This is a genomic window from Pseudovibrio ascidiaceicola (assembly GCF_900114245.1).
GTDB lineage: Bacteria > Pseudomonadota > Alphaproteobacteria > Rhizobiales > Stappiaceae > Pseudovibrio > Pseudovibrio ascidiaceicola.
In genome coordinates, this window is record NZ_FOSK01000014.1 from 1 (window position 1) to 57671 (window position 57671).

Annotated in this window: 38 protein-coding genes (1 of these 38 running past the window's edge); 23 read left to right on the forward strand and 15 right to left on the reverse strand. The window is 53.0% G+C overall.

Annotated elements, in window-relative coordinates; all coding sequences use genetic code 11:
- Positions 1-13: 13 nt before the first annotated feature.
- From BM231_RS21860 to rbsK, 17 genes are all read left to right on the forward strand, one after another.
- Positions 14-1915: an ABC transporter substrate-binding protein gene (locus BM231_RS21860; RefSeq protein WP_093523033.1), complete on the forward strand. Its 1902-nt coding sequence runs from the start codon at positions 14-16 to the stop codon at positions 1913-1915.
- 97 nt (positions 1916-2012) lie between these two features.
- Complete coding sequence (locus BM231_RS21865; RefSeq protein WP_093522856.1) at positions 2013-2999, forward strand: ABC transporter permease; 987 nt, start codon at positions 2013-2015, stop codon at positions 2997-2999.
- Positions 3000-3006: 7 nt separating this feature from the next.
- Positions 3007-4149, forward strand: a complete 1143-nt coding sequence (locus tag BM231_RS21870) for an ABC transporter permease (protein ID WP_093522858.1) — start codon at positions 3007-3009, stop codon at positions 4147-4149.
- Positions 4150-4161: 12 nt separating this feature from the next.
- On the forward strand, positions 4162-5160 hold the full coding sequence (locus BM231_RS21875; protein ID WP_093522860.1) for an ABC transporter ATP-binding protein: 999 nt from the start codon (positions 4162-4164) through the stop codon (positions 5158-5160).
- 12 nt (positions 5161-5172) lie between these two features.
- A complete protein-coding gene (locus BM231_RS21880) occupies positions 5173-6213 on the forward strand; it encodes an ABC transporter ATP-binding protein (protein ID WP_093522862.1) in 1041 nt (346 codons plus the stop codon).
- Positions 6203-7438: an HAD family hydrolase gene (locus BM231_RS21885; protein ID WP_093522864.1), complete on the forward strand. Its 1236-nt coding sequence runs from the start codon at positions 6203-6205 to the stop codon at positions 7436-7438. Before BM231_RS21880 ends, BM231_RS21885 begins: the two co-directional genes overlap by 11 nt.
- Before the next feature lie 37 nt (positions 7439-7475).
- Positions 7476-9989, forward strand: coding sequence for a hypothetical protein (locus BM231_RS21890; RefSeq protein WP_093522866.1), 2514 nt, complete (start codon positions 7476-7478; stop codon positions 9987-9989).
- Positions 9982-11073 carry a beta-galactosidase BglB gene (gene bglB / locus BM231_RS21895; RefSeq protein WP_093522868.1) on the forward strand — a complete coding sequence of 364 codons (1092 nt, stop codon included), beginning with the start codon at positions 9982-9984 and terminating at the stop codon, positions 11071-11073. Before BM231_RS21890 ends, bglB begins: the two co-directional genes overlap by 8 nt.
- On the forward strand, positions 11063-12448 hold the full coding sequence (locus BM231_RS21900) for a glycoside hydrolase family 28 protein (RefSeq protein WP_093522870.1): 1386 nt from the start codon (positions 11063-11065) through the stop codon (positions 12446-12448). The genes bglB and BM231_RS21900 overlap by 11 nt, the downstream gene beginning before the upstream one ends.
- Positions 12449-12459: 11 nt before the next feature.
- Complete coding sequence (gene kduD, locus BM231_RS21905) at positions 12460-13218, forward strand: 2-dehydro-3-deoxy-D-gluconate 5-dehydrogenase KduD (RefSeq protein ID WP_093522872.1); 759 nt, start codon at positions 12460-12462, stop codon at positions 13216-13218.
- A 91-nt stretch (positions 13219-13309) separates the two neighbouring features.
- Positions 13310-14146 (forward strand): 5-dehydro-4-deoxy-D-glucuronate isomerase, encoded by an 837-nt coding sequence (kduI, locus tag BM231_RS21910; RefSeq protein WP_093522875.1) that lies wholly within the window; start codon positions 13310-13312, stop codon positions 14144-14146.
- 378 nt (positions 14147-14524) lie between these two features.
- Positions 14525-14944 carry a D-ribose pyranase gene (gene rbsD / locus BM231_RS21915; RefSeq protein WP_063310989.1) on the forward strand — a complete coding sequence of 140 codons (420 nt, stop codon included), beginning with the start codon at positions 14525-14527 and terminating at the stop codon, positions 14942-14944.
- A gap of 42 nt (positions 14945-14986) precedes the next feature.
- Positions 14987-16480 (forward strand): sugar ABC transporter ATP-binding protein, encoded by a 1494-nt coding sequence (locus BM231_RS21920; RefSeq protein WP_093522877.1) that lies wholly within the window; start codon positions 14987-14989, stop codon positions 16478-16480.
- Between the two features lie 5 nt (positions 16481-16485).
- A complete protein-coding gene (gene rbsC / locus BM231_RS21925) occupies positions 16486-17430 on the forward strand; it encodes a ribose ABC transporter permease (protein ID WP_063296787.1) in 945 nt (314 codons plus the stop codon).
- Positions 17431-17459: 29 nt separating this feature from the next.
- Positions 17460-18341, forward strand: coding sequence for a ribose ABC transporter substrate-binding protein RbsB (rbsB, locus tag BM231_RS21930; RefSeq protein ID WP_063296788.1), 882 nt, complete (start codon positions 17460-17462; stop codon positions 18339-18341).
- A 69-nt stretch (positions 18342-18410) separates the two neighbouring features.
- Positions 18411-19406 (forward strand): LacI family DNA-binding transcriptional regulator, encoded by a 996-nt coding sequence (locus BM231_RS21935; protein ID WP_093522879.1) that lies wholly within the window; start codon positions 18411-18413, stop codon positions 19404-19406.
- A 9-nt stretch (positions 19407-19415) separates the two neighbouring features.
- Complete coding sequence (gene rbsK, locus BM231_RS21940; protein ID WP_093522881.1) at positions 19416-20333, forward strand: ribokinase; 918 nt, start codon at positions 19416-19418, stop codon at positions 20331-20333.
- Between the two features lie 114 nt (positions 20334-20447).
- Here rbsK and queF read toward each other — a convergent pair whose 3' ends face one another.
- The 5 genes from queF to BM231_RS21965 form a co-directional block, all read right to left on the reverse strand.
- Positions 20448-20915 (reverse strand): preQ(1) synthase, encoded by a 468-nt coding sequence (gene queF / locus BM231_RS21945; protein WP_063310993.1) that lies wholly within the window; start codon positions 20913-20915, stop codon positions 20448-20450.
- 72 nt (positions 20916-20987) lie between these two features.
- Entirely contained in the window at positions 20988-21728 is a 741-nt protein-coding gene (gene queE, locus BM231_RS21950) for a 7-carboxy-7-deazaguanine synthase QueE (protein WP_093522883.1), read from the reverse strand.
- Positions 21707-22063, reverse strand: a complete 357-nt coding sequence (gene queD, locus BM231_RS21955) for a 6-carboxytetrahydropterin synthase QueD (RefSeq protein ID WP_093522885.1) — start codon at positions 22061-22063, stop codon at positions 21707-21709. Before queD ends, queE begins: the two co-directional genes overlap by 22 nt.
- Positions 22063-22761: a 7-cyano-7-deazaguanine synthase QueC gene (gene queC, locus BM231_RS21960; RefSeq protein WP_093522887.1), complete on the reverse strand. Its 699-nt coding sequence runs from the start codon at positions 22759-22761 to the stop codon at positions 22063-22065. The genes queD and queC overlap by 1 nt, the downstream gene beginning before the upstream one ends.
- A gap of 219 nt (positions 22762-22980) precedes the next feature.
- Positions 22981-25674, reverse strand: a complete 2694-nt coding sequence (locus BM231_RS21965; protein ID WP_208860565.1) for a hypothetical protein — start codon at positions 25672-25674, stop codon at positions 22981-22983.
- Between the two features lie 349 nt (positions 25675-26023).
- Between BM231_RS21965 and BM231_RS21970 the strand changes: the two genes are divergently transcribed.
- Positions 26024-27010 carry a zinc-dependent alcohol dehydrogenase family protein gene (locus tag BM231_RS21970; protein WP_093522891.1) on the forward strand — a complete coding sequence of 329 codons (987 nt, stop codon included), beginning with the start codon at positions 26024-26026 and terminating at the stop codon, positions 27008-27010.
- 37 nt (positions 27011-27047) lie between these two features.
- On the opposite strand, the gene BM231_RS21975 is transcribed toward BM231_RS21970, so the two are convergent.
- The 6 genes from BM231_RS21975 to BM231_RS22000 form a co-directional block, all read right to left on the reverse strand.
- A complete protein-coding gene (locus tag BM231_RS21975; protein ID WP_093522893.1) occupies positions 27048-27920 on the reverse strand; it encodes an urea carboxylase-associated family protein in 873 nt (290 codons plus the stop codon).
- A gap of 209 nt (positions 27921-28129) precedes the next feature.
- Positions 28130-29446 carry a ferredoxin reductase family protein gene (locus BM231_RS21980; protein ID WP_093522895.1) on the reverse strand — a complete coding sequence of 439 codons (1317 nt, stop codon included), beginning with the start codon at positions 29444-29446 and terminating at the stop codon, positions 28130-28132.
- 205 nt (positions 29447-29651) lie between these two features.
- Positions 29652-30965: an ATP-binding protein gene (locus BM231_RS21985; protein WP_093522897.1), complete on the reverse strand. Its 1314-nt coding sequence runs from the start codon at positions 30963-30965 to the stop codon at positions 29652-29654.
- Positions 30962-31630, reverse strand: coding sequence for a response regulator transcription factor (locus BM231_RS21990; protein ID WP_093522899.1), 669 nt, complete (start codon positions 31628-31630; stop codon positions 30962-30964). The genes BM231_RS21985 and BM231_RS21990 overlap by 4 nt, the downstream gene beginning before the upstream one ends.
- 165 nt (positions 31631-31795) lie before the next feature.
- The gene (locus BM231_RS21995) at positions 31796-32323 is read right to left on the reverse strand and encodes a P-loop nucleotide/nucleoside kinase family protein (protein WP_093522901.1); all 528 of its coding nucleotides are present in this window, start codon (positions 32321-32323) and stop codon (positions 31796-31798) included.
- 65 nt (positions 32324-32388) lie between these two features.
- Positions 32389-33384, reverse strand: coding sequence for an AraC family transcriptional regulator (locus tag BM231_RS22000; protein ID WP_093522903.1), 996 nt, complete (start codon positions 33382-33384; stop codon positions 32389-32391).
- A gap of 277 nt (positions 33385-33661) precedes the next feature.
- Here BM231_RS22000 and BM231_RS22005 point away from each other — a divergent pair, with 277 nt between their 5' ends.
- From BM231_RS22005 to BM231_RS22020, 4 genes are all read left to right on the forward strand, one after another.
- Positions 33662-34123 carry a (2Fe-2S)-binding protein gene (locus tag BM231_RS22005; RefSeq protein ID WP_093523035.1) on the forward strand — a complete coding sequence of 154 codons (462 nt, stop codon included), beginning with the start codon at positions 33662-33664 and terminating at the stop codon, positions 34121-34123.
- A 1-nt stretch (position 34124) separates the two neighbouring features.
- Complete coding sequence (locus BM231_RS22010; RefSeq protein ID WP_093522905.1) at positions 34125-36311, forward strand: xanthine dehydrogenase family protein molybdopterin-binding subunit; 2187 nt, start codon at positions 34125-34127, stop codon at positions 36309-36311.
- Between the two features lie 371 nt (positions 36312-36682).
- The gene (locus BM231_RS22015) at positions 36683-40276 is read left to right on the forward strand and encodes a hypothetical protein (RefSeq protein WP_093522907.1); all 3594 of its coding nucleotides are present in this window, start codon (positions 36683-36685) and stop codon (positions 40274-40276) included.
- A 32-nt stretch (positions 40277-40308) separates the two neighbouring features.
- Positions 40309-52122 carry a LysM peptidoglycan-binding domain-containing protein gene (locus BM231_RS22020; RefSeq protein WP_093522909.1) on the forward strand — a complete coding sequence of 3938 codons (11814 nt, stop codon included), beginning with the start codon at positions 40309-40311 and terminating at the stop codon, positions 52120-52122.
- A gap of 5 nt (positions 52123-52127) precedes the next feature.
- Here the strand turns inward: BM231_RS22020 and BM231_RS22025 are convergent, their stop codons facing one another.
- The 4 genes from BM231_RS22025 to BM231_RS22040 all read right to left on the reverse strand — a co-directional run bounded on the left by BM231_RS22025 (position 52128) and on the right by BM231_RS22040 (position 57512).
- On the reverse strand, positions 52128-52853 hold the full coding sequence (locus BM231_RS22025) for an aspartate/glutamate racemase family protein (protein WP_093522911.1): 726 nt from the start codon (positions 52851-52853) through the stop codon (positions 52128-52130).
- A gap of 10 nt (positions 52854-52863) precedes the next feature.
- The gene (locus tag BM231_RS22030; RefSeq protein WP_093522913.1) at positions 52864-54114 is read right to left on the reverse strand and encodes an NAD(P)/FAD-dependent oxidoreductase; all 1251 of its coding nucleotides are present in this window, start codon (positions 54112-54114) and stop codon (positions 52864-52866) included.
- Positions 54111-56333 carry a TRAP transporter permease gene (locus tag BM231_RS22035; protein WP_093522915.1) on the reverse strand — a complete coding sequence of 741 codons (2223 nt, stop codon included), beginning with the start codon at positions 56331-56333 and terminating at the stop codon, positions 54111-54113. Before BM231_RS22035 ends, BM231_RS22030 begins: the two co-directional genes overlap by 4 nt.
- A gap of 168 nt (positions 56334-56501) precedes the next feature.
- Positions 56502-57512 (reverse strand): TAXI family TRAP transporter solute-binding subunit, encoded by a 1011-nt coding sequence (locus BM231_RS22040; protein ID WP_093522917.1) that lies wholly within the window; start codon positions 57510-57512, stop codon positions 56502-56504.
- Positions 57513-57661: 149 nt separating this feature from the next.
- On the opposite strand from BM231_RS22040, the gene BM231_RS22045 reads away from it, so the two are divergent.
- Positions 57662-57671, forward strand: partial view of a LysR family transcriptional regulator gene (locus BM231_RS22045; protein ID WP_093522919.1) — the beginning only. It continues 914 nt past the right edge of the window; only the first 10 of its 924 coding nucleotides appear in the window; the start codon lies at positions 57662-57664; its stop codon lies beyond the right edge, outside the window.

Consider the following 57671-nt stretch of genomic DNA (forward strand, 5'->3'; position numbering starts at 1 on the left):
GGGGGAGAATTTGATGAAGAGCGTTACACTCACGTCGATTGCTGCTTTGACGCTGCCGTTTCTGGCCGCCAATGGCTGGGCCTATAACGAAGCGCCCATGCTCAAGCAGTTAGTTGAAGCCGGTCAATTGCCGCCGGTTGAAGAGCGCCTGCCGAAAAATCCACGCGTCATTCCAGTCTACGACAGCATCGGCACCTATGGCGGTGTCATGAAGCGTGCATTCAAAGGCCCAAGCGACCGCTGGGGCCCAACCAAGCTCATGGAAGAGCGTGTGGTTGAAACCTACATGGACGGTGACAAGAACCTGTCTCTTGTTCCCGGCTGGGTTGGCGAATATTCCGTGAGTGAAGATGCCCGCGAGTTCACCTTTACAATCCGCGAAGGTCTGCGCTGGTCCGATGGTGCACCTGTCACCACCCGTGACGTTCGCTTCTGGTATGAGGATGTGTTCCTCAACGAAGACTTGATGCCATCCATCAAAGCGCTTTACACCTCCAACGGTGTGCCAATGAAGCTGTCTTTTGCGGATGATTACACCTTCACTGTTTCCTTCGAAAAGCCTTACCCGCTGTTCCTGACAGTGTTGGCCAAGGAGAGCACCGGTCGTCCGGGTCTGGATCGTCCCGGCTTCATCGAGCCATTCCACTACCTCAAAGACTACCACCCAGCCTACGCTGACACGGCCAAGTTAGAGGCAGCCATCGCCAAGTATGGTGCCAAGAAATGGACGGACCTGTGGGATTCCAAAGGCCAGATTCAGGCGTGGTGGTTCAATCCGAATATGCCGGTTCTCACCGCCTGGCGCGTAAAAACGCCACCGCCATCTGACACTGTCGTGATGGAACGCAACCCTTACTATTACGGCGTGGATGCGGAAGGTAATCAGCTCCCTTACATCGACCAAATCGAGCACCGGCTGTTCCAAGACCCTCAAGCCATCAACTTCATGGCGATCCAAGGCGAAATCGACCTCCAAAACCGCCACATCAACGTGGCCGACTTCACGCTGCTGAAGGAAAACGAAGCCAAGGGTGACTACACCATTGAAAAATGGACCAAGGCGCTCACATGGTCGATCATCCCGAACCTGAATTCCAAAGACAAAATCAAGCAGGCGCTGTTTGAGGACATTCGCTTCCGTGAAGCTCTCAACATCTCCGTGGACCGCGAAACCGTCAATGAGCTCGCATTCTCTGGCTTAGGTGAGGCGCGTCAGGCTTCCCCAATCTCCGGCTCTCCGTTCTACGATGAAGAAGCTGAAGCACGTTGGACAGAGTACGATCCAGACAAAGCAGCAGAACTTTTGGATGCTATCGGTCTGACCGAACAAGACGGGGATGGCTATCGTTTGATGTCCGATGGTCGCCGTCTCAGTCTCGTACTTGAAACCCGATGGGATATCCAGGGCGAACTACTCGAAGTCGTTCGCACTTACTGGCAAGATGTTGGTATCGAAGTTCTGGTCCGCATCATTGACCGCACACTCTACCAGCAGCACGTTGATACGGCTGACTTCGATATGGTCCTCGATACGTTTGATCGCTCCTCCGTCATTACAGCCGACCCACTGCGTTTCCTGGGCCGTTACGGTTTCGCGCAAAGCTACTTCAACTGGTGGAGCACCAACGGCAAGTCTGGTGAAGAGCCCCCCAAAGATCATCCAATCAGAGATGTATGGAAGGCATGGGAAGGAGCCCAGACTGCACATAGCCTTGAAGAAGCAAATGCCTATGCGCAGCAGATGGTGACCTTGCACAAGCAATACGGTTGGCATGTTGGGCTTGTTGGTGAAACGCCTGCGGTCTACGTGCGTAAAAACAGCCTGAAAAACTTCCCTGCGGGGTTCGTCCACGACGACGCGTTACGCGGCGTTGGCCTCGCATATCCGCAGCAGCTCTATTTCTCCCAAGATTAATCTGCCTTGCGGTTGAACTGGCGGCGGCGATCCCGATGCCTCCGCCAGTTCACAACTTCAATGCTTCCTTACAAGTACAATAAAACGGAAAAGGGATATGGCAGGTTATATTGCGCATCGCCTACTGTGGTCGATCCCGACACTGATCGTTATTACGATTGCCACATTCGTTATCATTCAGCTTCCACCGGGTGATTATGTAACAGCATACATTGCAGAACTGGTAGAAACTGGCGAAGTCATTGATGCGGAAACAGCAGCTCACATTCGTCATGAGTTTGGTTTAGACCGCCCAATGTACGAGCAGTTCCTCACATGGATCGGCGGAATTCTGCTCCACGGTGACTTCGGGCTGTCTCTCGACTGGAAACTTCCGGTATCTGAGTTGATCTGGGATCGGATTGGTCTCACCCTGCTGATCTCCATGCTTTCATTGTTGATGACATGGGTGATCGCTATTCCAATCGGCGTATATTCTGCCACGCGTCAGTATTCATTCCTCGATCATCTGTTCACCGTCCTGGGCTTCCTCGGTCGCGGTATTCCGGACTTCTTGCTGGCTTTGGTGCTGATGTGGATGGGGTTCCTTTACTTCAATTTCCATGTTGGCGGACTGTTCTCGCCAGCCTATGAAAACGCTCCGTGGTCTTTTGCCAAATTCATTGATCTTCTCTCCCACCTCTGGGTGCCGGTGCTTGTACTGTCTACCGGTGGAGCTGCTGGCCTGCTGCGCATCATGCGCGCCAATATGCTGGAAGAACTGGGCAAACCGTATGTTGAGACCGCCTACGCACAAGGCTTAAGCGAGCGACAAGTCGTCTGGCGCTACCCGGTGCGCGTTGCTCTAAATCCGTTCATTTCCACCGTTGGCTGGGCTTTGCCTGCACTCATCTCTGGCGATGTCATCACAGCCGTGGTGCTGAACCTACCAACAACCGGCCCACTGCTTCTGCGCTCCTTGCAGAACCAGGACATGTATTTGGCTGGTGGCTTCATTCTCATACTGAGCGTCTTCACCATCATCGGCACATTGCTTTCAGACATCCTGCTGGTGCTGACCGATCCGCGCATTCGTCATTCGTGAGGGCACTATGTCAGAGCAAACTCTAAGCGATACTGCTGTTGAACCTGCAGCAGAGGTGAAGGAAAACTCCTCCTACACCGCCAAGCCACTGACCTTGATGTGGTGGCGTTTCAAAAAACATAAACTAGCCCTATGGTCTCTGGGCGTGATCATCCTGCTTTATCTGGTTGCCGCATTCGCTGGTTTTCTGGCGCCGTATGATCCGTTCAAACACAACAGACTTCATCCGTTCGTTCCGCCGCAGTCCATCCACCTGTTTAGTGAAGATGGCACATTTCAGGGCCCATTCGTTTATGGCCTGAAACGCCAGCGCGACCCAGAAACCGCGCGTCTGTCTTTTGAGGAAGATACCAGCAAGATCAATCGAATCCGGTTCTTCGTCGAAGGTGATAAATACAAGTTCTGGGGTCTCGTCCCAACCAAACTGCGCTTGTTCGGTGTCGAAGGTCGTCGCAACCGGATCTACATTCTTGGAACAGACAAGCTCGGTCGTGACCTGTTCTCTCGTCTGGTCTACGGCGCTCGTGTCACGCTCTCCGTTGGTCTCATCGGTGTGTTCTTCTCCTTCGTAATCGGCATTACGCTCGGAAGTCTGGCAGGTCTCATCGGCGGAACAATTGATACCGTCATCCAGCGTATGGCCGAACTCGTCCGCTCCATTCCAACCATCCCGCTCTGGCTTGGTTTGGCCGCAGCCCTTCCGGTGAATTGGGATCCGATCCTCGTCTACCTGCTCATCACAGTCATTCTGGCACTGATCGGCTGGACCAACTTAGCACGTGTTGTCCGCGGTCACTTCATGACCATTCGCAATCAGGACTTCGTGCTGGCGGCCCGCCTGTCTGGTGCAACCAAAACCCGCATCGTGACCCGTCACATGCTGCCGTCCATGACCTCCTACGTGATCGCGGCAATCTCTCTGGCGATCCCGGAGATGATCCTTGGCGAAACAGCGCTCAGCTTCCTCGGTCTGGGCTTGCGTCCTCCGGTCATCAGTTGGGGCGTATTGCTACAGGATGCACAGAACCTGCGCTCGATTGCTCTGGCTCCGTGGCTCCTCATTCCTGGCGTGGCGATTGTCGTGACAATCCTTGCTTTCAACTTCCTTGGCGATGGCTTGCGTGACGCTGCCGATCCCTATCAGAAATAAGGAGAACGGATCATGCAGGATGAAACCATTCTCGAAATCAAAGATCTCAACATTTGCTTTGAGATGCGTGAGGGCACCGTCAATGCCGTAAATGGCGTGAATTTCTCAGTCAAACCGGGCGAGGTGCTTGGTATTGTCGGAGAAAGCGGCAGCGGTAAATCCTTGAGTGCACGCTCAATCATGAACCTGCTGCCACGCAACGCGACCGTTACTAACGGTTCCGTAAAGTTCAGAAAGACGGACGGAGAAGTTATCGACATCCTCGCTGAGAAGCGAGAAAGCCGTAAAATGCGTGAACTACGCGGCGGTCATGTGGGAATGATTTTTCAGGAGCCGATGACGGCTCTTAGCCCGGTGCACTCCATCGGCAAGCAGATCATGACCACACTGAGCTTGCATACCGATCTTTCCAAGAAAGCACAGGTGGAGCGGGCAGCAGACCTTCTGGCTATGGTGCAGATGCCAAAGCCGATGGAAATGCTGAAGAAGTACCCGCACCAGCTCTCTGGCGGCATGCGTCAGCGTGCCATGATTGCCATGGCACTTTCCTGTAATCCAAGCTTGCTGCTGGCAGATGAGCCAACAACGGCGCTGGATGTGACCACAGAAGCACAGATCCTCGATCTCATCATGTCCTTGCAGGATGAGTTGAACATGGCGGTGATCTTCATCACCCATAACTTCGGTGTGGTGGCAGAAATCGCAGATCGTGTCTCGGTCATGTATCTGGGCAATGCGGTGGAAACGGCAGCCGTGGATGACATCTTTTACAATCCAAAACACCCATACACACGTGCGTTGCTGCAATCCATTCCGCGATTGGATGGTCAAAAACGTCATCGCCTTCAAACTATTGAAGGCATGGTGCCAGATCCGTTCAACCTGCCAACTGGGTGCGTCTTCCACACACGCTGTGCTGAAAAGATGGCAGGCAAATGCACCAGTCAGATCCCGGAGCTAACGCATTTTGAAAACGATCAGATGGCGCGCTGCCATCTCCATCAGGCATAAGGGCGAACTCCTATGACGACTATTCATATCCCTGATGATGCGCTGATCAGCGTTGAAAAACTGCAGATGCACTTCCCGATTAAAAAGGGATTTCTGGGCAGAGAGCAGGGCGCAGTTAAAGCCGTTGATGATGTATCTTTTTATATCAGAAAAGGTGAAACTCTGGGCATCGTAGGCGAAAGTGGATCCGGCAAATCTACCACGGCTCGGGCCTTGTTGCGTGCTTATGAACCAACTGGCGGCAGCATCCGCTTCAAAGATCCAGATGGTGCCTGGCATGACTTGACGCACAAATCCGAAGCTGAAATGCGCAAGTTGCGGCAGCACATGCAGATGATCTTTCAGGATCCGTATGCATCACTCAACCCACGTATGACTCTACTGCAGCTTGTCAGCGAACCGCTCGTCAACATCGGCGTCACCAACAAAAGTGAGCTGGAAGACCGGGTTGCTGATCTGTTGAGCAAAGTGGGTCTGCGTCCTGAGAACATGAGCCGCTACCCGCACGCGTTCAGTGGCGGACAGCGCCAGCGTATCGGCATAGCTCGTGCTCTGGCTCTCAACCCAACCTTCATAGCAGCTGATGAATCCGTATCCGCGCTGGATGTGTCTATCGCAGCACAGACTATCAACCTGCTTCAGGACCTGCAGGAGCAGATGGGGCTCACCTATCTCTTCATTACGCACGATCTGAGTATGGTGGAGCACATCAGTGATCGTATCGGCGTGATGTACGCAGGTCGACTGGTGGAAGTCGCTGATACCGCAAGCTTCTTTGAACAGCCACTACATCCATATTCTGAGGCATTGCTCGCTGCAATCCCGATCCCGGATCCCAAACGCGCCCGTGCTAAAAAACGCGGTCTTGTGAAAGGCGAAGTCGCTGATCCGGCAAACCTGCCTGCAGGCTGCGCATTCGCAAGCCGTTGTCCGCACGCATCGGAACTCTGCCACATGTCTAATCCAGAACTGACCGAAACAGCAGGCGGACGGTTTGTGCGCTGTCACCATTCTGCTGACCTGAAGCTACAAGGGGCAAACTATGACCAATAACAACGGAAGCCTCATCGCCTTGAGGCAAGGCCTTCAGGAACCTGACGAACTTAATCTTGCTCGCAAATGTGCGCCTGTCTTGCGTCTGGACAGGTCTGAGCCATGGCGTCCAACTGCCATTGGTTTCACTGTCTTTTCTGAGGCAGGCAAATCACTAAGCAGTAAGTTTGAGATTGTGCCCAAAGCCGATCGCGTCATCGAGTATGCGATCTTCTGGGACTATGACATCCAGCATCTTTACGACCTGGAGCACGTCTGGGTTCATCTGAACGCTGAGGATCAGGTTATCGCCGTTGAAGCTTCTCAGCACGGCAAACGCGTTGAAATGAAAAACGGTGACGCCCTGCCGATTGAAAATGGCCGCGTCACACTTTGGGCAGAACCTGGCAAACACGCCCATTTTGCATCCCGTGATGCCATGAAAGAACGTGAAGCTCACACCCGTTACGAGTGCTCGTTGGGGGCGGGGTTACATGGTGTTCATATGGGGAATCCATTCTCGCTGGAGTTTGGTGAGATCACTCCATATGAACACCGCCTCGCACGCCTGCAAATGCAGCGCTTGGTGCTGGAGCCATCCTACGGCGAAACACTGCGCTGGGATTGTGCTGAGGGCGATCTGCTGCCATGGACTCATGTTGAAAGTTGGATTCCGGAGCGTGTAAAGCACCTCATTAGTGATCTGCGTGAAACCCTTCCGCATTTCAAAGCCATCTTTCTGGATTGTGGTGACACACTCATTGATGAAGGCACTGAAATCAAAAGGGAAGGCAGCGATGTTGCTTATGGCGCTGAGCTGTTGCCACATGCCCGTGAAGCGCTGAACACGCTTGTTTCCCGCGGCTACCGTCTTGCCCTCGTGGCAGATGGCCCTCGCGCAACCTTTGAGAACATCTTAGGGCAACACGATCTGTGGGAGCATTTCGAAACACACACCATTTCAGGTGATGTAGGTGTTTTGAAACCCGATTACAGAATGTTCGAGTGCGCCATGTCTTCACTCGGCCTGAGCGAAGCAGATGCAACTAGCATTGTCATGGTGGGCAACAACCTTGAACGTGACATCAAAGGTGCAAACGGAGCAGGCCACAAGAGCATCTTCCATAAGTGGACGCAGCGCCGCAACGTGATGCCGACTGATGCCAGTGAAGAGCCGACCCGCACCATCTCATCGCTTCATGAGCTTGTGAGCTGCATTGAGCAGATTGAGCTGTCGCTCGCCTGAACCCCTGAGAAGTACCCCATTTACAAGGAGTGGTTTTGTGCCAAAGACACAATTCCCCTGGCAGATCAAAAAGGGTGAGCCCTTAAGCTATTGGGAGGTCTCTGGGCTGACGGAGACACCCTTTGCTGGCGAGGCAGATACGCTGCCCGACAAGGTGAACTACACCTACATCAACGGTTTTACGGATGTCGGTGACCTGCCATGCCGCATTGCCTTCTGGAATGACATGAAGGGCAGGGAGGTTCCATGTCCGCATGATGCCCAGCTGACTGAGACACGCATCCAGCCGTCGCAGTCTGTGCTGGACTTCAGCGGCTTCTGGTTCTGCCCAACCCATCTGCAGCGTGTTCTGCGCTGTGTGGTCAATGCTCCGGCTGCGGGCAACTATCAGTTCCGTGTCCGCACCGCTGGCGGTGTTCGCGTCTGGGCGAATGGGAAGCTTGGCTTCGCGTTTGAGCCTTTGGTGCGCAATAAGCCGCAGGAGAGCGTCGAAACGCTGGCCCTGTCTGAAGGCGCCAACGAGATCCTCGTGCATCTGGAAGACATCGCTGAGCGTGATACCGTCTACTCCTTGGAGCTCATCTATGAGGGCTCTGAGGCAACAGAAGCTGATCTTCAAGTTGGTCTTAGCGCCTCCTATGATGCAGAGGCGCTCAAGGCAGCCGAAGCATTCATCTCCAGCGTCCAGCCAGATAAGCTTTACTACTCTGAGGGACATGTAGAACTGCAATTTGACGGCGCCTTGCCGGAAGACTCTCAGATCCACGTTGAAACGCTGCCACTGCTCAAGCCAACGCTGGCAGGTAGCAAGAACGCCTATACCTTGCCAAAAGGCTCCAATCGCCTGATTGGCCCATGTGTTGATGAACTTGCACCAGCCACCAACCTCGTTCGGGTTACCCTCGTAACGCAAGGACTTGGCGTTGCGCGTGAGGTTGGCGTTGTGTGCCTGAAAGACTTGCAACAAGGTTCTGGCACAACACTAGAAGAACGCCGCGCAGAGCTTCTAGCATCCAGTGCGCAGACTGACGGAAGTCATCTTTCCCATGCCTTGGCTAAACTGCATGAGGGCACTGATCTGGAAATAGCTGAAAAGCTGCTTCTGGAAGCTTTGAGCAAGATCTCGCGGCGTGAAGATTGTGCTGATTTTGCCTTCCTGCCACTGCTTTGGATCTGGAAAGACCACGCATGGACAAAGCTTTCAGAGCAAACCTGGCGCCGTGTCCGTTCCACCATCCTTGGCTTCCGCTATTGGTTCGATGAGCCGGGCAATGATGCCATGTGGTTCTGGAGTGAAAACCACACACTCTGCTTCCACGTATCTCAGTATCTGGCGGGATCAATGTTCCCGGAAGATCTGTTTCTCTGCTCTGGTCGCTACGGCCAACTGCAGAAGCAGGTTGGCTATGAGCGGCTGTTGAAGTGGTTTGAGACCGTGGAACGGGATGGACTGGCGGAGTGGAATTCCATTCCATACTACCCGATCGACCTTATCGGCCTGACAGCACTGTATCATCTGTCTCCGGATGCCGATATCCGTGATCGCTCCAAAGCACTTATGGATTCCATCTTCCAGATGATGGCCCTACACACCCAGTCCGGCTTGCCTGCAGGCACCATGGGGCGGTGTTACGACAAGGACATCTTTGCCGGCCCAGCCAGCGAGCTGGCAACACTCTGCCACTTCGCATGGGGCAGTGGGTTTGTGTCCTCCGGCAACTTCGCCTCAACCATGATCGGGTTGAGTGATTACACACCGCCAGAAGAAACCAGTGCATATGCGCGGGTGCCGAAAGGTCGTGCTCTGGAGACCAGCTATACGCAGGGCCATGAGCATGCTGGTAAGCTGAAGCTTTACAAAACCGCAGATGCGCAACTTTCGACCGTGGTGGATCACAAGACCGGTCAACATGGCCATCAGCAACACGTGCAGGATGTGATGCTTGCGGGCAACCCTTACGCGCGGTTCTGGGTCAACCATCCGGGAGAAACACAGGTCTGGGGCAGTGGACGTCCATCCTACTGGTCTGGCAACGGTACGCTTCCGCGCGCCGATCAATCAGGCCCAGCTGGTCTGATGATTTTCAACGGAGCTGAGGAAGAGGCGGACTTCACCCATCTCTACGCACCATTGCATGTGTGTGATGAGCATGAACTCACCGGCAACTGGCTCTTTGCCCGCGTCAAAGACGGCTTCACCGCCTTCTTCGCCGCAAACGGCATTGAACCACTGCAAACCGGCTGTTTCGCGGGTGTCGAGTTCCGCAGTGAAGGCCGTCGCAACGCGTGGCTAACCATAACCGGCTCAGCGCAAACAGAGACCTTCGCTGAGTTTAAAGCACGTCTGCTCGCCAGCAAAATCAGCTGGAATGTGGAGGCTTTGACCCTAAGCGCTGAGATCGAAGGACAAGGCGCTCTCTCCCTCAATTGGGAAGGGGAACTGACAGCCAATGGTGAGCGCATCAGCTTCGAAAACCTCAGCCCCGTTCCTCGCATTGGTCTGAAACGGTTGGATCAATCTTGCTCAACTCAGGAGGCAGCTCATGTTTGAGACATCCAGACTTGAAGAAGCGTTGGCCCTGACGGCAGATGGGTTCCGTAGTCTCAAGGGCATCAATGATGCTCCATCAGAGCTTGATGGCGACGGGTCCATTCATTTCGATGAGTGGGACTGGGAAGTCGGCGTCGGCCTCTACGGCTTTTACAAGCATGCCTGCAAAACGGGCGATGAGCGCATGAAGCGCAATTTGGCCAACTGGTACGACATGCAGATCGCACGCGGCCTGCCACCGCGTCAGATCAACTCCACAGCGCCCATGTTGTGCCTGGCCTTGCTGGCGCGGGAAACCAACAACGAACGCTGGAAGCAGATCGTGACAGATTGGGCGGAATGGCTGATCAACGACATGCCTAAGACTGTCGATGATGGCTTCCAGCATCTGGTCAAGGAACGCGAAAATGACGGCCAGCTCTGGGATGACACACTCTTCATGGCAGGTCTGTTCATGGGCGTGGCTGGCGACTGGCTGGATCGTTCGGATTGGGCGGAGGAAGCCTACTACCAGTTTCTCGTCCATGGCCGGTATCTGTCAGATCCGGCAAGTGGCCTCTGGTATCACGGTTGGACGTTCAACGGGCATCACAACTACGCTGATGCGTTCTGGGCGCGAGGCAATGCTTGGATCACAATCGCAGTGCCGGAGCTCTTTGAGCTTGTCGGCGAACGTTATGGCCCGGCAGCCCGCCAGATCAAGGCGCTCTATCGCCGTCAGGTAGAAGCTTTGCTGCCGCTTCAGCTGGAAAACGGCATGTGGCCAACTCTGCTTGATCAGCCGGACTCCCCACCAGAAACCTCTGCGACAGCGGGCTTTGCTTATGGCCTGCTGCGCGGCGTGAGGACGGGAATTTTGCCAGAAAGCTATCTGCAACCGGCACTCAAAGCAGCATCAGCCGTGCTGGAGCGGATAGATGGGGCTGGGATTGTTCAGGAAGTCTCTGACGGGACGGCCATGGGGCATGACTTCGAGTTCTACCGGAACATTCCGAACACCCCCACACCATACGGGCAGGCTCTGGCAAGCCTTCTTTTGATTGAACTTCTTGCTGCTAAGGAAATTTTGCAAGATGTCGCTTAATACACACCATGTCACTGTCGCAGACGGCGAAAAAGACATAACACATGCCGTCCAGCAAGCGATTGACGCAGTTCATGCAGCTGGTGGTGGTCAAGTCGTGCTGCCAAGAGGGCAGTGGATCTCAAAGGCATTGAAACTCAAATCCTTTGTCGATCTGCACTTGCCAACCGGCTGCGAGCTTTCCTGTTCAACCGACTATGCAGACTATGAAGCTGGCAAAGTCTCTGTCATTGCGGAAGATTCAGACCGCGCCTTCATCACAGCGCGTGACCAGCAAGGCATCTCCATTTCCGGCAGCGGAACCATCCACGGCCACAGCGATAAATGGTGCGGTCGTGACGGCCTCTTTGAAGGCACGTTCTGGCCGAAGATGCTACGCCCGCGTATCGTCGTCTTCGAAAACTGCAAAGACATCAGCCTCACAGGCATTTCCATTGTGGAAGCGCCCATGTGGACCATCCACCTGATCGCCTGCCATCAGCTAAAGGTGGAAAGCCTGCGCATTCTCAATGACATGCGCATGCCAAACACAGACGGCGTCAACTTCGACAGCTGTACCGATGCCTCCATCTTCAACTGTGTGATCCGCGCAGCCGATGACGCGGTCTGCGTGAAAACCTGCCGCAAGGAAGATGAAAGCCTCAACGGTCCGGCTGAGCGGATCATCGTCAGCAATTCCATCCTGTCCTCCAAGTCCTGCGCCCTGAAAATCGGCACAGAGACCTATCAGGATGTGCGGGATGTGCTGTTCACCACCTGCACAATCACCGAGTCCAATCGTGCATTCGGCATCTTCTCCCGAGATGGCGGTGATATCGAGCGCATCCGCTTCTCCAACTGCACTGTGCAGTGTGAGCAGACGCCGGATGGGTTCTGGGGCAGCGGCGAAGCGATCACTATCAATGCGCTGCCACGTGTTGCAGGCGATGTGCCGGGCTATGTGCGCGATGTAGCAGCAGACGGCATCACAGGCCGTGCGCAGGGAGCGATCAACATTGTTGGTCACGAAACCCAGCAGATTGAGAGTGTCACCCTCAGCAACATCCAGCTTTCACTGGAAGCAGGCAAGTTCCCGGATGCTTACTATCTGGACCTGCGTCCAAGTCCGCATGACGTAAACCTGCTCGATAACCCGGAGCAGGGCCGCCGCAACGCGTGGGTCAAAAACGAAGCTGGCCAGATCCTCGGCCTGGAGCCGTACCCGAACGGATTGCCGGGTCTCTGGCTGGATCAGGCCAACAACATCACGTGCAACGATGTTGTGATCCATCGGCCTGAAACGCTGCCGAAAGGCTGGTCTGAACAGGAGACCGAGCTCGGCCATGTAACCAACGTTTGCTTCAGCAAACCTGCAAGTTCTCTTAGTGCTGTTTAGGAATAAGACATATGCTGAATCAGTTTGATTTGAATGGAAAAACTGCAATCGTAACGGGCTGTGACACTGGCCTGGGGCAGGCGATGGCTGTTGGGCTCGCCAAAGCTGGCTGCGATATCGTTGGCGTCAATGTGGTGGAGCCAAAAGACACCATTGCCGTAATGGCCGAAACAGGCCGCAAGTTCTTTGATCTTCGCGCAGACCTGAGCAACAAAGAAGCGCTTCCAAGTGTGGTCGCCGACGCCGTTGCTACTACCGGTAAGGTCGATATTCTGGTCAACAACGCTGGCATTATCCGCCGCGAAGATGCGCTGGATTTCTCTGAGGACGACTGGGATGCGGTAATGAACCTAAATATCCGCTCACTCTTCTTCCTCTCCCAACTGGTTGCAAAGCAGTTTGTAAAGCAGGGTCACGGCGGCAAAATCATCAACGTGGCGTCCATGCTGTCCTATCAGGGCGGCATTCGTGTCCCGTCTTACACCGCCTCCAAAAGCGCCGTTCTGGGCTTGACCCGCGCGCTGGCAAACGAGTGGGCAAAGCACGGCATCAACGTCAACGCAATCGCGCCGGGTTACATGGCGACCAACAACACCACCGCCTTGCGGGCTGATCCAGACAGAAATCAAGCGATCCTTGAGCGCATCCCGGCAGAACGCTGGGGCGAACCGACAGATGTTGCAGGACCATGCGTCTTCCTCGCCTCTGAGGCAGCCTCATATGTCAACGGCTTCACCATCGCTGTCGATGGCGGCTGGCTCGCCCGCTAACTGAAATACAAAACCAAAAGCAGATAACGCGCAGTTGAAAAATTGAGCGACTGGAGACCTGCGCTCAATTGCCGAATTTTAGGAGATCATCATGGAAATCAGACAAGCAATTCACAGCGAGCACGCCAAAACACTGGACACCGAAGGTCTGCGCCGCGAGTTCCTCATTGAAAGCGTCTTCGCTGCTGATGAAATCACCATGACCTACAGCCACGTAGACCGTATCATCGTTGGCGGTGTGATGCCGGTGAACACAGAAGTCGTGCTGGAAGCTGACTATGGTAAGAAGCTGGGTGTTTCTTATTTCCTTGAACGCCGTGAGATCGGTTTCATCAATGTGGGTGGCCCGGCTGTCATCACTGTCGATGGTGAAGCCTACGAAGTTGCGCAGGAAGAAGCGCTCTACGTTGGCATGGGTGCAAAGGATGTATCCTTCAAAAGTGCAGATAAACAGAACCCGGCCAAGCTCTATTACAACTGTGCCCCAGCACATAGAACCTATCCAAACAAGAAGGTCACACTGGCAGAAGCCTCTCCGGTTACTCTGGGCGATGCTGAAAACTGCAATGAGCGCACCATCAATAAGTACTTTGTGCCGGATGTACTCCCAACCTGTCAGCTGCTCATGGGCATGACCAAACTGCATCAGGGTTCCATCTGGAACACCATGCCAGCTCACACCCATGATCGCCGTATGGAAGTGTATTTCTACTTCAATATGAAGGACGATGCCGCTGTGGTGCATATGATGGGTGAACCGCAGGAAACCCGCCACTTGTTCGTTCACAACGAGCAGGCAGTGATCTCCCCAAGCTGGTCCATCCATAGCGGTGTCGGCACCCAGTCCTACACCTTCATTTGGGGCATGACTGGCGAAAATCAGGAGTTCACCGACATGGACCACATAGCGGTTCCTGATTTGAAGTAAACAGCCACTGATCTTTGAAATGACACAAGCCTCGCTCTGAAAAGGAGCGGGGCTTTTTGTTTGGCAGCAGGACTTCGGGTTTAATATCCCCAAGATCTCATTAATAAAAAATAGGCGCAAATTGTCTCAGTTGTAGGGCAGGTGCCTTCTGTCAGCCCACTCTAAAGGGCCAGAGCGCATCCGCAATAAATCCATATAACCTCTGATATTTTTGCGATTCAGCGCCGCAGAGAAAAGATGACGGTCTTTCAGTATGCCTGAATTGAACTGGAAAGATTCCAAAAATTGACTCGCGCAAACGTTTGCGCAAACGGTTGCGTAACCCATGCGCGGCTGCTAACGTCTCTTCAATCGAGACAACGCGGAGGAACAGCTGCAATGAAGAAGGGCGTACTTTTAAACGCTCCGGTCTCTACCATAATCTCTCACATGGGCCATGGGGATGGCTTGTGTGTAGGAGATGCCGGACTCCCAATTTCCAAGGATGTTGAACGCATCGACCTTGCAATTACAAAAGGCCTGCCGGGCATGCTGGAAACGGCAAGCGCGATCACAGCTGAAATGCAGGTGGAGCGGGTTGTCATTGCTGAAGAGCTGATTGAACACCAGCCAGCTTATCACCTGCGCTTGCGTTCGCTCATTGCTGAGATCGCAAAGGTGCAGGGCAACAAAGTAGAGACCACAACTGTCTCTCATGAGGAATTCAAGGCATTAACGGGTAAATGCCGGGCAGTGGTGCGCACCGGAGAATGCACACCCTACGCCAATGTGATTTTCTATTCAGGCGTAACGTTCTGAAGAAAATCTGAAAACCATTCGGGCTTTGGGAGAGGACACCCAGTGACAACCCTTCTTGAACTTCAGGGAATTGAAAAATCCTTCTCCGGGATCAACGTGCTTAAATCCGTTGATCTGACCATCCGTGCTGGACGCGTTGTGGCGCTGGCTGGTGAAAACGGAGCTGGTAAATCAACCCTGATGAAAATTATATCAGGCATCTATCAGCGCGATGCGGGTACGGTGATCTACAAGGGCAAAGAGGTCAGGTTCACCACGGCACGTCAGTCCATGGATGCCGGTATTGGTATTATCCACCAAGAGCTTAACCTGCTGCCTGAGCTGTCTGTCGCAGAAAACATCTATCTGGGCCGGGAACCCACCAAACTGGGCAAAATCCAGTGGGATGTGATTGAACGGGAAAGCAAAAAATACCTCGCACAGCTGAAGCAGGATATCGACCCTAAAACGCCACTGGGCAAACTCTCCATCGCACAACAGCAAATGGTCGAGATCGCAAAAGCGCTCTCGCTGAACGCTGAAGTGATCATCATGGATGAGCCAACAGACGCGCTCACCGACATCGAGACAGCCATCCTATTTGAAGTCGTGGACGAGCTGCGGGCACAAGGCAAAGGTCTCGTCTTCATCTCACACCGTCTGGGTGAAATCTTCCAGATGTGCGACGACATAGCCATCCTGCGTGATGGTGAGATGGTCCATCAGGGGCCAGTCTCTGAAATCACCGAGGACGACCTGATCCGCCACATGGTGGGCCGTGAACTCTCCGATCAATATCCATTCGTACCAGCCGTTCCGGGTGATGTGCGTATCGAAGTTGAAAAGCTTACCGCCCACGGCGCACAGGAAGTCTCCTTTACTGCGCATGCAGGTGAAGTTGTCGGCTTTGCAGGCCTTGTTGGAGCAGGGCGCACCGAGCTTGCAAAGGCAATCTTCGGCGCCAATCCAATCCAAAGCGGCGCGGTCAAAATTGACGGCAAGGCAATCCGCCTCAGATCTCCGCAGGACGGAGTGAAAGCGCAGATCGGTTACGTCACCGAAGATCGTAAACAGGAAGGTCTTGTCCAGTCTCAGGAGTTGGGCACCAACATGTCCCTCACAGGGCTGGACCGGTTCTGCAATGCGCTCGGGTTCGTCAACAAAGCTTCTGAAGCCGTCACCATCAGCGAATACATCGAAGCGTTCGCCATCAAGACCAGAGATGCAAACACCATCATCTCCAACCTGTCAGGTGGCAACCAGCAGAAGGTCTCCATCGCCAAGTCATTGGTGCCGGAACCCAAGGTCCTCATTCTTGATGAACCCACACGCGGTGTGGATGTTGGCGCAAAACGCGAGATCTACACGCTCATCAACAAGCTGAAGGCAGAAGGGCTCTGCATCCTGTTGATCTCTTCCGACATGCCAGAGCTTCTTGGCATCTCTGATCGCATCCACGTCTTGTCCAGCGGCAAGCTGACCGGATCGTTCGCACGAGCCGAAGCCACTCAAGAAAACATTATGCGCTGCGCCGTTGCTGGCCAAACAAACGGGTAAAACAGATGAAGCTCAACGACTTTATCAGTGAAAACAAGTCTCTGATTGGCCTTATCATCCTGATGGCCGCAGTGTCCTTCGCCAATGCCAACTTCCTTGGCATCGACAACATGCTCAACATCCTGCGTCAGACATCAATCAACGCAGTCATCGCCATGGGCATGACCTTCGTGATCCTGACGGCGGGTATCGATTTGGCGGTCGGTTCCATTCTGGCCTTCGCTGGCGCCATCTGCGCAAGCCTCATCGGCATGGACACACCGCTCATCATCGCACTGGTCGCCACCATCATGGTTGGCGCGGGCCTTGGTGCAACAAGTGGCGTGATCATTAGCTACTTCAATGTCCAGCCGTTTATTGCAACGCTGGTTGGTATGACCATGATCCGCGGCGCGACGCTGGTCTATACGCAAGGTCGCCCGATCTCCACCGGTTACTTTGATGTGGCTGAAAGCTTCTATCAGTTTGGTGGCGGTTACATGTTCGGCATTCCGAACCCAGTGATCCTCATGGTGGTTATCTTTGCGCTCTGCTGGTTCGTTCTCAGCCAGACCCGCTTCGGTCGTTACGTTTATGCCATTGGCGGCAATGAAAACGTGGCCCGTCTGTCTGGCATCAATGTCAAAAAAGTCAAAATTCTTGTCTACGCCCTCAGCGGAGCGCTCGCAGCACTGGCAGGCATCATCCTGACAGCTCGCCTTGAATCTGCACAGCCAACAGCAGGTCTGGGATACGAGCTCGACGCAATTGCAGCCGTGGTTCTTGGCGGCACAAGCCTTGCAGGCGGCAAAGGCCGGATCTTCGGCACCATCATTGGTGCCCTTATTATCGGTGTATTGAATAACGCACTGAATATTATGGATGTTTCATCCTACTACCAGATGATCGCGAAAGGTGCGGTTATCCTTCTGGCGGTTGTCGTCGACAGCCGTGGCAAATCAAACGCGTGAGCAATCAAACTGAACCTCGGGAGGTTTCTATGAAAAAACTAGTAAGTTTGGCAGCAGGTGCTGCTCTTCTTCTCGGCTCCACAGCAGTTTCAATGGCACAGGACACACTGGCTCTGGTCGTGTCCACTCTGAACAACCCGTTCTTTGTGACCTTGAAAGAAGGTGCTGAAGCACGCGCAAATGAGCTCGGCTACAAGATTGTTGTTCTTGACAGCCAGAACGATCCTGCAAAAGAACTGGCAAACGTGGAAGACGTGCTGAGCAAGAACGTTTCGATCCTGCTCATCAACCCAACAGACTCTGACGCTGTTTCCAGCTCCATCCGCGCAGCAAACCGCAAAAACGTACCAGTGGTCACACTCGACCGTGGCGCAGCACGCGGCACTGTGGAATCCCACGTGGCGTCCGACAACATCCTCGGCGGCGAAATGGCTGGTGAGTTGATCGTTGAAACCCTGCGCGGCAGCGGCAAGATTGTTGAGCTGGAAGGTGTTCCAGGTACTTCTGCTGCACGTGATCGTGGTACTGGCTTCAAAAAAGCAATGCACGGCGCTTCTGGCATCGAGCTTGTTGCTGTACAGCCAGCAGACTTCGACCGCACCAAAGGCCTGAACGTGATGGAAAACATCCTGCAGGCACAGCCAGAAATCGATGCTGTTTTCGCACACAACGATGAAATGGCTCTGGGCGCGATCAAGGCAATCGAAGCGGCTAACCGCGACATCCTCGTTGTTGGCTTTGACGGCACTGACGACGGCGTAAAAGCTGTTGAAGAAGGTACAATGCTGGCAACTGTTGCACAGCAAGCTGGCATGATTGGTTCCATCGGCGTAGACACTGCGGACAAAGTCCTCAAAGGTGAAAAAGTCGATGCGTATACCCCAGTTGCGCTGAAGCTTGTTACCAAGTAAGTGCAAGTAATCTGAATAAGATCGGGTTTGGCGTAAGCGCCAGGCCCGACTCTTAGAACCGGAGCGGAAATGGTCAGTATCAAGGATGTTGCACAAGCTGCGGGGGTATCCGCATCTACAGTGTCTCACGTGATCAACGAGACGCGCTATGTTGCACCCCTGACCAAGCAAAAAGTCGAGGAAGTTATTCAGGCTCTCGGCTTCCAGCCAAGCATGATGGCGCGCGCGCTCAAGGTAAAGCGCACCAACATCATCGGCATGCTGGTTTCAAGCAGTTCCAACCCTTTCTTCGCAGACGTGGTACGCGGCGTGGAAGAGGGGTGTTACCAACACAATTTCAGTCTCATCCTGTGTAATTCCGGCCATCAATCCGACAGGCAGCTGGCAAACCTCAACACCTTGCTTCAGCGCCGCATTGATGCCCTTCTGGTGATGACTACCAAAACAGACCCTGCGCTTTACCAGCAGCTCAGCAAGCTAGGTAAACTGCCAAAAGCAATCCTTGATTCAGCCCCGCACCCAAACGCCTGCACTTTGCAGGATGACTCCGTATTAGGTGGAAGACTGGCAACAGAACATCTGATCAAGAGCGGCCTGACCAAAATCGGTTGCCTCATGGGACCGCAGGATCATCCACGATCCATTGAGCGTTACAAAGGCTATAAATCAGCCATGGAAGCGGCAGGTCTGCCTGTCGAAGCTAAATGGCAATCCGCCGGTCTTCTCACCGCGTCTGGCGGCTATGAAGGCATGAAGCAGATTTTGGAGGCTGACAACCAGCCCGAAGCCATCTTTGCCTTCAACGACTTGATGGCGATGGGTGCCTATCGCGCTATTCAGGAACGTGGTCTGCGCATTCCCGAAGATATCTCCGTTATCGGATACGATGATGTTGAGTACGCGTCCTACATGGCACCCACACTAACAACAATCAAACAGCCCAGCTTTGAGCTTGGGCTGAGCGCTGCAGAAGCGTTGATCAATCATCTGGAAGAAAAAACAGAAATGCCACCGGTCATCAAGCTGGTGCCGGAACTGATCGTCCGCAGCTCTGTTATTAACTAGGAAGTATTCATGTCCATCGTCATTGTCGGTTCCATCAATGTTGATATCACAACCCGTTCTGACCGGTTGCCACAGCCGGGTGAAACGCTGCATGGACACAGCTACACCATCAATCTGGGCGGCAAGGGCTGCAATCAGGCCGTTGCAGTCTCCAAACTGGGCGGGGACGCACAGCTCGTCGGACGCATCGGCAAAGATGGTTTTGGTGACATCGCTGCCCAGCATCTGGCGGACATGGGCGTTTCAACAGAGCATGTGCACACGGATGCAAACCACGGCACCGGCATTGCGGTCATCGGCGTGGATGCAAACTCCGAAAACAGCATCACCGTGATTGGCGGCGCAAACCTTGCCGTTGACGAAAGCGATCTGGAACGCACATCAGATGTGCTGAAGAGCGCCGAAATCATGCTCATGCAGCTGGAAATTCCGGTTGAGACCTGCCTGAGCGCAGCAAAGAAAGTCCGTGCGTCTGGCGGTAAGGTGATCTTTGATCCAGCTCCTGCACCAGTTGATGGCTTGCCGGAGGGCTTCCTGCAAAACGTTGATATTGCAACGCCAAACGAGACCGAAACCGAGATCCTGACCGGCTTCCGCCCATCCAATGCTGAAGAAGCAGCCCATGCCGCAAATTTACTGCGTGAAAAAGGCGTTGCAGCAGCTGTTGTGAAGCTGGGCGCACGCGGCGTCTACTTCAAGGATGAGACAAGCGAAGGTTTTGTCGAGCCGTTCAAAGTGAATGCGATTGACACCGTAGCAGCAGGAGATTGCTTCAACGGCGGCCTGGCCTATGCACTGTCCTGCGGCAAATCTCTGGCAGAAGCTGTGCGCTTTGCAGCCGCTTGCGGCGCGCTGTCCACCACCAAACACGGTGCAGCTACATCCGCGCCAAGTCTGGCGGAAGTTGAAGCTTTGATGGGGGCTTAAGGCTCTCAAAAAGAATGAAGTTGGGGTTGGCAGCCTTTTCGCAACCCCAACTGTTAAGACGCATTCCCGAAAAGCGGATGCCGGCTTTCGGATAAGAATACGCCAGGCAAATGTTTAACCGCGACCGCGATAGGTCGGCACGCCCTGTTCAGGAATCCAGACGCCTTTTGGCTCTTCACCGGTCTGGTAGAACACATCAATCGGAATACCACCGCGCGGATACCAGTAGCCGCCAATACGCAGCCAGATCGGGTTCAGTGTGTCCACCAGACGCTTACCGATGGAAACGGTGCAGTCTTCGTGGAAGGCGCCATGGTTGCGGAAAGATGTCAGGAACAGTTTCAGGGACTTGCTCTCAACAAGCCATTCATCCGGCACATAATCAATCACCAGATGAGCAAAATCTGGCTGATTGGTGATCGGGCACAAAGAGGTAAACTCAGGCGCTGTAAAGCGCACTGCGTACGGCGTGCCCTGTTGTGGGTTCGGAACGCGTTCCAGAACGGCTTCTTCAGGGGATTGTGGCTGAACAGTATCACCGCCCAGCATGGTCAGATTTTTATAGATATCGTCGTTGCTCATTGTTCTCTCGAATTCTTCGTTCTCATGCATATCCGTCATTAAAGGCTGATCACCAGCTTGCCGGAATATGCTTTAAACACCGCGCTTGTTGCCCCACAGCAGCACGTGCAGCTGCGGCAGAATGCGTGGCTTGAACCATTGATCGGAAACAGTTTTGTCCACCAGCCAGTGCATGCGATCCATGATGCCATCCATATCGATCTGGGCGTCAGCTTCCTCAGGAGGAGGAGGGGTATGGTTCCCTGGTTGCAGATACATTGGCAGATAAGGGTAGCGCTCGCCAACCTGCTTGGCCCAGTCGTAATCGACATCATCGAACACAACCACTTTGATCACACAGGTGGCAGAGTTGATGGCCGCGTCCAGACAGGCATCGAACTTGTCCCAATTGACAGTCTCACCAGAGGAAGGCGGTTTCGGGCTCAGCACCAGCGTATCCAGATCTGCAAACCAGTCCCGCGCAACAGATCCCTGTGTCTCGATGGCGAATTTATAACCCTTCGCTTTGCCGAGTGAGATTACTTGCGAAAAATCCTGAATGGCAGGATTACCGCCAGAAAGGGAAACTGTGATCGGCTGATGACCGGACAGTTCCTCAATCTTGTGCCAGACGTCCGCACTGTCCATCTGATCCCAGGTATGACGATAGGCACTGTCCACCGCATGCAAGGTATCACACCAGCTGCAACGATAATCGCAGCCGCCAGCGCGTACAAATACGGTCGGTTCACCAATCAAAGCACCTTCGCCTTGTATGGTTGGCCCGAAGATCTCGCTGATACTGAGTTTACTCATGGCCGGTATTCCGCCCATGTTTTTGGCGTTTCACTCACACGCACAGCGCAGGTCTCCACCCAGTGCCCTTTGCAGAACTCATAGACGGTCTTGGCCAGAAATTCAGAGGTGACCTGATCATGCCCAAACACCTCATTCAGGTGGCGATGATCCAGTTCGTCATCAATGAAACGCTTGAGTGGCTTCAACTCCGTGAAGTCCACCACAAAGCCATGCTCATCCAGATTCTTACTGGCAAGTTCAATCACCACAATGTAGTTGTGGCCATGCAGGCGCGCACAGGGATGTCCCTCCGGCATTTCGCAGAGTTGGTGCGAAGCCGAGAAGTGAAATTCCTTTGTGATTTTGTACATTATGGTTCCGCTCGTTCCACCACGGCTTTCCAGTAGTCCGGATCCGCGTATTCCGTTGGGTCCTCAACACCCGCAATGTCAAAAGCTTCGCGCCGTTCAACACAGGTGCCGCACCGCCCGCAGTGTTTCTCTCCGCCTTTGTAACAAGACCACGTGTCCTCAAACGGCACGTTGATCCGGGCACCTTCAGCAACGATGGCACCCTTGGAGATTTCAACAAATGGCGTGTAAAGGCTCACATTGGCATAGCCGTCCAAAGCCAGCTTCTGCATGGCTTCAAAGCTTTTGATAAAGCCAGGGCGACAGTCCGGATAGATGAAGTGATCACCCCCGTGCACCGCCGCAGCCACAGCATCGGCCTGCTGAGCAGCCGCAATGCCAAAGCCGATGGACAGCATGATTGCGTTTCGGTTGGGAACCACAGTGACCTTCATGTTCTCTTCGGCATAATGGCCGTCAGGAACATCAACATCATCGGTTAGAGCGGAGCCGCTTAAATGCGCTCCTATCTGGCTCATGTCCAGAATATGATGAGGCACACCAAGCTGCTTTGCAGCATGCGCTGCATAGTCCAACTCTTTTTTGTGCCGTTGGCCGTAATCAAAAGAGACGAGGCCGAGCAATTCGTTTTCACGCGCAACCTTGTAGGCAAGCGTGACCGAATCCAATCCGCCGGAGCAGATTACGATAGTCTTCATAAGGTTTAGTCCTTGTTTTCGCTGTTGCCGGGTAGGCTGCGACCGGCACTCATTGCTGAGCAAATCGGTAACTACCAGACTAAAACCTCAAGGAAAAGGACTAATTCGCTCTCTGCATATATCTCATGGATAACCTGCTGAGTATAAATGCAGATCACACCTCAGGGTTGCAGATGTTCTGCCCAGCGCCCATGTTTGATGCCGCAGGGTTCGCACGCATCAGGACGCGAGGGTCAACAGTTTAACTTCAAGCTGCACCAGAACGGGTCTCAGAACATTGACGTCATTATCCAGTTCACTGAAGGGATGCCGCCTGTAAAGCTTGATCGCCTTGTCACTGTCGAGCCGCGCCAGCAACGGCCGTATAAGGCGCAAAGCATCTTCGCGGGCCTTCTTGCGCTCTGGAAGTGACTTCTTCTTGTCACCAATGATCTGCGCATATGTCCGCAGCTCACCAGGAATAATTGGCTTTGTGACACACGTGGTGAACCGCTTCAAACTGCCCGTATTGACGTAGTCTTGGCCAGCCTCTTGTTGGCTGGCAACCTTGGTAACGAAGTCGCCTTCAGCATAGGCCTTTGCAGCCTCCATGCGGGTGATGGCCTTCTCAGCGGACTTGACCACATCCTTGGCAATATCTTCCCGAAAACCGGTCAGCTCACCGCGCATCGCGTCATACATCCCCTTCATCTCTTTCAAACGGTCCATGTTCTCTTCATAGGAAGAGTTTACGGCGCATTCCTGCTCAAGCAGCTTTACCTCTGCTAAAAGATCTTTGAAGCGGGTAGGGTCGAAAGTTTCTTCATTAATGCGAGGAAAGCCCTTCAAAAGCGCCTTTGCACCTTTCCAGCTTTTGGACTTTGCGGTGAGCATTTCCAGCTCATCCTTCATTGGGCCAGAGGTTTCATTGAACTTGCCCTTGGCAAGCTTGCGATCAATCTCGAGCTGGACACCCGCTTTGTAGTCTTCTTCGATCTTCTCAAAGAATTCATCCTGCTGGGGGGTGGTGTAAGGTCCATCTATCTCCTCATCAAGCAGCGTAACCCGGGCTTTCAATTCTTCCAGATACTTGTCCGCTTTAACTTTGACGGCGTTCACCTGCGAGATAGCTTCTTTCAGATCATCCACAGTGTCTGCGTTATGGGCTGTCATTTGGGCCTGTTTCAGCTCTAACTCTAACTCACCATGATAGACTTTCTCATGTTTGGGCTGCCTCATCCTCTTAAATCTCTTGGCAAGCTCAGGGCGCGCCGCGCCCAATTTCGCGAGCAAACTTGGGATCTCCTTGAAAATCTTTTCAATAGGATCAAGTTTCATTTCAAAGACTGCTCTGAAACTGACAGCGTCATCAAGTTGTCTGAGCAGAGGCTGCAGACGCCCTCCGTCCAGCTTGTTGCACCGACCCAAGGCCTTGTTGATGTTCATATCAGGTGCTTGTTCGCGTAAAAGACGAACATCTTCCTCAAGGTTCATTTTAGCTTCAATGTAGTAGATCGCTTTCTTACCAGATTTCGTGGCTGCGACCTTATCAAGAATCTTTTGAGTACGGGTCTGTAGGTCATCGTATCCAGTTGGATTGGCGTTGATGCCTGCCAGAATGTCTTCTGTCTTAATGAATTCTTCAAGTGCAATGGCTTCCATCCCCGTTACGCCTGATGATCGCAGTTCATCTAAAAATTCAAGAGATTCCAGAAGCTTGTTGATCGTTGTACGGGGAACAGCCTTAACGTCCTTACCGTCGGGCCGTTTCGGGACGGTTGCCATGACATCTTTATCCAGCCCTTCAGTGTCAACAGCGCGCGCACGAGCTTCTGTCTTGCTGTCCTTCGTGACGACCAGATGATCCGCATCAAACACAACAAACTTCTCAAGCTGTTGTCGAAAATTTTGGGTCCGTCCATCCAGATTTTTCTGGGCCCATTCGTCTTGCTTGATCCACCTTTCGCGGCGTTCAGCCTTTCCCTTCAGTTCCGTGATCACGCGCAGGGTGGACGAGAGATTACGCGTTTCATCACTTTGATAGGTACGAAGGTCCGCCAGTGTATCTGATGCAGCAGTGGTAGGCTGAACCATTGTCATACTCTCACAAAGGGTCTCAATATATCTGGCCATGCTGCGCAGTTCCGGCAAAGCTTTTTTACAGGCCTCTGCATCAGACATAAGCTCCTCCCACCGCGCATCGGAGGGGCGAGATACAGCGTCCTGATACTGGTTCATCTCAACAAGTAGGCTAGTTGCCAAACCAGAGTAATTAGCATCCTGCAAGTCGTAGATGATCTCCTTCACCTTCTTAACATCCTGGCCGATCAGAATTTGATCTTCGGTACTGACGTAGGTTACAGGATGCACCTGCGCATCCCGTAGGAGGTTTTTCATATCTTTAAGTTTGCGTTCCACCTCATCAAGTGTCACCTCGCAAGCTGCAAAGTTGTAGACGCCGCTTTGAACAATGGCTTTATCCAAAAGTAACCCGACCATTTCGTGGGCAGTTTTGAAAGCCAGTTTCTCATCTTCGAGGCCCTTAAAGATCTGAATTTCTAGGAAAATTTCTTCTTTCTGTAACTTGAAAGCTGCGATTTGATCGCTAATCATCTTGCTTAAAGTCTGATCGGGCGTATCCGGCATATCGATCACTTCAAGGGGATTGTTTTGGAGCATGACCATTTCGTTTTTGAGCTCAAAGATCCGCCCACTATCGTCAAATGTCATTGTGGCCGCCGCGTCGCGTCGCGCTTCTTTTTCTGCCAGAAGACGGTCATGCTCGTCCATCTGGGCAGTTGCTTGTGCAAGCTCTTCCCGTTCCCGCTCGCGTTCAGCCTCGATGACAACACCAAAGGCTTCCGCCAAACTTGGAAATTTCTCGCCAATCAATGCGAACATTTGCCGAGCCCAGGGTTCCTCAGTGGAACTCATGTGATTTTCAGGGGGATCCGTTCTGGCTTCTGTTTCTTCATTTCCTGGCATCGGAGGTTCACTCACCCTAATTATGAGAGGTATTCAAACAGGAAAACCAGCGGTCAGATGCGTCTGGCATCTCCGCAAGGCTCCACTCCAACAAACTGCGCGCAAACGCACACCAGACCGTTATGACGGACCTTCATGAAATATGCGTTGTGATAAATGGTTCGGTTTTCTCTTATTATTGATCTAATTCTGTGTCGCTTATGGCCGTTGAAGAACCGCATGCAAACCGCCAGACTTTCTTAGGACAAGAGCGTGTAATCTGAGCACAATCGTAGCCTCCGTGAGAAGGAACTCCCTCATGAAAGCAATGGTTCTGATCGATATTGGAAAGCCTCTTGTCTTGCAGGAACGTGGTTCTCCACCAACACCACGTTCTGGTGAGATTCTGGTTGAGGTTGAAGCCTGTGCGGTTTGCCGGACAGACCTTCACGTCGTGGACGGTGATCTCACGAAACCAAAACTCCCGCTCATTCCCGGACACGAGATTGTTGGTAGAGTGCGTGCATGTGGGGCAGGTGTTCAGGATCTCAAAATCGGCAGTAGGGTAGGCATCCCCTGGCTTGGGCACACGTGTGGCTGTTGTTCCTTTTGCCAAAATCATCAGGAAAACCTCTGTGATCACCCCATTTTCACGGGCTACACACGCGATGGCGGCTTCGCGACCCACACCATCGCAGACCGGCATTTTGCATTTGAGCTGGATGAAGACGCAGATCCGGTATCGCTTGCGCCACTTCTGTGTGCCGGCTTAATCGGCTGGCGATCTTTAAAGAAGGCTGGCAAAGGCAGAAAGATAGGTATCTACGGCTTTGGTGCCGCCGCCCATATCATCGCGCAGATCTGCATCTGGCAAGGTCGTGATGTCTATGCCTTCACCAGAGCAGGAGACACACAGGCCCAGGACTTTGCAAGAGAACTTGGTGCCATTTGGGCAGGCAGCTCTGAAGATCAGCCACCAGAAAAACTGGATGCAGCCCTCATCTTTGCCCCCGTGGGTCCACTCGTTCCAGCCGCGTTGAGTGCTCTGCGCAAAGGCGGGCGTGTGGTGTGCGGCGGCATTCATATGAGCGACATCCCGCAAATGCCCTATGCGCTTTTGTGGGAGGAGCGGGAGGTCGTTTCCGTTGCCAACCTGACCCGCGAAGATGGGTTGGAGTTCTTTCCCCTCGCCAAACAAGCAGGCGTGAAAACCCACTGCATTCCCTACAAGCTGGAACAGGCCAATCAGGCACTGGAAGATTTGCGTGAGGGACGGCTATCCGGCGCAGCTGTCCTCGTGCCGTAACACGAAGAGCAACTGCGTCTGGCCAAATCAAACAAGATCAGGCTTGGTGCCGACCTGCATAACCACTGCGTTTGGCGGCAGTCCAGCCTTTCAGACTGCCCTCTGCCGGTTTGAAAATCTCAACAAGAAGCGGGTAGCAAGGCGTGTTGTCGTCTGAATGACTGCTTCCGCAATCGCCGCCCGGGCAAGCAGAAAGCGCCCCCAGAAGGTCGATCTCAGCAAAGAACTCAATAAAATCACCTGGACGAACAGGGCTGGCCTTCATGAAGTACTGGTTTGTATCGCGGGTAAAGCCTGTGCACATGAAAACGTTCATCACATCGTGCACATGAGGCTCAGCTCCATCCAGCGAAAGACCTTTCGCATCTGCCAGAGCGCGGGTCAGGTTGGAATGGCAACAATGGTTGTAATCCACGTTCTTGAGCATGTGGTTGGTGTAAGGGTCGCAGCGTGTACCAATCACATCATGCACACCTGCGCCATCATCATCCCAGCCGTACCAGTCCAGCGTATCTTGCGTAATCGTTGCCATAGGACGCAGATAAGGCATCGTGCTCCATAGTCTGTCCCCGGTCGAAAGGTGAGAGGCATGCAGCTGGCGGGTCTTGCCGCTGAAAAACCGTTCATTAAGGTCATTGGCATTCCACAAGTTGAGATCACCAACCTGCGGGCCTTCTACACTCACAATCCGGAAGAAATGGCCAGCAGGCACCTTGAAATGCCTGCCATCACGCGGTGGCACCACGACCTCGTCAATCTTCTCTAAGCTCTCTTTAGCCTGCTGATAAAGCTCAGCGTCATAGGTCGGCAAGTGATCCACTTCGTAACAAACGATTGGAGACTTTGAGCGACGATCATCGGAAGGAGCAGGGATGTCGGTCGTAATCGAGCGGGAGGCGATTTTTGTCATGAGCCAATGATCCTAAAAATAAGCAGAATTATTGGTTCTGATTGAACCCTCCTAATCTCAATTAATATATTGATTTAATTTCATTGATCTTAGCGCCCCTAAGCCTTTCGAAGGGGCCGCTAAACCAGACAAGCAATAATGGTATTCGGCCTGAGAGAAAGGATAGCTGCACCAGCAGGTCATGCAGCTATCCTTCGGTTGGCCAAGCTCTACTTGGCCGGGGCGAACTTTCCAGAATGCCGGTTAACTTGCTGAACCAGAAACTTAAACAGTTTCCGTAAGCCAAGACCGGAGCGCATCTGGAATTCTTCATAATGAAACAGGCGCAACGGGTACTTCAGGGCTTTCAGATCTCGCATCAATGCTTTCCGCATCACTTCAGGACCACAGAATGCAATCGGCATCACGTCGAAGAATTTTCCCTGCAGGATTTTCAGTAACCGCGCATCAATGTACTCACCCATGTCAGACTCAAAGTACTGTACATGAAGGTTCGGCAGACGCTTTTGCAGCGCATCCAGTTCCTCTTCAAACGGGTTCTCCAACCGGTTGCGAACGCCATAATAAAGGTAAATCTGTCCGGTTTCCTCTCCGGTCAAAGTCTGAGCCCATGACAGGAAAGGGGTGATGCCAACACCGCCCGCAATCCATATCTGATCGCGATTGGAGGCAAACTGGCGGAACCCGCCATATCCCTTGCTGACCTGAGCTTTTGTGCCAACTTGGAGCTCGTGGACGCGAGATGTGTAATCACCCAGCGCAGAAATGCAGAACCGCAACCGGCCATCTTCTCGCGGGGCAGAGGCAATCGTGTAAGGGTGCACTTCGCCCATGCCATCCTGATCGAAGGAGACGTAAGCAAACTGACCGGCATTATGAGAGGTAGGCTTGCCTTCAGGTTTCAGCGTCACACTGGTGATGCGCCCGTAAATCTGAACATCTTCGACCTCATAGGTCTTTGTGCGTCCAACCATGCCTTTGTAAGTCAGATACAAAAAGGACGCGATACCAGCAAAACAAAAGGCTGCAACATAAAGACCAAGCGGATCGCTCCATGAAAACACATTGGGGATCATCAGGAAGTGAGCAGCAGCAAGAGCGAAGAAAATGCCGATTAGGCGGTGTGTCCAGCGCCAAATATTGTAGGGAATGAAGGTTGCCAGAGAACCAAGACCCAAAATCAGGATGCCGTAATAACCAATCTCGCCCAGCTCTTTCGCAAGACTGTCCGTGTCCCCGCTCGAAAGTGCATCCGCATCAATGCTTTCATGCAGGAAAGCGGCAGCAATTGCAAAAATCGCCAGCCATTTATGCAAGACATACACGCGGTCCAGCGGACCAAATAGAGCCTCAACGCCTTTCATCCGTGTGGCCATCACCTGAACCAGCCCCATAAAGATCAGGGAAACCATGCCAAAATACTGGCTCAGCAAGACATCTGAGTCTGCTTGTCCACCAAACTGGGAGAAAATCAAAAGAGGGGGGAGGATGCTGGCGATAATGAAGGTCAGGCCAATCGGTTTCATTCCGGTACGCTCAATTTGAATTGATGATGCGCACTCAGATGAAACTCTGGCTATGAAAGGTGAGTGACGTCGTTGGGGGACATCGCACACCATTCATAATCAGAAAACTCCGTGTGAGTTGCAATCGCAGCTTTGGAGTAGGTTTCAATCTGAGTGCTTCCCCTAAAATCACTCATAAGCTGAAACCTACCTGAAGTTTGCGACACTACTTTTTCAGTTTAAGCACAAAACAGGCTCCGCCCAGACGTTCGCTCTTGCCAAGGGATATCTCGATCCCATTGCGGCGACACAGAGTTTGCGTAATAGACAGGCCAAGGCCCGCACCAGAACTTGATTGCCCCGGCATGCGGAAGAACCGCTCAAACACCTTCTCACGGTATTCTTCAGGTACACCCGGTCCGCTGTCTTCAACACTCAGTTGAATATGATCGTCACGGCGCTCAAGAACCACGATCACCTCACCATCAGACGGTGTATGCCGGATTGCATTGCCAATCAGATTACCAAGCACAGCGCCCAGATCTTCAGGGTCAACAACGGCTTCCACATGTTCTGATTGAAGCAGTTGCAGTTCCACATTTTTATCAAGTGCCGCATGGGCCTGTTGTGCAAGGCTTTCCTGAAGAACAGGCAGCAGGTCGTGCTCTGTTATCTCTTTGTGGACATCCTGACCTGCACGGGCATGCTCCAAAAGCTTGGCGGCCAGATGCGTGGCCCGGTCAACACCTTCAATGATGTTATCAAACCGCAGTCGTGTTGCATCGTCCAGCGCGTCCCGCTCAATCACCTGACACTGCGCCTTCACTACAGTCAGCGGTGTTCTGATTTCATGGGCCGCATCATCAATAAAGCGCTGTTCACGGGCAAGGTGCTCTTCAATCTTGTCAAACAGCATGTTCAGGGAGTCCACAATCGGAACCAGCTCATCCGCCTGCTTCTCCGTCGTCACTTTGCCCAGATTTCCCGGCTCCCGCGTTGCTAGCGTTTCTGAAAGAGCTGTGAGAGGACGAAGCCCGCGTTTGACGATAAATATCGTCGCAATGATGGAAAAGACGAGCACCAGAGCTAGCGGAATAGAGACAGTCGCAACTGTCTGATCGGCCAGCTCGATTGCCTCATCAAAAATGACACCGATGATATAGTGCTGACCTGTTTTTTGCCCCGGAAAGTTCCAGACAACCCAATCGTCCCGACCATGTTCAATTTCTTGAACGCCCGGCTTTAGTGTTTTCGGCAGCACCACCTTGTCGGAGGACTTGTATATATCATTGCCTGAAGCATCGCGAATAACGACGAAGTAATCTCCAATCACATGATGCTCATCCAAGTGTTCGGGAGAAATAGTGTCACCTTGAAGCTGCGCAATTACGCTGGCAAGCTGAAAGGTCTGTGCATCATGGGTCTCATAGAGCTCTTCCTCGGTCAAATTGTAGACAATGGCGGAGAAAACACCCCAGACCACAAACAACAACGGGATCAGAAAGATGAGTATTCGGCGACGGATTGATGAAAGTTTCATGCCGGGATTTCCTCATCCACGATGTAGCCAACCCCCCGGATCGTTCTGATCAGCTTTGGGGTGGTCTTGCGGCGGATCTGAGAGACATACACTTCAAGCACATTGCTTTCCGCATTCTCCTCCCAGCCATAGAGTTTTTCCATGAGATCTGACTTGGAAACCACACGGCCCCGACGCTCCAGCAGGATTGTTAGCAAGCGGAAGGCGAGGGGTTGCAACACAACCTCAGTACTGTCGTAACAGGCCTTCTTCTGGTCCAGATCAAGCGTCAATGCCCCGTGCTGTAGCAACATTCGTGTTCGTCCGGCAGACCGGCGCACCAGCGCCCGGCACCGGGCCAGAAGTTCTTCCATATCAAATGGTTTGGTCAGATAATCATCTGCACCCAGATTAAGCCCGTCGATCCGGTTCTTGGTGGTCTCCCGCGCAGACAGGATCAGGATAGGAACATCCGCCTTGTCATCGCGAACGGCCCGCAAAAACTCCAGACCGTCCTGACCAGGTAAACCCAGATCAAGAATAACCAGGTCGAATTCTCCGGTTCTCAGAGCGTCTTCTGCCAAAAGACCATCATCGACCCAGTCCACTATAAATTCATGACGTTCCAGAAAAGCTTTGATTGCGTCGGCGATCAGCCGCTCGTCCTCAACCAACAATACGCGCATGTGTTCCTTCCAGCAGGGCGAAGTGCACCCGATATTTGCCTCAACTCTTTCACATCTACAAAAAACATGAAACTGAATTGTGCCTGAAGAAATCGCATAGGCTGTTACAAAACGAGGGAAAATCTCTTTGGATCTCAGTGAGCTTCAAGCGTGGTTCTGTTGATCCTAATAGGATCCGTACCGCACCAGCTGGCTGAAGGCCTCAATGACCTCTTCAACATTGTCTTCAATGGGCTTTTCATAGGTGTCGACCACAAGACGATGCTTCTTCCAGGGCTCATATCGCCGCCGCTGTACGTCCTCCCAACTGGGTAGGGATAGGGCGGAGATATCGTTGTGTCTGGTCTCAACACGCGTCTTGTGTTCAGCCGCATCAGAGCAGATCACTTCGATGTTAAGCGCTTTCACCTTGGCGCCCAGCGCCGCTTCAAGCCAAATGTTGCGGGTGATCTCAATCGGATTCACCGCATCTGCAATCACGTTGTTGCCAAGCAGCAAGTTGTCTTTGGCAACCGCTGCTGCAGCAACATAACCGGCATCTTCTGCGCGCGAGATCGCAAGAACGGAGGTCTTGAGGGCAGCCTCAAGTGAATCAATACGTAAATGAACGGCCTGCAGGCGTGGGGAAAGGGCCTTTGCTAAGGTCGTTTTACCAACGCCAGGCAATCCCGAAAGAACAAATAGAATAGCCATGCCGGGCTCTTATCAGCCCAAGGTTTCATGAAGCTTTCTTCAAGCACGGCTAATTTAGGTCGTTCTTAAGCAATCCCACGCACTTCCATCGGCGTCTTGCCTGTCCAGCTGTGAAATGCGCGAAAGAACGAGCCGGTGTCCTTGTACCCAAGCAGATAAGAGATTTCCGGAATGCTCAGATCACTACGTACCAGGTAGTGCTGGGAGAGTTCAGCGCGGGTCTCGCTCAAAATGTCTTGAAAGCTCTTGCCTTCTTCCTTCAGTTTGCGTTGCAAGGTCCGCTTGCTGGCGTTCAGGTTCTGGCTGATTACGTCAATGGTGTTCTGCCCCGCTGGCAGGCTTTCCAGCAACGCATTCTTCACCCGGCGGGACATCTCATCAGAGCTGCCCGTGCTCTGCAGTTTCTGGCGCAGCCCGTCTTCAAACGTGTCCCACATGCCTTCCATCTGTGTGATCAGCGGGCGAGTCGCGTCCTGCAGCGAAAGGGTGATGTGCGCCACCGGAGCAGGAGTTGCCTTCACCCCGCATTCCGCTTCAACAGCAGACCAGTCCAGATCCCCAACAGGACCTCCCACACTGAGCGGCACAATTGGCTCGCCAGTAAAAGTGCGGCTGCAATTGGTGAAGTAGACAATCTCGAACTGAGCCAGAATTTCAGGAAACGGTTCTGTCGGGTCGCTGGAGGTAAACAAGATCGACACGGTACTGTCTGTACGCTCAACTTCCAGCCGGATAGGCGCAATCAGAGGCTTGAACAGCGCAAGACGCTTTACGCCTTCCTCAATGTTTGGACTACAGGAAAACGCAAAGGCGTGCGGAACAAAGGTGCCTTGCTTGATGGTGTGCCCAAGTTTGATTGCCAGATCGTTGCCGCCATATTCCTGATGCAGCGCATGCCAAATGGCGAAATACTGCGCCTGTGTGATGCCCTTGGCCGTCGGACCCAACTGCTCGATTGAAACTCCCGCACGGCGCATCACCCGGTCAACAGGCAGGTCAAGGTATTGTATGATTTGCGCCATCATGGCAGCGCCTGGGTAAAGATGTGCGTGTTTCGTCATGCTCGGCTCGGTCTCATTGGTCTTGCCACTCTTTCATCTCGAATTTTTGCTAGGTGTGCCAGTGCCAATTTACATAGTGGCGCGATATGGCAGTACTTTGGCGCGATTTGCCACTGAAAGCGAGAGAGGTGAGTGCTAGGGATAACTACAGATCATCTGTTTCAGGCCTAAAAAGCAGAAAAGCGCATTCCGCATACAACATTGCCCCATTCAAACAGTGCCTGAGATTATTGCTGACCCAGCCAACCGCTACGGATCAAAAAAGGGATTTTTTTTGATGGCAATTTCTTTAAAGCTGAACGGCCAGACGCATAAGGTCGACGCCGAACCAGGAACCCCGCTTCTTTGGGTGATCCGCGATGAACTCAAGCTCACCGGCACCAAATTCGGGTGTGGTGTTGCCTCGTGTGGTGCATGCACCGTCCATTTGGATGGCGAGCCTGTCCGCTCCTGCCAGACGTTTATTGAAGATGTGGAAGATGCCGAAATCACCACGATTGAAGGTCTGAAGTCCACGCCAGCACAAGCCGTGCAGCAGGCATGGACAGAGCTGGACGTGGTCCAGTGCGGATATTGTCAGTCCGGCCAGATCATGTCCGCTGTTGGTCTGCTCAGCGAAAATGCAAAGCCAACACTGGAAGAAATTGACGACTACATGGACGGCAACGCCTGCCGATGCGCCACCTACCAGCGCATTCGCTCCGCCATTGTACGTGCATCAGAAATCATGGAGGCTTGATATGAGCGTTTCTACCTCTCGTCGTGGCTTCCTCAAAGGCGCTGCTGCCTCTGCCGCTGCTGTTCTTGTGATTGGTGTTGCCCCATCAGGTGTTATGGCCGCTGCAAATGGCGCGGATACCACCATGCTCAACCCGTTTGTAAAGATTGCTGCAGACGGCACGGTCACTGCCATCGTCAAGCACTTTGAAAAAGGGCAGGGCCCGGCAACCGGTCTCACCACACTCATCGCAGAAGAGCTGGGCGTCAGCATGGATGCGATAGAGTATGAGTTCGCACCGTCCAATCCAAAACTTTACAACAACACCGCGTTTGGTCCTATTCAGGGCACCGGCGGCTCTACCGCCATGTTCAACAGCTTCAAGCAATACCGGCAGGCAGGCGCTGCGGCCCGCGAAGTGCTGTTGCAAGCTGCATCGCTGGCTTGGGATGTACCAGTCGCCGAGCTCAAGCTGGAAGATGGCGTAATCTCAGGTGGCGGCAACAAAGCGCCAATCGGTGAGTTTGTAGCAGCTGCAAGCAAGCTGACAGCACCGGAAAACCCGCGCCTGAAAGATCCATCTGAGTTCAAGCTGATTGGCAACGCCAGTGTGCGCCGCAAGGACACGCCGCCTAAGATCAACGGCACCGCCAAATACGCGATGGACATCCAGTTTGACAACCAGATGGTCGTCACCATCAAGCGTGCCACCCGCAAGGGTGCAACTGTTATATCCTTTGATGACAGCGCAGCAAAGCCTGTCAAAGGCTTCATCCGTGCGGCCACACTGCCCAACAAAGCTGGTGTCGCTGTTTACGCAGAAAACACATGGGCCTCTCTGCAGGCACGTGAAGCTCTGGAGGTCACCTGGGACAACTCAGCTGCTGAAAGCCGCAGTTCCGAGGATGTCTATAAGGAGCTGATGGCTGCTGTTAACACGGAACCGGAATACAACCTGACCAAAAACGATCAGGCAGAAATTGCAGGTGCGATTGAAAAGGCAGACAAGGTGGTGGAAGAGACCTTCTACTTCCCATTGCTCGCTCATGCTCCAATGGAACCGCTCACCTGTACCATTGAGGCGACGGACGACGGTGGCGTGATTTTGCATGACGGCTGTCAGATGCCAACCTCACCACATGCAGCGCTTGCGCAAATCCTTCAGGTGCCTATGGACAAGGTGCAGGTCAACACCATGTTCGCGGGTGGCTCCTTCGGTCGTCGTGCAACACCAACGGTTGATTATCAGGTAGAAGCAGCGCTTGCCTTTGTGATGACGGATCGCCGCCGCCCGGTCAAACTGGTGTGGTCCCGCGAAGATGACATCACCGGTGGCTACTACCGTCCGGCATTTGCACACAAGGTTCGTGTTGGTCTTGATGCGGATGGAAACATCGCTGGCTGGGACCACCGCGTTGCAGGCCAGTCCATCTCCAAAGGCACTCCGTTTGAGGCGTTCTCGGTGCATGATGGGGTTGATCACCTTTCCGTAGAAGGTGTCACACCAACATCGTACTCCATCCCGGGCATGTTTGCGGGCCTGACGGACATCAAACCTGCCACAACCGTTTTGTGGTGGCGTTCCGTTGGTCACACCCACACCGCCTACGTCATGGAAGCCATGATGGACGCCGTTGCAACAGCAGCGGGCCGTGATCCGGTTGAGTTCCGTCTGGCACATCTGGCAGGCGATACGCCAGATCAAAAACGACTGACAGGCGTTCTCAAACTGGCAGCTGAAAAGGGCAACTGGGGTAAAGGCGCTGAGGGCCGCTCTCAAGGTGTCGCGGTCCACAAGTCCTTTGGCAGCTATGTCGCGGAAGTCGTCGAGATTTCAGGCGATGCAGAAAACGGCGTGAAGATCGAAAAAGTCACCTGCGCAGTTGATTGCGGTATCCCGGTCAACCCGGACGTGATCAAGGCACAGATGGAAGGCGGCATCGGCTACGGCCTCGGCCACGCCATGCGCGACGAGATCACGCTGGAGAACGGTGAAGTTGTCCAACAAAACTTCCCGGACTATGAACCGCTCCGCATCGGGGATATCGGCGAGATCGAAACACACATTGTCCTCTCCACCGAAGCCCCAACAGGTGTCGGTGAACCGGGCACACCACCATCCGCTCCGGCACTGGCAAACGCCATCGCCGCGAAAGGACCACGTGTGACCGAACTGCCAATGACAAAGGCTGGCGTCACCTTCGCCTAAACTGATTTGACAGAGCAAACGGCAGGCTGAGTATTCATCAGTCTGCCGTTTGCGTATTTAACAAAAAAACGCAGCTCACACGTAAAAAACGCAAACCAACGCACAAAAACACGATCATTTTTCAGCTCACAAGGCATTTGGTGTGCAATGCACACTAACGACCTGATATTAAATAGTAATTTCAATAGGTCTTGGATTTGTGAAGCAAAAACAGCTTCCGGCAGATGAAACTTTTTCAGCTCACTTTGTGAACCTTCAATTGTCGCAAATTGAAGCCAGCCTGCACCCTATGTTCCCCTTAAAAGCGCGGAGCACTGCTCCCGAATTCTGTCTTTATCCCCGTTGGTAGACTGGGCTTTGGGAGCTGAGCAATGGAATTCCTGCAACAAACCTGCAAAAGCCTTTATCTGGCTCCAAACTCTGGCGACAACGCCGGTGGCTTTGCGTTTGTTGTCAGCAAGGTAGCCTCCCGAAAAACTAGGCTCCCCAAGCGCATTTCGCTCAAAGACGCGCTCACCAGCAAAACCTATTCAGGCTCCTTCATCTACTGCCCGGACCCGCTGAATTGCGGAGATAAAGAGAGCGGCCAACAGGACCTGGTATCTGGCCTGCACGCTTACCTGCAAAGCATGAATGTACTGCGCGGTTTCATGTGGCTTCCCAGAGACTTAACACCGCTGCCAGTCCCGCAGGATTACAAAGGCCAACGCCCAGCCTTCTTTTCCATCAACGCCGCCGGAACAGAGACAACCAGCAGTCTGTCCTACCTTCTGGCGCCCGAGCTCACCATCGAGTTCTATTCAAGCGCTTATATCGGTGTTTCTGAAGATGAAGAGAACCTCCAACTCTCAGAATCTGCCATCCAACTGGGAGGATATCTCAGCCCGGATACAGGGTCGGTGAGCAAAGCAGACATCCGCTGTTCCGGTCCGGATCGTGGGGCAATCGTGTTTGATGCTGAGTTCGAGCGCGGCGCTCTCCATGATCAATGGAATGTGGGTTTTCAATGGGTTACGAAAGATGCGGAGACCAAAACCGGCGTCAATGGTCAACGCTTTGCCTTGGGCACAGGCGATGATGGCAGCCGTAATCCTCTGCCTATGACGCTTATTGTGGACGTCACCGACGCGTTGAACAACTACCCAACGCATAACCGGACAGACCCCAACCGCTGCGCCTTCTATTTCCGCGCCGAAAAGGAGAGCGGGCAGGGTCCAACCCTGAACAGCTTCTACCGGACCACCTACGGCGCGCCCGTTGTTTTACAGGGTATCACCGCTGACAGTCATATGAGTGATGCACTGCCTGCAGGCATTATCCTCACCCCGAGCTACGAGAATGCCTCATCACTTCATAGTTTTATCGCCAGTCCTGTTGGTGATTTCCTCGTCTGCGCACCAGTCGCAAAAGGCGATACAAAAGCCCGCTTCATGTGCGGGTTGGGCGGCACAGAGTTTCTGGAAGTCCCAGGTGTTGCAAGACACGCGCTCTCTGATGGAGCACGGCTGCGGTTTGTACCCGATCAGCCAGCCTACGCGCCGGTATTCCCGTTGCCTTTGTCATCTCCCGTTGGACGCCCCGCACCCAAAGGTGCCCCGCTCAAAGGCAACTACAAAACGTCGTATGTACAGGTATTCCCACCGGAGAATGCTGCAGAAAAAAGTGGAGTATCCATCACCTATGTAGCGCAACCGCACGGCAGCGCGCTGCACGGCTATGACGATGAAATATGGCAGGAAAACAAGGAGTTGCTGGGCACCGTCAGTCCCGCTTACACACTGCCGCAAATGGAAGGTCAGGCCTTTCCCATGTTCCCTTACAGCGGTACGGATGAGGGTGACCCGAGTTATTCTCAGTGTGATGTCGCCCTGTTTGAAAAAAGCATCGTAGCGCCAACCCGCCGCAAGGTGATTGCGTCTCTGACCAATGCTCAATCAAACACCAGAGAGAGTAAAGCGCAAACAGGAGAGGGGGATGCAACCCTGACAACCCCATTGGGCGTGATCGCCACGCTGCAATCGCCTACAGACGCCAGTCATTGGAAGGAGGTTAAGCTCGCTCAAATCAAAGTACCAACACCTTCCGATTTTGCCTTCAAAGATTTATCCCCCAAGCTCATAGAGGCCTTTCAAACCAATCAACTGTTTCTGGTTACCGCAAACCCTTCAGAATTAGGTGAAGCAGGCTCAACCTTCCTCAACACGTTGAATATCGAAGACTGGCAGATTGAAGCAGATGTCGGCAACTCGCCAGATTTTGGTGACTACGCCAACATATTGATTATTAAAGGAATACTCGGTCCACTCTACGATCCGAAGGGCAGTGAAAAAGACAACCTCATCTCCAATCCGCAAAAATGGACCCAAAAGGAAACCTTCGCCGCTCCAACAACCGAGCGCGAAAACACACCAGACAAAGCCCAGCTGGTCAACGTCTCCTCATGGCTTCAGGATTACTTCAAAGCAGCCTATGAAAACCCCGCAACCGAGTACTTCGAAAGCTTCAACCAGATTGCTGCCGACCCCAACTGGACCGGTGTACTTATGCTACGCGCGCGTATCAAATCACCGCCCGAGCAACTGGCCGGTATTGTGGCTGGCGTGCGCGATCCTGCAAAGTTTTATGCCCACCACCTCGCCATCCGCATCAATCAGATCAAAGCAGGGGCAAGCGGCGAGAAAATTGCAATTAAAAAGCAAAGCTCGGTCTTTGGTCTGATTTACTACGAAGATAATGATCTCATTGTGCCAAAGGGCGCGACGGGCCCGGAACCAGTTGTGCCCTCTGCAACGCGCACATATGACTTCATCCTGCTCTCGCTCAAAGTGCTCTTTGAAAACTCGGCGATAAAGAAGTTCTCCTCCTTCGCACAACTTTCCATGACCAAGATTTTTGGCAGCGATACGGTCAGTTCAAAGCCCGTTTTACCGGCAGGCCAACCACAGCCCAAAGGCAGCCAGTATAAGTCGCTGATTATGAAAGCAAGTTATCAGGACAACAACAACCACCCGTCCTACACCATGGCCGCAACCCATCCCTATCTGTTCACGGTCGACAACAACATCTTGGAGCAGACAGAGTTCACATCCGCGCGAATGAACACGATCTCCAGACACGGAAAAACGCAGGAAAATCAAACAGAACCACTCATCCGGTTTGCCTTTACTGGCTTCCTCGATTTCGCAATCCTCAGTGCAGGCAAGAACGAGCCGGTCGACTTGTTCTCCTTCGGCAATGAGCCAGACCAACAAACCAGCCAAAATGGACTGGCGTTTAACGAGCTCGGCCTGCAAATGAGCTTCACACAAGACAACGCCTATGAGAGCCAGAAGATCACTTGGGACAGCTCTCAACTGACATTCGACAGCAAAAACAGTACGCCTCGCAATGGTAGCCTCGTTGCCACTATGCCATTGCAACTGAAAGGGTTTGTCAGCTCCGACAGCGCAGATAAAACGCCAGCTTCCATGGGATACTTGGATGTTGTGACCAACGTCCGCCAGCAAGGACTGTCAGACAAATGGAACGGCCTTAAGTTCGAAGTTAGCCTTGGTACCGCCGGAGATCTTGCTGGCAAACTGGGCCTCACCGCTGATTTGCTGCTGGCATGGTCACCGGACTCGGCGGGCGAAATCTACAAATCCAAGACTGCCATCCATATGCCAGGCTCCTCCAACGGTGCCTCGCTGATCAGCTTGCAGAACGTGCTTTCCATGTCCTACGGCCCGATCCAGCTGCTCTACACGGAAAATCCCAATCGCAAAGAGGCTGATGCCAGCAAGCAATACATGTTTGTTCTCAATGAGATCGCCATCAAGTTTCTGGGATTGGCTAAAATTCCACCAAGCGGCGCCACATCTTTCTATCTGTTTTCAGATCCGGATGAAGGCAGTCAGGGCTCTGACAAAACCACAGGCCTAGCCTGGTACGCAGTCTACAACAACGAGCCCGCTGACAGCAAATAAATCACTCCTTCAATCAGCACTGGTGCAGCAAGATGAACGAGCACAGTCCAATCGAACCATTTGAGCACGTTGCTATACCTGATGAGGAGAGCCTGTCTGCTGAGCTCTCGAATCTGGTGCAACTGTTTGCCTCCGCTGCACAGGATCTCAATGCAACGCTCTCCAATGGTATCATCGGACGGCTCATGGATTTTCTGCGCGGCAAAAAACTGCGTTACTTTCTGTCACAAGACCAAAGATCAGGCAGTGCCGCCAACACCGTCAACCTTATGCGACGGATGATTTCCCTTGGGTTTCAGGTAGATGTGGATCTGATCTACGACAGCGGCCAGAAAACACTCCTACAGGAACTGGCGCAGCTGTTGCCCGGCTTTGACCCGACCTCTCGCGCACCAATGACGCTGGATGGCATCACCATCACCTTTCACGCCTATCAGGAAACCACTGTCGGCGAGATAACCCATCGCTCAGTGCCCGGTCTGTCTGGCAGTATGCCGCTCTGCCTGTGTGGTGGCGGCAGCATTCCCAACATCGACAACACCAGCATCGCGACAGCTGTGAAATGCAGCTATTTTGTTTTGCTCCAGCCCTATCTCTGGACAGCAGAAAACTGCTCACAGGCCGAAAAGACCTGCTCCGCCAACTCTATGGTGGTGCTACCGGGTCTCAAGCAGATCATAAATCTTGATGATCAGCTGGTCCTGCAAGGCCCACAGTTTGCCTATCGCAGTTTCAAGCAGGACCTAAGCCCAAAGCTCAACTGGGCGAACCTGAGGAAGATCCCAGAGATCAACACTAAGGTCCTGAGCGCAGCGCAGAATATCAGCAATGCTATTGGAAAATCCAGCCAGTCCGGCATCGAGTTCTTTCCGGTTGCGAGTCTGCCAAGTTCATCGACAGACAAAACATCGCTTGTCGGTAGTGCAGAAGGGATTGCTTTTGAGCTCATCGCCGCAGCCGCACTTCTGCAAAAGCAGAAAGGCTTTACCAAAAAGCCCGTTGTCATCGCTGTTTTGGATGATCTGAGCAATTCCACATGGCAAACCCTTGCGCGATACTTTCCTCAAAAGAACGCCGCAAAGCAGGGCGCAACCACCTCTCTTGATGAACTCACGAAGAACATCAGTGCTTATTGCAAGAGCCAGCAACTATTCCGAAATACCTCTACTTCAGGCACTGGTATTTACCTGAATAAGGATCTGTCAGGCTCCGCAGGTGCTACTTTCCTCAGCAAATTGAAACCGGGCGCGACTGTTGTCACTTCCTTGCCTGACCTGCCACCAGATGTGATTGAACACCTGTATGGTGCAGCCACATTGCCAAGTGTTCTGGAAGGCACCCAAAGCGCTAATCTGGCTGTAAATCTGGGAAAACCGTTTTTCAAACTCGGTAGTTTCACATCCAATCCTTACCCGAGCACATTTGGAAACGGCAAGGGGAAGGCCGCCAGTAGCACAACACCAACCACTACAACACTTTTGGATGTCTCCAAAAACCAGATTGCCCTTGGAAGCTCCGCGTTTCAGGAAGGCTACAAAGCAACGATGCCGCCCAATGAACTGGCGCAAACCATCGTGGATATGGAGACACAGTTTCGTTCTGAGAAGGGCGAATACTTCGACTACTTTGATGGTCTCAAACAGTATTACACCGCCCCGCAAAATGATAAGCTCTTACAAGCGCTCGGGTTTTTAGCGGCCAGATTTGCTCTCGTTTCCGTTGCCAGCGGCGTCTCGGACAGTATCTTCTCTGATCTGCAAACACTGCAAACCACACTGACACAGAGCACAAAAAAAGGGGTGCTCGCACTGATCCCCAATGTGCTGAAAGAAGGGCCGTTTCACACCTTCCTGCAAACAGTGTTGGGTTCAGGTGGGTTGACCATTGGCTCTGCAAAAAACCCAGTGACCATAAAGCCCGTTTACACCTCCAAAAAGCTCAGCAAGATCATCGTGCAGGGAAAGACCTCGGACTTTCTCGGCACGGAACTGGAAGTAACGCTCACTGTTTCCAGCACAGGGCGAGCGAGTAAAAACCACAGCAATTACAAAGTCCAGCTCCAGCTTTCATTGGAAAAACTGGAGCTACCGGGGGTGGAATGGTTTGCACTGGAAGACACAGGCCTGTCCATTGAATTTTCCAGCAATGGCGCACGCCTCACAGGCGGTTTACAAACCTCCGTTGAGGTCGGCGATACGCTCATTCCATTCCACATGGATTTCCCAAGCTCTGCCAAAAACAAGATGGTGGTGCAGGGCACATTTGCAGAGGAGGCTGCTCCTTCGCTGAACTCCATATTCACGCTCATCGGCGGGATGAATTTTGCAAACTCAATCCCTTCTGAGTTTGCTGACCTGAATGAGTTGAATGTAGACGGTCTGCGTTTCAACTATGACTCAAAATCCAAGAGCATAGAAAGCTTTCAGATCTCGCTGAAAGACAGCAAGGAGTGGGATCTGTTCGGCGGATTGAAGCTGAACAACCTAAGCTTTGAGATCACCGCATCACAGCCAACTGGCAAACGCCAGATAAGTTGGGTGGCCTCCACGGATGCTACAATCGGTTCAAGCGACAAACCTGCAATTCTCGATCTCTCTGCCACCTATCCGCAAACCACTGTCACGGCAACGCTCAGCCCGGATGGAGTGAACCTACCTGTCTCAGATTTTGTGAACGCACTGCTGCCAAGCGGCTATCATCTTGATGTTGATGCAGATATCGCAAACCTGTTACTGGAGTATTCTCCGGGGCAGAACAAGAACAGCAGCACGTACTCTGTTGAGGCTGGAGTAGATTTGAAAGGCTGGCAGATCACTTTGCCACCCGCTAAGTTCGAACTCAACGACATCTACATTCAGGTAAAGGGCATTGGAACCAATTCGGTAGGGTCCATCAAAGCCTCAACGACGCTGTTCGATGGTCTGCCAAATGTTCAGCCCGTCCCGGTTAATGTGACAGCCACATTCAACACGCAAAACCATCTCTGGACGTTCCGTGGGGAGCAGGGCGACACACCCATCAAGATCAGTCAGATCATTTCAGCCTACCTTGGGACTGGCTGGGCAACGAGCGCACTTGATATCGACGTATCAGGCCTCAATGTGACCTTCTCAACCAGGACCGGGACGTCAGCAGCCAATTACGAGTTCGCAGGCACCGTAGATCTCAAAGATGACGGACCAAGCTGGCTTCCGAGCGATGCGACCTTCACGGCAAAAATTGGAGATACGGGCGGAAGTGAGCTGCTGTTGCCCGGCAGTAAAGCACGCATTCCGGTGCTTGATGACCATAACGAGGTTATCTTCATTCCCCCGGAAAGATCATTGGTCCGGTATGAAACCGCAAAAGCAAACGGCAAATATGCCTTGCTGACTGCCGACATCCTTTGGGAAAATATCGAACTCACGGTATTTTACGAGTATGCCAAAACCCATTCTCACTTCGGCATCACATGGGGTCTGTTTTCCGCAGAAGTAGACGATGATCAGACTGCGACGATCAAGTTCACAGATACGACCACACTTGGTGCCATGGTTGAAACCTTTGTGGAATGGATGACTGGAGCCAAGTTTGGTCTCGCTGCACCTTTTGACCTGCTGAATGACGTCAAACTTTCCGATTTCGAACTCAAATGGAATTTCAAAAATAAAACGGTCAGTTTCACTATCGACATCGGGCCAATCGATATTCTGATCGCCACTGTGACGGGGATCACGCTCACCTACAACAAGACTGCAGGTGTCTCTGTCGAGCTTGACGGCCATTTCTTGTGGCCGATTTCAGATAGTAATGAGGCAAAAAAGAACCCAAAGTGGCGTGCTGATCAACCCTCTACGACGCCTAGTCCCGGTGGCGCAGGCAACAAGTATCTTGACCTTCGCTTGCTTGCTGGTGGGCAGCATGTAGACGTCAAAGGCCTGCAAGATATCACCACGGTACAGCAGGCTGTCGATATACTGGCGGATCTTCCCAAACCTTCAGTGGGGAAAGTGCCGGATATCGGATTTGCCGGTGACATCAACTGGCTGTTTGCAACTGACTTCGGTGTTCTGAGGATCGATTCCAGCAAAGAGTTGGGGCAGGAGCATCAAGGCGAGCTGGAAAAGAGCGGCCCAAAGTACACTTTCACACTTCAGGTAGTCCTCACAGACCCCAGCCTTTATGCGCTGAGGATTGCTTGCAGCGGCAAAGCGGCAAAGATCTTTTCCGGTCTGGATTTTCAGGTCATCTACAAAAAAGTCTCACCGGGGCTAGGCAAATTCTCCGCCTCAATTGAACTGCCAGAAATCATGCGCCGCATTGACGTTGGCGCCGTCACAATCACACTACCAACATTCGGCATCGAAGTTTACACCAACGGCGACTTCCAGATTGATGTGGGCTTCCCCTGGAATAACAACTTCTCGCATTCTTTCTCAGTTGAAGCCATTGTCCCGCCAGGCATCCCGGTAAAAGGCGGAGGAGGGTTTTATTTTGGCAAGTTGCCAGCGGCATCTGTAAAGGGACTACCCACATCCAAGCTGGGTTTCTTCAACCCCAATCTGGTGTTTGGCTTCGGCGCGCAGCTCGGGCTCGGCAAGTCTCTTGAAATGGGCATTCTCAAAGCCGGTTTCAGTCTGACCGCTTTTGGTATTTTGCAAGGTATTCTAGGCAAGTGGAACGCCTATGATGATACGCATTCAGGCAGTGGAAGCGCATTGTCATTGCAGGGAGAATACTTCTTCTCCCTCACTGGCACCTTCGGCATCATCGGCAAGCTTTATGGCTCCATTGATTTTGCAATCATCAAGGCCTCGGTCAATATCAGGATCGAAGTCAGCGCCCAGGTCCGGCTCGCCTCATATGAGCCGATACCACTGACAATCTCGGCGAAGGTGGATGTCCGTGCATCCGCGAAGATTGACCTAGGCCTCTTCACCATCAAAGTGAGCTTCAGCTTCTCTGCACACGTCCACACCACCTTCACATTAGGGGCTATCCAGAACCCGAAAGACGCGCCCTGGCTGGATCATTCAGAAGCCTATGAGGGTCTGCTGGCAGCACCGATAGCGGACCGCCTCGCACTCTACAGCCGCTTGCCAATGCTGAGGGACTCCTATGAGACGGTTCCCGTAGTGTTCAACTGGGCAAACCTGCAACCCGCCGCAGATCCCTCTCAAAACCCACTAGAGATCCATCTGGGTTATGGTTTGACCTTGGCAAAGGATGAGAACTGGTCTTCTTCTGAAGAGGCCCGTCCACCCCAACTGCCATGCTACGTCGTCAATCTGTTCATAGCAGCACCAGCCCCCGCAACGCCGGAAGACACCGAACTTTATGAGAAAGCAGCAGGGCAGCAAGCTGATACTGGTTTTGAGGCTCTGGCCAAGATGGTGACCCGCTGGCTTATAGCTGCCACGATGGGTGATGAAGGCCACAGTTCAGACCAGATCGACAAACACGTAATCAGTGCAGTTGAGATCAACGCCATACTGGATAGCCTGAGCGGATTGGAAACCTCGCCAGACGCACCGACGCAGCAGGACATCTCTTCATTCCTACAGCAACAATTCATACTTGATATCGGTTTGCCCTCACGCCAGGGCGAAGCGCAGGCAACCTATTTCCCAATGGTGCCATCGCTTAGTATCGCGCTGAAACAAGACAGCAAAACAGTGCTCTCCTATGCCTTTGCAGACTACAATACGATAACCACCAAATATCTGAAGGACTTAACAGATTACTTTAACCAGCTCAGTGTTCAGGTGGAAAAAGAGAGCAAGAAACCATCCTCTGAAGTAGATGTGTCTGGCGATAAAATATCAATTACATCATACATTTATGAAAACTACTTCATGCTTATTATGAAGCAGATGATGCAAAACCTCTTGAGCGGTCTGCGCGACTTCAATTATCCACTCACAGCTGGAGACACACCCAATGCTATTGTGAGTTGGATCAACAAACAAGGTGCGTTTTCTGGCGCGAAATTCACACTCACTGATCTCTTCAAAGCCAACAACAGTCATCCTCTAACAGAAGGTGCGGACGTCACAATTCCAACAGCACCGCTTGTCATACCGGCGGGCAGCTCCTTCCAGACGCTGTCCAGTAACAACCCATACAAGGCAACTGTCGGAGCCTCTGACCTCATGTCTAAAAACAAGAAAGTCGCAGGTCTTTTACGCAGTGGTGCGCAGATTGATTACACAGCGTCAGATGGAACTGAGAAGAAGCACATAGTCTCTGGAGGGCAAACACTGTGTGCAGTCGCCTCTGCTCTTGGGATCACAATCGACGAGCTGACCAACAGCAACACCATACAGCAACAACAGAACCTTCTGGTTGTCGGGTCTACGCTGCAGATGCCTGCATTCACGCAAAAGGCAGCAGACGCAGACACGCTCTCATCTATCGCGCAGAAGTTTGAAACCGATGTTGAAGCACTGGCAATAGATGCAAACGGAGAGGTTGCAGATCTGTTTGCTGGTGCATCAGGCTCCAACACAGGATCAGATGCTGGTAGTCTGAGCATCGTGCATCTGCCTCAGTTCCCTGTTGGAGAGCTCATCAAGGAAGTGCAGCGCACCGGTGGCATAACCCACCTGTCAGGCATGGCCTCACGCTATTACTTCCACGGCATGCGTCTGCCAACAGATGGCATTACACCACTTGTTGAGGGCATCTGGGTTGAAAAGGATGAGGCTGGAAAGCTCAGTCTGCCGAATGAGGTAGGGCTGTTCGCTCTGTCCGGTCAACAGCTCGCCATTCCAACGCCGCTGACAAGCAGTCTCTCCTTGCTGTTGAGTAAACCAAAGGATGCAGACTGGATCTCACTTGGAAATGACCAAACCACCCTGAAATACGAGGTGGATGTACCACCCGACAGCGAGGCGACTGCAAGCAAGGACTATCAACGTATTGAAGCCGTCAACACCTACGGGAAGACAGAGTATCTGTCAGCCGGACCAGAGCAACTCTCTCTCCTTGCAAAGGTAGAGCAACAACCAAGCGCTTTCCCAATCCCGCACTTCATCAACTGGCAAAGTGCAGAGCCAATCAACGTTCCCACCACCGATGCCGAAAAGCCGTCAAACACCCAATACTTGCGTTTGTGGACGCTTTCAGGTGCTTTGACTGCATTGGGTACCAGCACCGCGCAGACCAGTGCTGTTGTGCCCCCACAGCTCCTTGTCGAACAGGTGTCCATGGATGCGGCCACCGGAAAGGCAGTCAAAACCCCGCTGACGAACTATGGCTGGGCGTCAACGATTGAATTCTCCATCAAAAAACTACCAGCTCAGACCACGAACGCACCAGCAGCGGAAGGCAAAGCCGCAACGGATGCAGCTCTGAAAACAACCTACGAGCTGAATGGGGTGAGTTCAGCTGGTGTTCTGATCTTGGAGCGATTGCTGCAAAGTCTTTCAGCGGATCATAGCTTTGCATCTCTCACCCTCGGCTACAGCAAAGGCTCACAAAGCAGCGGTACCTATTTTGTGGGTGAGGGCGGCAGCAATGTCACGTTTGGCCTCTCGCAAACCAACCTCTCCACGGTGACCAATCCAACTGGAGAATTGTTGTTTGAGGCTGCAAAGGAGAGCCAGAGCCCAACGCTTCTCAACACGCCCATGTCACTGGTCAAACTGCTATGGGAAGCTGGCGTCACCAACTCCGGTGGCTTCTATCTCTACTACACTGCTGATGACGGGCAAACCGGATTACCGCCGGATATCTTCAACGAGAAAGGTGAGGCGACGCTATCTCTGGTCATCATCCATGAAGATCAGGAGTATATGCACTCCTACGTCAACGGGCTTGCAACTGCACAGCCGCTTGCTGGCTCTGGCTCATCGTTGACTGCAGCTGCAAAGGGCGAGCTGGTAGAACACACCACCACTAATGATGACACGCTGGTGAGTATTGCTAAGCGCTATCACTCCAACCTCAACTCACTCATTGCCAATACTCTCGCCTCTGATCAGGAAGCATCTGTGAGCGGTAAAATCCAGCTGTTGCCGGGCAAAACCATCAGTATTGAGCAGGGCACTTATAGGGTTCCACAAAGCAGTGATGCATCCTTCGCAAGCATCGCATTGCGCTTCGGGACAAGTATTGACGCATTAATGCATATCAACCCACGCCTGACAGGAGAAAGCGTACCTGCGGGCACGCCACTACGGCTCCCCGTAATTGATCTGACAATTGGCGCAAAGACCTTGAGCAACGACTTGTCGACCTGTACATGCCTGTCGGACATTGCGGATTACTTCGGCACAGAACCCATTGTTGTTGCGACCACAAATGCAGAGATGGAGCAACTGCTTGTCCCCGGTCAAACACTCACTCTGCGTGCCGGACCGCTGACAGTCCAACCCGGAGAGCACCCCGGCGTTCAGGCGCTCAATGCACAGCGCGAGCAGGCTCCTGAAATTCCCAAAAATGGAACAGGTGACGACTACGCAGCGGCCCTGTTGCTCAACAATTACAGCCTGTTGGCCTATAAGATCCTGGGAAATCAGGACTTCAAACCCAGCAATATGGGCCTACCCATTGGCGTTTCAGGAAGTTCAACTTCGCCCAATGAGGGAAAGGTCCGGTATGTGCTGGAAGCGTCTGCTGGCGATGCTCAAATGTATCACGGTGCAATCTCGTATCTCAGTCTCGTCAAACCCGAGGGCGCTTCAGAAAGCACGCAGCTCAACCCGTACAGTGCCAATGGGCTACTTCTGCAAACTCAACTCGGCTGGAATGATTATTACGGCAATACGATCCTTTCAACGCTGGACGAGCCCGCAAAACCTGCAGGAAAGCTGAACCGCAAACCGGCGCTTCAGGGGTACACAGATCAGATCATCCCGCTCTCGCAATGGCCCTCTACCTCTGCGAACTGGACAGTGCAGCCTGAGAATAGCGCTGAAACAGATCCGGAAAACTTCACAATCCTCATCACGTTCAGCTTTGATAGTGGACCCTTCATCCCACAAAAAGGACAGGACCCGGAGATTGCCCAGCAAAGAGCACACTCGGCGCTGGTTATTGTTGAAGACATGCTGGCCCAGTTCAACGACCCCAACGGCTTTGCAATAGAGGTGAAGTCGACGCTCTCGCTCAACACCTATCAGCTTTCAGCGCACGAACTTGAGCAGTTAATCGGCTGGTGGCAAGGTATCGAGCAGTTCCTGATCCAACAAAGCAATCCGGAGGAAACAGAGGCCCTTGAGACAATACCAGCGTTATCGCTGCCTGTGACTGTGCCAATGACCAGCCTCACTGAAAAACTGATCATTGAGCTTTCGACACAGCTCATCTTCAAACGAACCCATGGCATTGCGGTCGGTGATTATGCGGCTGATCCGCTGACACGATCTATCGCCAACACTGTTGCCATAAAAACCTCCGTCAGTGCACCAGGCAAGGACACCAGTACGTCCACGACACCTAAGCCAGACATTCTGGCTGAGTTTGCGCAGTGTGTCGCGCAGTCTATCCATGGTCCGGATTTCAGCATGATGGTCGCCTCCGGTATCAACCGATACGCACCATCCGCTGGCGTGTCTTCCAATGCGACGTGGGGTGTTCGTGTCGGCGCCAAGCAAGGAGACCCAATCTCATTCCACATCACAGATGAGAACCAGCCAGAAATCTTCGCGCCGCTGCCGGTCAGCAACACGCTGATCTCCCGCAGCACCTCGGTTTACTCCTATGCCGGACTGGATGATTTTGATGTAAGCACAGGAAAGTTCACGGGCACTCCGGTTCCGAGCACCTTCTCGAATGTAGAGATGGACGTCTGGCTGAAACAGTACTTTGAGTTCTTTGACGCGCTGCTATCTCCAAAATACTCCTCCGCAATCCTGTTCATCGACAAACTTGCAACAAGCAAACCGACGAGCATCTCATGTTCTGGAGAGAGCCCAATCGCCGTTGGCGGGTTTATGGAGGCATTGGCGGAGCAAAAGAAGAGCCTTGCGCAGATCACAACACGCATGCTGGCACCCATCTATCAGGATGGCAGCAGCACGCGGATGAGCTCCGCACAAGAGACTTTCAGGCAAACGCTGCTGGAGGAGCTTTCCAATCTCTACACAACACAAGCTGTCCTCTCGTTCGCAGCGGACATCACCGCCAACATTCCGCTGATAGGCGATGAAGAAACACCGCAGCTGTACGGCAACATCAACCTGAACAGCGTGACAGACTGCCCGCCAGATACGCAGGAAGAAGCGCAGCAGCCAACACCAGCAAAATCTCTTGCAAGTCTCTTTTCCCTAACTTCTGCCAAACTGAAACTGCAGGACGGAGCGCAGCAACCGCTCACTTTCCTACTTCAGGCCTCAGAAAAACTGGGAGAGACAACGGAATGTCTCTCTCTGGATCTAAGCTACAAAGTCACGTCTCTGGAACACCAGATCAGCGCGGTTCAGGGAATAGCCGACTACAAAGCTTCAAGCTGGCTCTCTCCAATACAAGCGGAAGGCACACCAGTTCTTGAAAAGCCGCTGGGGGCTTTCAAGGTGCCCATCCTGCTGCGCAGTTTCCCGGAAACGCCGCGCATGGTCTCACAAGCTGGTCCGGCCTATGACAAAAGGGCCAAGACACTCTCCCAGATCACCAAATGGGACTATGAATACACGTATGGCCTGAACTTCCATTACCTTCAGGACAAAGCTCATGGTCAAATCCAATTCAACCTCAAAGACAAACCACTAGGTGAACTCTCCGGATTCATGGATGCCTTCGCCGAACTTGCGCAGTTCATCTCCATCCAGAACAACCTAGCGAGTGTTCTGGATCAGTACGTCCCGGTCATAAACGCTGGTAACCAGTCAGCTGATGCTATCGAGAAGGCGGCACAAGCTCTGGCTGTGATTATCAAGGTCAATGAAGATATCATCTGCAAAGCAAGCGCCAGCGGGAACCTATCAATGTTCGCGGCAGCCTCGCAAAAAGAGGGCAGCGAAACAATCAGCTTCAGCATTTTGGAAGAAAATCAGGACTACAGCGAGGGCACTGAACAAACATCTCAGCGTTGGATCGTGAAATTGATCCTGGAAGACTGTACCAAGCCTGCAGAGTTAACCGGAGACCCTGTGGTCGAAATTCCAAATTGGACAAGCCACCTGGACAATTGTGAATGTGTAGATGGAAAGCTGACCTACACCTACTATTACACGCAGAAAACAAAGGGTAAGCAAACCTATCTGACACAGGATATTGCACAGCCCTTGAGTGACCGTCAGGTCGTCATGCCGGGCATGCAAGTACTCGCACGGCAGGATGCGCTGGCCTCCATGTACATGATCCGCAACAGCTACATCCATGGCAAAATCACGGATGGTTTCGTGTTCAGAACGCCAACGGCGACCTTCAAAAATCCGTACCACCCCACATTGTCCAGCTTTCAACCCCTTAACATTGCATATCTCGGCAACCCTACAAATGAACCTCATCAGCGGAGCCTCAAGGAGCATCTGGAACATCTCTTCTACCTGCTGTTTCATGGTGAATATGTTGGCGACATCACGCTGCAGCTCAATATCGGCTACAGCTATCATCTCGCCCAAGGCCTAACAGAAGAGCCAATCGACCTTCCAATCGCTCTTCTGCCACCAACCCCCGTCACTATCGGGAGGAACGGCACGCCGAAGGGGGATATTCTTGAAAACCTCGCCAACTCAATCACAGCATGGGCGCAGGCACACAAGCCTTCCTGCAAAGCCGCTCAGCTGAACATTGCCATGAACATCATGTCCAATCTGACGGAAAACCCCATGCCCTTGCTCAACCTGCAAAACCTCTACCTGTGCACCGACGATATTGTCCCACCACTGCCATCTTACGAAGATGAAACAGAAGGCGTGTGAGCCACTCAAATGAAACCGGGAAAGGCATGCCGATGCGCCACTGAGTGCGCCATGCTGGCAAGGGTGATGATGTCAAACACTGGCCGTTTGATACGCGCTTGTAGTTGATGCGCATAAGGAGGCAGGTCGGTGCATTCCAAAACCACGGCCCCAATATCCGGTGATCGCTCAATCATGTCATCTGCCGCAGCAAACAGCTCGTCGGTGACCTTGCCAAGATCCATCTGTGTGCGCTCACCGCGCAAGATCACGGCTGAAAACTCAGGTGCATCATCCAGCCCCTGAACCACAATCGGCAAATGGGCAGCACCCACGCCTTCCAGATGCTTGTCGGTTAGCGAAGCAGCGGAGGCCGTTATCACACCAACGGGTGCATTGGTCATGTGGTAGGCAAGGGGCACCTGAATGAGGGAGGACACGAAAACTGGAACAGAAACAGCTGCCGCAATCTCCTTTTGAAAAATCGCCAGAAATCCGCAGGACCCGGTGATTGCATGAACGCCCTGATCTTCCAGTCGCTTGGCTGCACTCAGGATCGGGTCCAGTAACTTAGGTGAGGAGTCAGCCAGCAGTTTTTGTACCGTCAATCCATGCAGGATCTCATAGGTCGTTGTAAACGGTAGGCTTGATGGGTTCTTGATGTGGCCGGGAGGTTTCGGGAAATAGCTTTCCAGTGAAAGAACGCCGATTGAAACGCCACAAATATTCTGGCCACCGGGATGAATGGTCATAGTTTTTCCTTCAGTACCGCGTCACGTGATAGGGAGACATATCGATGTTAGGAGAGGTGCCAGTTACCAGATCAGCGACTAGTCTGCCGGTTTTTGGGGCCATCATCAGGCCGTAATGGCTATGCCCAAACGCACCAAACAAATCCGGGAACCCATCAACTTCACCTATGCAAGGCAAACTATCAGGTAAGCTGGGACGTTGTCCGGACCATGTGCTAATGTCATCCATCCGCAAGTCTGGTAACAGCTTGCTCGCAAGGCCCACCAAACCATCCAGCCGTTTCTGGTTGACTGGCGCATCAAGCCCGGCAAACTCAGCCGTTCCGGCAACCCGAATGGCGCTCTCCATAGAAGAGGCGACAAACTTCATGTCCATATCCATGATGGAATGCGTGAGGGAAACACCGGGATTGCTGAAGGACACATGGTAACCACGCTCAGCCTCCATCGGCACTTTGACCCCAAGTGGTTTTAGTAGCTTGGCGGACCACACGCCCATGGAAAGCACCAGTTTCGGCGCAAAATACTCACCTGTCTCCGTCACATAATGCCAGCCACCGCCATCGCGCGGCAAGATGGAATGCACCGCAGCTTGCTCAATGGTTCCGCCCATATTGCGTAGTTTGTTGGCAAGCACTTCACCGATCTTACCGGGAGAGACTGCCCGTGCCTGTCCCTTGATGAGAACGGCGGCCTCAAACTCATGGGTCAGAGCGGGCTCAAGATCGCGCAAGTCTGCAGCACCGATCTCCTCAATCTCAGCCCCCACAGCGTGGCGCATGGCATAATCCGGGCCGTTCAGATCAATTTGGGAGGCATCCCGAAACGCATGCACATACCAGCTGTCTTGCAGCAGGCCCTCGTGCCCGGTACCGGAAAGGTGATGACGGTAAAGCTCAACACAGTCATGATTGAGCGCATGCATGGCATCGCCAATCGGCTGAATGCGCGCCTGCCGTCCCTCATAGAGAAACCGCAGCCCCCAGGCTGCCACACGGGGCAGGTAACTGGGCTTGATTGTCACGGGACCTTGCGGATCCATCAACCAGCCGGGCACCTTCTTCCAAAGACCCGGCATGGACTGCGGTACCACAGACCACGGCGAGATGATACCCGCATTGCCAGCAGAGGTGGCCTGACCGGGAGCATCCCGGTCAACCATATGCACGCGTAAGCCTTTTTCCGCCAGCGACAGAGCACAGCAAAGGCCAACCAGTCCCGCACCAAGCACAGTGACATCAGGTACTACAGCTTCCGTCATTGCGTCGCCGCCTGCAAGTTGCGCTGGCTGGAAACCTGCTGGAATAAGACAGGCGCGATGACAAGGATTGCAGCCAGATCAGACCCAAGACTTGGAGCAACCAGCATCAACCCACCAATGGCCATCAACACACGCCACAGGCCGTTGAGTGGAGCCATGAAGTAACCGGACACGGCCGTCGCAATAGCAAACACACCCAGTGCACAGGTCAGCGTGACCTGTAGGAAGGAGACAAGGGTGAAATACTCAGGCAAAACAATCAGCATGGTTGGCGCATAGACGAACACCATAGGCACCATGAGTTTGCCAAGCCCTAAGGTAAAGGCACTCACACCAGTCCTGAACGGGTTTGCCCCTGCAATGCCCGCCGCAGCATAGGCCGAGGCGCAAACCGGCGGAGTGATCTCGGAGATAACACCGTAATAAAGCACGAACATATGCGTTGCCAAAGCAGGCACACCCAGTTGTGCCAAAGCCGGTTGAGCCACCGCGACAAGCATGATGTAAAGCGCTGTTGTTGGAAGACCAGCTCCCATCAAAATACAGGCAATAGCGATCAGAACCAGAGACAGGAACTGCTGAATGGACGCTTGTCCAAACACCTCAAGAGACGTCCAGTCAAGCAGCGGAGCCAACGAGGCCGCCATATCCGCAGCGCCGTTGGTGACCATAAAGCCAAGACGGAAGCCAACACCGGTCGTGTTGATCACACCAACCACGATGCCAACAGCCGCAGAGGCTGCACCCACAGCGAGCGCGTATTGAACGCCCACATGACAGCTGTCGAACAGGTCTTTAAAGCTCTGCCGTTCATTGCGATGCAAACAGCCCAGCAAAGTCAGTGCGCCAAGCACGCCGGCCATCGTTGGCGAGAAACCTTCACCGGAGTAAGGCGAGGCCTTCCAGAATATGAAGCCAAGCAATGCAAGTGGCACAGCCAGAGACAGCGGCTTATCGATGGCGCAAAACCCAACAACAACACAAAGCGAAATGCCGATAAATGCAGCCATGTTGGGCGAGTAGCCGGAGAACAACACCACGAGCAGCCCGATCAGCGGCAGCACCGTAAACCAGCCTTCACGCCAAACCTGCAAAAACTGCGGGATCTGGTCTTTGGGGTAAGCCTCAAGCCCAAGGCGTTTTGCGGTGAAGTGCACGATCGACATGACGCCGATATAGTGCATCAGAGCAGGCACAATCGCTGCAATAACGATGGTGGTGTAAGGCACCTCCAGATATTCAGCCATCAGGAAGCTTGCAGCCCCCATGATAGGTGGTGTGATTTGCCCACCCGCACTGGCAGCCGCTTCAACACCACCCGCAAAGTGACCCGGATATCCAAGCTTCTTCATATTGGGAATGGTCAGTGACCCGGTGGAAACCGTATTGGCGATAGATGAGCCGGAGATAGTGCCGAAGAAGGCTGAGGAGACAACGGAAACCTTTGCAGGTCCGCCCGTATAGCGTCCAGCAAGGATCATCGCGTTATCAACGAAGAACTGTCCAAGCCCCATGCGCTGCGCCACAACTCCAAACAGCACAAAGTGAAACACAACAGTTGAAACGACCCAGAGCGTAACGCCAAAGATACCTTCAAACGGGAAGTACATGTTGTTGACGAACTGCCGCCAGTCCACACCCGGATGCTTCAGGATTTGGATTGGAATATACGGCCCCAAAAGCGCATAGCCAATGAAGACCAGAATGATCAGCGGTAGCACGATACCAATGGTCCGGCGCGCGATCTCCAGCACTGTCAAAATGATGATGGTGCCGAAGAAGATATCCGGTCCGGCTGGATTGCCTTGCCGCAAAGCCTGCTCAGAAACCTGAATGCCAAAAAGGTCAAACCCACGCCAGCTGAACCACAGATACAGCGACCCCATCATCGCCAGGATCATGATCACCCAGTCAAGCAGCGGCACATTGCCAAAGCTCAGAAACTTGCCGGGCGTATTGGCCAAGGCACGGTCGGATTTGAGAAACGGAAACGCCAGAAAAATGAAGAAATACAGCCCGGCCAGATGGATGCCCATGTGAACATAATCAACCGGGGTGCCAAACCCAGCGGTCCAGAAGTGGTAGAGCGCATAGGCGATGGTCGCCCAGTACACCATTTTTGTCAGGATTGGCCCGTTGTCACGGGTATGGAGAGCGGAGTCATACTTTTTCTCCAGCTCTTCCAGAGCCTTGTTATCAAGGTGCGATTGCAGGGGCATGGAACCCTCCCGGGTCTGGGGTGCGTCATGCGGTGGTGAGGGCGCGTTGGATCGCTTTTTCCAACTGCAGCAGCTGCGCGAGTAAAAGAACGCGGCAAAGCAAAACCACCGGTGGCGACAAAAGACAGCGGAAGAACACTCCCGCTGCCGTTTTAAGTCAGACTGCGATTAGTCGAGCAGACCAACTTCTTTGTAGTATCGCTCAGCACCCGGGTGCAGCGGAACACCAATGCCATCGATGCCATCTAGTGCACTCTTCATAGTGATGACCTTGCCCTTCGGATGTCCGTTATCCAGCAGTTTACGAGCGGTCTTGGACCAAAGCGCCTTGGTGATTTCGTAGACCAGTTCTTCGTCAATATTGGCATTGGTCACAAACATACCACTCACTGCCACCGTGTTGGTGTCATGCGTCACGCCCGGATAAGTGCCAGCCGGGATGACCGATGGAATGTAATAGGGAACAGTCTTATTCGCCTGAGCAATTTCAGCTTCAGTGAAGGAATAAAGATCCATACCTTTAGTGTTATCCAGCTGGATCATGGCAGCAACTGGTGTACCCGCAGCATAGAAGTAAGCATCCAGCTGACCATCAGCCGTCCGCTCAGCGCTTTGAGAGTTGTTGAGCTCAGCTTCATCAATATTGTCGCGGTTGACACCATGGTCACCAAGAATGAGCTCAACTGCAATCTGCGTGCCGGAGCCTGCCTGCGCAATGCCAACCCGTTTGCCCTTCAGGTCCGCAAGGTTGTCCAGTTCACCACCCTTCGGCAAAACAAGATGCAGATCTTCCGGGTAAAGGTTCGCAATCACACGAAGATCAGGCTTGGCGTTGCCCTCATACTTGCCAGAACCGTGATAGGCAAAATGAAGTGTCGCTGCCCCGGTCAAACCTGCTTCCATCTGGCCGGCCTGAATGGCGTTCACATTGTGCGCAGATGCGTTGGTGGACTGCGCGATCGCCACCAGATTTGGAACGCCGCAATTGCCGCCCTGATCACACGGACGAGAGCCCGGTGGGTTAGAAATCGCGTTGGCAATGATCCCGCCAATCGGGAAGTAGGTTCCGCCGGCACCTCCCGTGCCAATGCGGAAAAACTTAATGTCCTGCGCAACAGCTGCACCGCTGATCATCGTGCAAGCAAGCGCAATCCCGGCACATTTACTGAATAATCCCATGAGTATCCCCCCTCTAATAAATTCAGATAAGCCCAATTCAAGGTGATAGGTATTTATAATTATTAGCCTCATGGTGGTTAGCCTTATTCATAAAAGCAAATTCGAAATATTATGGTTATGATAGATTTTGTTTATATATTGAGGTGCCCATGAATCTGC

What these genes read in the sequence shown, in the direction of transcription:
- BM231_RS21860 (WP_093523033.1), top strand. Translation starts at nt 14, where the DNA reads ATGAAGAGCGTTACACTCACGTCGATTGCTGCTTTGACGCTGCCGTTT.
- BM231_RS21865 (WP_093522856.1), top strand. Translation starts at nt 2,013, where the DNA reads ATGGCAGGTTATATTGCGCATCGCCTACTGTGGTCGATCCCGACACTG.
- BM231_RS21870 (WP_093522858.1), top strand. Translation starts at nt 3,007, where the DNA reads ATGTCAGAGCAAACTCTAAGCGATACTGCTGTTGAACCTGCAGCAGAG.
- BM231_RS21875 (WP_093522860.1), top strand. Translation starts at nt 4,162, where the DNA reads ATGCAGGATGAAACCATTCTCGAAATCAAAGATCTCAACATTTGCTTT.
- BM231_RS21880 (WP_093522862.1), top strand. Translation starts at nt 5,173, where the DNA reads ATGACGACTATTCATATCCCTGATGATGCGCTGATCAGCGTTGAAAAA.
- BM231_RS21885 (WP_093522864.1), top strand. Translation starts at nt 6,203, where the DNA reads ATGACCAATAACAACGGAAGCCTCATCGCCTTGAGGCAAGGCCTTCAG.
- bglB (WP_093522868.1), top strand. Translation starts at nt 9,982, where the DNA reads ATGTTTGAGACATCCAGACTTGAAGAAGCGTTGGCCCTGACGGCAGAT.
- BM231_RS21900 (WP_093522870.1), top strand. Translation starts at nt 11,063, where the DNA reads ATGTCGCTTAATACACACCATGTCACTGTCGCAGACGGCGAAAAAGAC.
- kduD (WP_093522872.1), top strand. Translation starts at nt 12,460, where the DNA reads ATGCTGAATCAGTTTGATTTGAATGGAAAAACTGCAATCGTAACGGGC.
- kduI (WP_093522875.1), top strand. Translation starts at nt 13,310, where the DNA reads ATGGAAATCAGACAAGCAATTCACAGCGAGCACGCCAAAACACTGGAC.
- rbsD (WP_063310989.1), top strand. Translation starts at nt 14,525, where the DNA reads ATGAAGAAGGGCGTACTTTTAAACGCTCCGGTCTCTACCATAATCTCT.
- rbsC (WP_063296787.1), top strand. Translation starts at nt 16,486, where the DNA reads ATGAAGCTCAACGACTTTATCAGTGAAAACAAGTCTCTGATTGGCCTT.
- rbsB (WP_063296788.1), top strand. Translation starts at nt 17,460, where the DNA reads ATGAAAAAACTAGTAAGTTTGGCAGCAGGTGCTGCTCTTCTTCTCGGC.
- BM231_RS21935 (WP_093522879.1), top strand. Translation starts at nt 18,411, where the DNA reads ATGGTCAGTATCAAGGATGTTGCACAAGCTGCGGGGGTATCCGCATCT.
- rbsK (WP_093522881.1), top strand. Translation starts at nt 19,416, where the DNA reads ATGTCCATCGTCATTGTCGGTTCCATCAATGTTGATATCACAACCCGT.
- queF (WP_063310993.1), bottom strand. Translation starts at nt 20,915, where the DNA reads ATGAGCAACGACGATATCTATAAAAATCTGACCATGCTGGGCGGTGAT.
- queE (WP_093522883.1), bottom strand. Translation starts at nt 21,728, where the DNA reads ATGGGCGGAATACCGGCCATGAGTAAACTCAGTATCAGCGAGATCTTC.
- queD (WP_093522885.1), bottom strand. Translation starts at nt 22,063, where the DNA reads ATGTACAAAATCACAAAGGAATTTCACTTCTCGGCTTCGCACCAACTC.
- queC (WP_093522887.1), bottom strand. Translation starts at nt 22,761, where the DNA reads ATGAAGACTATCGTAATCTGCTCCGGCGGATTGGATTCGGTCACGCTT.
- BM231_RS21965 (WP_208860565.1), bottom strand. Translation starts at nt 25,674, where the DNA reads ATGAGTTCCACTGAGGAACCCTGGGCTCGGCAAATGTTCGCATTGATT.
- BM231_RS21970 (WP_093522891.1), top strand. Translation starts at nt 26,024, where the DNA reads ATGAAAGCAATGGTTCTGATCGATATTGGAAAGCCTCTTGTCTTGCAG.
- BM231_RS21975 (WP_093522893.1), bottom strand. Translation starts at nt 27,920, where the DNA reads ATGACAAAAATCGCCTCCCGCTCGATTACGACCGACATCCCTGCTCCT.
- BM231_RS21980 (WP_093522895.1), bottom strand. Translation starts at nt 29,446, where the DNA reads ATGAAACCGATTGGCCTGACCTTCATTATCGCCAGCATCCTCCCCCCT.
- BM231_RS21985 (WP_093522897.1), bottom strand. Translation starts at nt 30,965, where the DNA reads ATGAAACTTTCATCAATCCGTCGCCGAATACTCATCTTTCTGATCCCG.
- BM231_RS21990 (WP_093522899.1), bottom strand. Translation starts at nt 31,630, where the DNA reads ATGCGCGTATTGTTGGTTGAGGACGAGCGGCTGATCGCCGACGCAATC.
- BM231_RS21995 (WP_093522901.1), bottom strand. Translation starts at nt 32,323, where the DNA reads ATGGCTATTCTATTTGTTCTTTCGGGATTGCCTGGCGTTGGTAAAACG.
- BM231_RS22000 (WP_093522903.1), bottom strand. Translation starts at nt 33,384, where the DNA reads ATGACGAAACACGCACATCTTTACCCAGGCGCTGCCATGATGGCGCAA.
- BM231_RS22005 (WP_093523035.1), top strand. Translation starts at nt 33,662, where the DNA reads ATGGCAATTTCTTTAAAGCTGAACGGCCAGACGCATAAGGTCGACGCC.
- BM231_RS22010 (WP_093522905.1), top strand. Translation starts at nt 34,125, where the DNA reads ATGAGCGTTTCTACCTCTCGTCGTGGCTTCCTCAAAGGCGCTGCTGCC.
- BM231_RS22015 (WP_093522907.1), top strand. Translation starts at nt 36,683, where the DNA reads ATGGAATTCCTGCAACAAACCTGCAAAAGCCTTTATCTGGCTCCAAAC.
- BM231_RS22020 (WP_093522909.1), top strand. Translation starts at nt 40,309, where the DNA reads ATGAACGAGCACAGTCCAATCGAACCATTTGAGCACGTTGCTATACCT.
- BM231_RS22025 (WP_093522911.1), bottom strand. Translation starts at nt 52,853, where the DNA reads ATGACCATTCATCCCGGTGGCCAGAATATTTGTGGCGTTTCAATCGGC.
- BM231_RS22030 (WP_093522913.1), bottom strand. Translation starts at nt 54,114, where the DNA reads ATGACGGAAGCTGTAGTACCTGATGTCACTGTGCTTGGTGCGGGACTG.
- BM231_RS22035 (WP_093522915.1), bottom strand. Translation starts at nt 56,333, where the DNA reads ATGCCCCTGCAATCGCACCTTGATAACAAGGCTCTGGAAGAGCTGGAG.
- BM231_RS22040 (WP_093522917.1), bottom strand. Translation starts at nt 57,512, where the DNA reads ATGGGATTATTCAGTAAATGTGCCGGGATTGCGCTTGCTTGCACGATG.